Annotated in this window: 38 protein-coding genes and 3 pseudogenes (1 of these 41 only partly in view); 25 read left to right on the forward strand and 16 right to left on the reverse strand. The window is 65.3% G+C overall.

The features are described from left to right. Nucleotides 1–628: the 3' portion of an alpha/beta hydrolase gene (locus JO236_RS03975; RefSeq protein WP_293325038.1), read on the forward strand. The gene continues 353 nt to the left of window position 1, outside the view; 628 of the gene's 981 nt are visible here — the last part of the coding sequence; the start codon falls outside the window, past its left edge; it ends in the stop codon at nt 626–628. A gap of 23 nt (nt 629–651) precedes the next feature. Beyond that, nucleotides 652–1,563: an SDR family NAD(P)-dependent oxidoreductase gene (locus JO236_RS03980; protein ID WP_293325041.1), complete on the forward strand. Its 912-nt coding sequence runs from the start codon at nt 652–654 to the stop codon at nt 1,561–1,563. Here JO236_RS03980 and JO236_RS03985 read toward each other — a convergent pair. Beyond that, nucleotides 1,560–2,486 carry a GGDEF domain-containing protein gene (locus JO236_RS03985; RefSeq protein ID WP_293325044.1) on the reverse strand — a complete coding sequence of 309 codons (927 nt, stop codon included), beginning with the start codon at nt 2,484–2,486 and terminating at the stop codon, nt 1,560–1,562. The genes JO236_RS03980 and JO236_RS03985 overlap by 4 nt on opposite strands. A gap of 535 nt (nt 2,487–3,021) precedes the next feature. On the opposite strand from JO236_RS03985, the gene JO236_RS03990 reads away from it, so the two are divergent. After that, nucleotides 3,022–3,621, forward strand: a complete 600-nt coding sequence (locus JO236_RS03990; RefSeq protein WP_293325046.1) for an HAD family hydrolase — start codon at nt 3,022–3,024, stop codon at nt 3,619–3,621. Nucleotides 3,622–3,668: 47 nt separating this feature from the next. On the opposite strand, the gene JO236_RS03995 is transcribed toward JO236_RS03990, so the two are convergent. Beyond that, nucleotides 3,669–5,252, reverse strand: a complete 1,584-nt coding sequence (locus tag JO236_RS03995) for a GMC oxidoreductase (protein WP_416362147.1) — start codon at nt 5,250–5,252, stop codon at nt 3,669–3,671. A 240-nt stretch (nt 5,253–5,492) separates the two neighbouring features. On the opposite strand from JO236_RS03995, the gene JO236_RS04000 reads away from it, so the two are divergent. After that, nucleotides 5,493–7,100 (forward strand): FAD-dependent oxidoreductase, encoded by a 1,608-nt coding sequence (locus JO236_RS04000; RefSeq protein WP_293325048.1) that lies wholly within the window; start codon nt 5,493–5,495, stop codon nt 7,098–7,100. 23 nt (nt 7,101–7,123) lie between these two features. Here JO236_RS04000 and JO236_RS04005 read toward each other — a convergent pair whose 3' ends face one another. Further along, on the reverse strand, nt 7,124–8,770 hold the full coding sequence (locus tag JO236_RS04005; RefSeq protein ID WP_293325051.1) for an acyl-CoA synthetase: 1,647 nt from the start codon (nt 8,768–8,770) through the stop codon (nt 7,124–7,126). Between the two features lie 94 nt (nt 8,771–8,864). After that, the gene (locus JO236_RS04010) at nt 8,865–10,124 is read right to left on the reverse strand and encodes a cytochrome P450 (RefSeq protein ID WP_293325054.1); all 1,260 of its coding nucleotides are present in this window, start codon (nt 10,122–10,124) and stop codon (nt 8,865–8,867) included. Between the two features lie 134 nt (nt 10,125–10,258). On the opposite strand from JO236_RS04010, the gene JO236_RS04015 reads away from it, so the two are divergent. The 4 genes from JO236_RS04015 to JO236_RS04030 all read left to right on the forward strand — a co-directional run bounded on the left by JO236_RS04015 (nt 10,259) and on the right by JO236_RS04030 (nt 12,429). Then, a complete protein-coding gene (locus JO236_RS04015; RefSeq protein ID WP_293325057.1) occupies nt 10,259–10,876 on the forward strand; it encodes a TetR/AcrR family transcriptional regulator in 618 nt (205 codons plus the stop codon). 105 nt (nt 10,877–10,981) lie between these two features. After that, nucleotides 10,982–11,329 carry a hypothetical protein gene (locus JO236_RS04020; RefSeq protein WP_293325060.1) on the forward strand — a complete coding sequence of 116 codons (348 nt, stop codon included), beginning with the start codon at nt 10,982–10,984 and terminating at the stop codon, nt 11,327–11,329. Next, nucleotides 11,322–11,996, forward strand: coding sequence for a Dabb family protein (locus tag JO236_RS04025; RefSeq protein ID WP_293325062.1), 675 nt, complete (start codon nt 11,322–11,324; stop codon nt 11,994–11,996). The genes JO236_RS04020 and JO236_RS04025 overlap by 8 nt, the downstream gene beginning before the upstream one ends. After that, a complete protein-coding gene (locus JO236_RS04030; protein WP_293325064.1) occupies nt 11,986–12,429 on the forward strand; it encodes a nuclear transport factor 2 family protein in 444 nt (147 codons plus the stop codon). Before JO236_RS04025 ends, JO236_RS04030 begins: the two co-directional genes overlap by 11 nt. A 31-nt stretch (nt 12,430–12,460) precedes the next feature. Here the strand turns inward: JO236_RS04030 and JO236_RS04035 are convergent, their stop codons facing one another. Both JO236_RS04035 and JO236_RS04040 read right to left on the reverse strand, forming a co-directional pair. After that, complete coding sequence (locus tag JO236_RS04035; protein ID WP_293325067.1) at nt 12,461–13,348, reverse strand: SDR family NAD(P)-dependent oxidoreductase; 888 nt, start codon at nt 13,346–13,348, stop codon at nt 12,461–12,463. Continuing rightward, entirely contained in the window at nt 13,345–15,237 is a 1,893-nt protein-coding gene (locus JO236_RS04040; RefSeq protein WP_293325070.1) for a flavin-containing monooxygenase, read from the reverse strand. The genes JO236_RS04035 and JO236_RS04040 overlap by 4 nt, the downstream gene beginning before the upstream one ends. Before the next feature lie 166 nt (nt 15,238–15,403). On the opposite strand from JO236_RS04040, the gene JO236_RS04045 reads away from it, so the two are divergent. From JO236_RS04045 to JO236_RS04080, 8 genes are all read left to right on the forward strand, one after another. Continuing rightward, complete coding sequence (locus tag JO236_RS04045; protein WP_293325073.1) at nt 15,404–16,180, forward strand: crotonase/enoyl-CoA hydratase family protein; 777 nt, start codon at nt 15,404–15,406, stop codon at nt 16,178–16,180. After that, nucleotides 16,165–17,331 (forward strand): acyl-CoA dehydrogenase family protein, encoded by a 1,167-nt coding sequence (locus JO236_RS04050; RefSeq protein ID WP_293325076.1) that lies wholly within the window; start codon nt 16,165–16,167, stop codon nt 17,329–17,331. Before JO236_RS04045 ends, JO236_RS04050 begins: the two co-directional genes overlap by 16 nt. Further along, nucleotides 17,328–18,326 carry an acyl-CoA dehydrogenase family protein gene (locus JO236_RS04055; protein ID WP_293325079.1) on the forward strand — a complete coding sequence of 333 codons (999 nt, stop codon included), beginning with the start codon at nt 17,328–17,330 and terminating at the stop codon, nt 18,324–18,326. The genes JO236_RS04050 and JO236_RS04055 overlap by 4 nt, the downstream gene beginning before the upstream one ends. 64 nt (nt 18,327–18,390) lie before the next feature. Beyond that, the gene (locus JO236_RS04060; RefSeq protein WP_293325082.1) at nt 18,391–18,864 is read left to right on the forward strand and encodes a nuclear transport factor 2 family protein; all 474 of its coding nucleotides are present in this window, start codon (nt 18,391–18,393) and stop codon (nt 18,862–18,864) included. Continuing rightward, complete coding sequence (locus tag JO236_RS04065; protein WP_293325084.1) at nt 18,861–19,685, forward strand: SDR family oxidoreductase; 825 nt, start codon at nt 18,861–18,863, stop codon at nt 19,683–19,685. Before JO236_RS04060 ends, JO236_RS04065 begins: the two co-directional genes overlap by 4 nt. Next, nucleotides 19,682–20,611, forward strand: coding sequence for an alpha/beta hydrolase (locus JO236_RS04070; protein WP_293325087.1), 930 nt, complete (start codon nt 19,682–19,684; stop codon nt 20,609–20,611). Before JO236_RS04065 ends, JO236_RS04070 begins: the two co-directional genes overlap by 4 nt. Beyond that, the gene (locus JO236_RS04075) at nt 20,611–21,687 is read left to right on the forward strand and encodes a hypothetical protein (protein ID WP_293325090.1); all 1,077 of its coding nucleotides are present in this window, start codon (nt 20,611–20,613) and stop codon (nt 21,685–21,687) included. Before JO236_RS04070 ends, JO236_RS04075 begins: the two co-directional genes overlap by 1 nt. Before the next feature lie 17 nt (nt 21,688–21,704). Beyond that, a complete protein-coding gene (locus tag JO236_RS04080; RefSeq protein ID WP_293325093.1) occupies nt 21,705–22,487 on the forward strand; it encodes an SDR family NAD(P)-dependent oxidoreductase in 783 nt (260 codons plus the stop codon). Nucleotides 22,488–22,522: 35 nt separating this feature from the next. On the opposite strand, the pseudogene JO236_RS04085 reads toward JO236_RS04080, so the two are convergent. From JO236_RS04085 to JO236_RS04095, 3 genes and pseudogenes are all read right to left on the reverse strand, one after another. Then, nucleotides 22,523–23,323, reverse strand: a pseudogene (locus JO236_RS04085) (SDR family NAD(P)-dependent oxidoreductase). Continuing rightward, nucleotides 23,320–23,607, reverse strand: coding sequence for a ferredoxin (locus tag JO236_RS04090; protein WP_293325096.1), 288 nt, complete (start codon nt 23,605–23,607; stop codon nt 23,320–23,322). The pseudogene JO236_RS04085 and the gene JO236_RS04090 overlap by 4 nt, the downstream one beginning before the upstream one ends. Next, nucleotides 23,604–24,737 carry a Rieske 2Fe-2S domain-containing protein gene (locus JO236_RS04095; protein WP_293325099.1) on the reverse strand — a complete coding sequence of 378 codons (1,134 nt, stop codon included), beginning with the start codon at nt 24,735–24,737 and terminating at the stop codon, nt 23,604–23,606. The genes JO236_RS04090 and JO236_RS04095 overlap by 4 nt, the downstream gene beginning before the upstream one ends. Before the next feature lie 102 nt (nt 24,738–24,839). Here JO236_RS04095 and JO236_RS04100 point away from each other — a divergent pair, with 102 nt between their 5' ends. Continuing rightward, on the forward strand, nt 24,840–26,561 hold the full coding sequence (locus JO236_RS04100) for a 3-ketosteroid-delta-1-dehydrogenase (protein ID WP_293325101.1): 1,722 nt from the start codon (nt 24,840–24,842) through the stop codon (nt 26,559–26,561). On the opposite strand, the gene JO236_RS04105 is transcribed toward JO236_RS04100, so the two are convergent. After that, entirely contained in the window at nt 26,558–27,235 is a 678-nt protein-coding gene (locus JO236_RS04105; RefSeq protein ID WP_293325104.1) for a PadR family transcriptional regulator, read from the reverse strand. The two genes, JO236_RS04100 and JO236_RS04105, sit on opposite strands and share 4 nt — an antisense overlap. Nucleotides 27,236–27,624: 389 nt before the next feature. Between JO236_RS04105 and JO236_RS04110 the strand changes: the two genes are divergently transcribed. Both JO236_RS04110 and JO236_RS04115 read left to right on the forward strand, forming a co-directional pair. Then, complete coding sequence (locus tag JO236_RS04110) at nt 27,625–29,001, forward strand: glycoside hydrolase family 3 N-terminal domain-containing protein (protein WP_293325106.1); 1,377 nt, start codon at nt 27,625–27,627, stop codon at nt 28,999–29,001. A 142-nt stretch (nt 29,002–29,143) separates the two neighbouring features. Then, on the forward strand, nt 29,144–29,722 hold the full coding sequence (locus JO236_RS04115) for a PaaI family thioesterase (RefSeq protein WP_293325109.1): 579 nt from the start codon (nt 29,144–29,146) through the stop codon (nt 29,720–29,722). A 123-nt stretch (nt 29,723–29,845) separates the two neighbouring features. Here JO236_RS04115 and JO236_RS04120 read toward each other — a convergent pair whose 3' ends face one another. Further along, nucleotides 29,846–30,640: an SDR family oxidoreductase gene (locus JO236_RS04120; protein WP_293325112.1), complete on the reverse strand. Its 795-nt coding sequence runs from the start codon at nt 30,638–30,640 to the stop codon at nt 29,846–29,848. Between the two features lie 370 nt (nt 30,641–31,010). On the opposite strand from JO236_RS04120, the gene JO236_RS04125 reads away from it, so the two are divergent. Continuing rightward, nucleotides 31,011–32,897 carry a serine/threonine-protein kinase gene (locus tag JO236_RS04125; RefSeq protein ID WP_293325115.1) on the forward strand — a complete coding sequence of 629 codons (1,887 nt, stop codon included), beginning with the start codon at nt 31,011–31,013 and terminating at the stop codon, nt 32,895–32,897. 83 nt (nt 32,898–32,980) lie between these two features. Further along, nucleotides 32,981–33,055: pseudogene (locus JO236_RS04130) on the forward strand (hypothetical protein); the annotation flags it as partial. Between the two features lie 9 nt (nt 33,056–33,064). On the opposite strand, the gene JO236_RS04135 reads toward JO236_RS04130, so the two are convergent. The 3 genes from JO236_RS04135 to JO236_RS04145 form a co-directional block, all read right to left on the reverse strand. Continuing rightward, a complete protein-coding gene (locus JO236_RS04135) occupies nt 33,065–35,914 on the reverse strand; it encodes an RND family transporter (protein ID WP_293325118.1) in 2,850 nt (949 codons plus the stop codon). A gap of 165 nt (nt 35,915–36,079) precedes the next feature. Next, the gene (locus tag JO236_RS04140) at nt 36,080–36,295 is read right to left on the reverse strand and encodes a hypothetical protein (RefSeq protein WP_293325121.1); all 216 of its coding nucleotides are present in this window, start codon (nt 36,293–36,295) and stop codon (nt 36,080–36,082) included. A gap of 238 nt (nt 36,296–36,533) precedes the next feature. Next, complete coding sequence (locus JO236_RS04145) at nt 36,534–37,439, reverse strand: hypothetical protein (RefSeq protein ID WP_416362148.1); 906 nt, start codon at nt 37,437–37,439, stop codon at nt 36,534–36,536. A 43-nt stretch (nt 37,440–37,482) separates the two neighbouring features. On the opposite strand from JO236_RS04145, the pseudogene JO236_RS04150 reads away from it, so the two are divergent. Both JO236_RS04150 and JO236_RS04155 read left to right on the forward strand, forming a co-directional pair. After that, a pseudogene (locus JO236_RS04150) lies at nt 37,483–37,566 on the forward strand (type II toxin-antitoxin system PemK/MazF family toxin); the annotation flags it as partial. A gap of 124 nt (nt 37,567–37,690) precedes the next feature. Next, the gene (locus JO236_RS04155) at nt 37,691–38,233 is read left to right on the forward strand and encodes a chitin-binding protein (protein ID WP_293325123.1); all 543 of its coding nucleotides are present in this window, start codon (nt 37,691–37,693) and stop codon (nt 38,231–38,233) included. A 375-nt stretch (nt 38,234–38,608) separates the two neighbouring features. Here JO236_RS04155 and JO236_RS04160 read toward each other — a convergent pair whose 3' ends face one another. Further along, nucleotides 38,609–39,238 carry a class I SAM-dependent methyltransferase gene (locus JO236_RS04160; RefSeq protein WP_293325125.1) on the reverse strand — a complete coding sequence of 210 codons (630 nt, stop codon included), beginning with the start codon at nt 39,236–39,238 and terminating at the stop codon, nt 38,609–38,611. Then, on the reverse strand, nt 39,235–40,167 hold the full coding sequence (locus tag JO236_RS04165; protein WP_293325128.1) for a class I SAM-dependent methyltransferase: 933 nt from the start codon (nt 40,165–40,167) through the stop codon (nt 39,235–39,237). Before JO236_RS04165 ends, JO236_RS04160 begins: the two co-directional genes overlap by 4 nt. Before the next feature lie 163 nt (nt 40,168–40,330). Here JO236_RS04165 and JO236_RS04170 point away from each other — a divergent pair, with 163 nt between their 5' ends. Together JO236_RS04170 and JO236_RS04175 are read left to right on the forward strand one after the other, a co-directional pair. Further along, nucleotides 40,331–41,308: an aldo/keto reductase gene (locus tag JO236_RS04170; RefSeq protein WP_293325131.1), complete on the forward strand. Its 978-nt coding sequence runs from the start codon at nt 40,331–40,333 to the stop codon at nt 41,306–41,308. Between the two features lie 181 nt (nt 41,309–41,489). Then, nucleotides 41,490–41,960, forward strand: a 471-nt coding sequence (locus JO236_RS04175; RefSeq protein ID WP_293325134.1) for a PPE family protein, incomplete at its 3' end; no start/stop codon positions are given.

Genomic DNA, 41,960 nt, shown 5'->3' on the forward strand with positions numbered 1-41,960 from the left:
GGCGATCGCATTCGCCCGCAGCCGCACCGATGTCGACGGTGCACGAATCATATTGTGGGGAACTTCTTTTGGGGGAGGTCACGTCATCATCGCCGCGGCCCGTGAGGCCGGGATCGCTGCGGTCATCTCACAATGCCCGTTCACCGACGGTATCGCGTCGGCGTTGGCGACCGATCCGAAGAACCTGGCGAAGATGACCGTGCGAGCTGTCATCGACGTTCTCGCCGCCCGCTTCGGGAGACCTCCCGTTATGGTGCCTTTGGCGGGCCCACCCAAGTCGACTGCGTTGATGAACGCGGGTGATGCGGTGGCTGGCTATCTAGGGCTAGTTCCCGAAGACGCGCCGCACCGCAACGAGGTCGCAGCCCGTATTGCATTGCGTGTCCCGTTCCATAGTCCGGGGCGCTACGCAAAGCGAGTGTCATGCCCAATTCTGTTCTGCGTCTGCGAGACCGACAGCGTCGCACCGGCCAACGCCACCTTGCGACATGCCCGCACCGCGCCACGCGGCGAGGTGCGGCTCTACCCCGAAGGCCACTTCGACATTTACCTCGGTACACCGTTTCAGCGCGTCGTCGCCGACCAGATCAACTTTTTGCGACACCACGTCCCCATCATCAACCCGTGATCGGCCCAGCGAAGGAAAAAATCATGACCCACTATGACGTCACCGGACGCATCGTCGTCATCACCGGCTCCACCGGCGGGCTCGGATCGGCTCTCGCGCGAGCGCTGCGCGTCCGCGGTGCGAACCTGGCCCTCCTCGACCTCGACCTTACCGGCGCGGAAGCTCAGGCCGCGTCGCTTGGCGGTGACACCGTCGCCAAGGGCTTTCGCGCCGACGTGCGCGACATAGCTAGCCTGGACGCCGCGATGGCGCAGGCAGCGAAGCACTTTGGCCGCGTTGACATTGTCATCGCCAACGCCGGCATCGACACGATGGCCCCGATGGCGACCCTGGACCCTGATGCATTCGAACGGGTCATCGACATCAACCTCACCGGCACCTGGCGCACCTTCCGCGCCGCACTGCCCCATGTGCAACCCCACGCCGGGTATCTGTTAGCGATTTCCTCGATGGCCGCGTTCGTACACTCGCCCCTGCAGGCCTCCTATACCGCGAGCAAGGCCGGAGTTTGGGCGATGTGCGACAGCATCCGCCTCGAGCTGCGCCACCTCGGCGTCGACGTCGGCAGCGCGCATCCCACCTTCTTCCGCACCCCCATGATGGATGACGTCGTTGCCGATCCTGCGGGTCGCGAATTATGGGGCGGCAACAACCAAGGACTATGGAAGATGGTCCCACTCGACGCCGTCGTCACCGGCATCGTTGGCGGCATCGAACGGCGCGCCAAACAGATCATCATCCCCAAGAGCCTGACGCTGACCGCCAAGGCACCCGGGTTGGTCCGCCCTCTCGTCGAACGAATCGGCTTCCGCGGCAAAACTATCCAACGAGCAATCGCATTGGCCTCACCCGCCGGGTGGCACAACAGCGATGCGATCAGCCGGCACCAGCCGACGACGCCTGCCGCCGTCATGGTTCTGGGCTCGCGGGGTTAGAGATGGTATGCCTGGTTACCGCCTCGGCGTTTGGCGACGTACATGGCTGTATCTGCCATGTCGATGAGCTTGTCGATGAATCCGGGGAGGCCGCATGTTCTCGTTGGCCACAGGGCGGCAGTGGCAGTGCCGATGCTTGCCGTGATTCGGTGGGGAAGGGCGGCAATGGCAGAACCCAATCGCGCCGAGATCACCGCTGCGGTCGGCGATGGGCTGACGACGGCGATTAGGAACTCTTCGCCTCCTGCGCGACACAGCACTGCTGTGGGTGCCATGTTCTGTCGCAGCAGATCAGCGACGGCGATCAGCGCGCGGTCGCCCGCGGCGTGACCGAAGGTGTCGTTAACACGTTTGAACGCGTCGAGGTCGACCATGAGCAGGATCAGGTGGGCTTCCTCGACACGCAAATCGGCGAGTCGGCGGGTGAGAGCGGCGATGAACCCACGGCGGTTGAAAAGCCCTGTCAGAGCGTCTTCGTCGGCACGAACAGCATATGTTCCCACGGCCCGCGACATCCCTCGCATGACCAGGGGACACGATAGGTTGAGCATCCAGGTCACCCAGAACGCCACTACCGCCGTGCCGATGCTGGTCTCACGAGCCAGGTGCACCGCGGCCAGGGCAGCGACAGTGAGCGCCACGATGATATTGAAGACCAGTAATTTATTACTGTGGAAAAGGGCGATATAGCCGCCGTTAATAGCCATAGCGCAGCAGCCCAGCGCCGCCAGGGCGCCGACGGACTGGGTCAGGCTCCATCCCCCGATAAATGCCGCAGCGACAACTCCAAAAATCTCGGATTGAACCCTGGTCGGCCACCGCAGCAACCAGAAAACACTCACCCCGACTATGAAAATCGCCGCGGTGACGTTAACCAGTACGACGGCGGCGGTTGCCCGGCGTGTCCCGATCAGCGCGCTCACAGGGACCAGTACCGATGCCGATGTGACGACCGCCAGAATCCACCGCGCCGAGCGAAGTAGCCCTCGATCGCGCAAGATCCCGCTGATCCAGTCGAATTGATCGGGCTGAGTCAGCCACGACTTGAACGAAGACACGCCCCACGCCCTCTGAAGTCCTAGTGCAGAGCTTGCGCGCAGGTTCGATCGTGTGTTGTCCGGCGATCCTTTATGGCCAATCCCATCTGTGCCTTTCGCTCGATACCGTCGCAAAGATAACCGTTAAAGGGGGCTGCGGTCTGCTCCTTGGCCTAAACCGAGCAGGAACGGCACCGCTAGGTGAACGATGAATAGCTACGCGATTGCCAGTCCGGTGTCGTCCGTCCGGTAATTCCCCAGAGGTGTCGTCACGCAATTTCTTAGGTTGTCCATTCAGGCCTGGACCAGTCCCACCGCAGTGGTTTTCGATCAGCAACGGCGGGCCGACCTAAGACCTGCTCAACTGCGGATGTGAAAGCCTTGGTTGGTGAGGCCGCAGTTTATGTCACAGATCCGATGTGTGGTGTTTGACATCGGCGAAACGCTGGTTGATGAAACCGGGGTGTGGACTGCTCTGGCGCAGCGGGCGGGCTCGACGCCGTTTACGGTATGCGGGGTTGTTGGCGCGTTGATCGCCCTGGGCAGGGATCACAACGATGTTTGGGACGTGATCGGTGTGAAGCATCCTGGGTTTGCCGTTGATTCTGGGCGTGATCTGTACCCCGATGCCCTTGATTGCGTCGCGGCCGTGCGTCGTGCTGGGCTTGCGGTCGGGATTGCAGGTAACCAGCCTGCGGGTATCGAGACCCTGTTGCGCGCAACCGGTTTGGAGGCCGACTTCATTGCCTCATCGGCGGCGTGGGGAGTGGCCAAACCGGATCCTCAGTTCTTCCTGCGGCTGGTTGACGAAGCGCGGGTCCCTGCCGAAGACATGCTCTACGTGGGCGATCGGCTCGATAATGATGTGCTGCCTGCCCGTGCAGCCGGGATGCGCACCGTATTTGTTCGGCGCGGTCCATGGGGCTTTGTCCATGCTCTCAAATCTGAAGCGGCACTTGCCGATCTGCGCGTCGACTCGTTACGGGAGCTGGCGGCGTTGTTCACATCCAACGACGGTTGAACGAACGCTGCTCTGTGCGGCCGTAAAACCACAACGGGCAACCGCGGTCAGATTACCGACCCGACGTCGTCGCGCACGATGCGCTCAAGCGCCCGCTCAACGACGGCGGCGATGGTCATCGACGGGTTGCACGCCGCCGTGGTCCCCGGAATCAGCGCGCCGTCGAGCACATAGAGGCCTCGATGCCCCCCGACCCGCCCCTCGAGGTCGCAGACGGTGCCCATCGGGACTCCTCCGAGGGGGTGCCAGGTGCTGTTGTTGATGCGATTGGTGTCGGTGAGCATCCCGGCCCGCCCGACGATCCGTTTGGCCCTTTTGTGAATGTCCGCCCAGATGGCCGCGTCGCCCTTGCGCGGAAACGACAGCTTCACCTCGTCGGCGTCCCCGTCGTAGCTGAACCGGCCCCGCGCGGAACTCGTGCCGTAGCCGACCAACATGGTCGAGCGGATGTCCAAGCCTCCGAAGGGCGGCATGGAAGCTTGGATCAGCGTGTTGGCCCGGTGGGGGTCGTCCCAATCCTTGCTGCAGTACACGACCGGGCCGCCCTGTACCCCTCCGAAGGTGTCGGCAAGGTCAGTCCACACGTAGATCCGGTCCCCGTTGGTGCCCCAGTTCTCACCCACGCCGTCGGGCAAGTCGGGGATGTGCCCCAGCGCTGCCGCCCGCACCAGCAGCCGGCTGGTGTTGACACTGCCAGCGGCTAACACCAACGCGGAGGCGGTCAAGATCTTTGTCTCCCGCCGATGACCCTTCATGTCGAGCCGGTCCACCTCGACGCGCCAGTGGCCATCCGGCTCCAGGGCGATGCCGGTGACCTTGTGCAGCGTGTGCAGAGTGACTCGCGCCGTGGCTCGGGCGGCGGCCAAGTAGGTCTTGTCGACCGAGTGCTTGCCTGCGCTGTTCACACCAAAGACGCAGTCGCCGTTGCTGAGCGACGGCCGCGCCTCACCGCGCAGCTCAGCCAGGACGCAGTCCCAGTCGATGGGCATGGGCACCTTTTCGAGCGAATAACCCGCCCGGCGGACTCGCGCGGCAAAGACGCGACTCACCCGGTAGTTCTGGCTTTCGATCAGCTCGTCAGGCGCCGTAGCCAGCCGCAACATGCTGGCCACCCGCGGATAGTAGATCCGGTCCATCTCGTCGTAGTCGAGGCCCGACGGCAGGTGTGTCTCGAAGAGCTCCCTGGTGGGTTGCAGGCTCATGCCCTGGTATAGCAACGACCCGCCACCGACGCCCACCCCCGCGATCGACGCCACGTTGTCACCGGAGAAGGCACTGAGTACGCCGGGGTACGGCCCGCCGAGTATGGGACGCCCAAACACTTCCGGATTGGAGTCGAACCACAGCATCCTCTTGTCTAAAGGGTTGCTGGCCGGGCGCGGGAACGTGTCGCCATCGTGAGACACCTTCCATTCGACGCCTTGTTCGAGCACGGTGACCGGCACACCGGCCTCGGCCAGACGCAGTGCGGTGATCCCGCCGCCAAAACCCGAGCCGACGACGATCACCCGGTGCGTCTCCCGTGTCACCGGCACCCGGGCTGGCTGCGCACCGGCGTACTCGCGCATTGACGCGACCCAACCTCCCGCGCCGCGCGCCAGCCCGCGCATCCAGCTGCCGAACTCAGTCATGCGCAATCCTCTCGGTCCGCCCGACGACTCCGGGCATCTTTGCACCGCAAAGGCGCCCGTGGCGAGGGCTGACCTGCGATCGGCCCAAGCCAGCCCGTCCCGGCTATTGTTGGACTTCTGTCCAGCTATGACAGCGCGGCGAGCTGAATCAGAGGTCAATCTTATGCATGTGCTGGGATTTTGTCACTGGACAACTGTCCAGCTATGGTAGCAGGGAGGCAATCGGAGAGGGAGCCGCACATGGCCTACGTCATTACGCAGAACTGCTGCAAGGACGCCAGCTGCGTCCCTGTCTGCCCAGTTGACTGCATCCGGCCCGTAAATGAAGCGGGGCAACGCGCCACCGAGATGCTCTACATCGATCCCGAAACCTGCATCGACTGCGGCGCTTGCATGGAGGAGTGCCCCGTCGACGCCATTTTCTACGATGATGACCTGCCCCCCGAGCAGGCCCGATTCCAAGAAATCAACGCCGCATACTTCCAGGCGCATCCGCTTGAACAAGCAGCCGCCCAGGCAGTCAGCCAGCATCCGCCAGTTGCCGCAGGGGCGTTAAGGGTGGCCATTGTGGGCGCCGGTCCGGCTGCGTGTTACACCGCCGCGGACCTGATCGCCGTCGACGGCGTGGAAGTCAACCTCTTTGAGCGCCTGCCCACCCCATTCGGGCTCATTCGGGCCGGCGTGGCCCCGGACCACCAGCACACCAAGGCCATCGTGCGCATTTTCGAACATACTTTGGCCAGCGAGCGGATGCGCTGCTACCTCAACACCGAAATGGGAACGACGATCAGCCACGACGAACTGATGGCCCACCACCACGCCGTGATCTACGCCGTCGGCTCCTCGGTGGGACGCCAACTGGGCATACGCGGTGAACAGCTGCCCGGCGTCCACACCGCCGCCGACGTCGTGGGCTGGTACAACGGCCACCCCGACCACGTCAACCACCGAATCGACATGTCAGGAAAACGCGCAATCATCGTGGGCAACGGCAACGTCGCCCTCGATATCGCGCGCGTGCTCTTGATGGACCACGACCAGCTGGCGACCACCGATATCGCCGATCACGCTTTAGAGGTACTGAACTCAAGCAGCATCGACGAGGTCGTCATCGTGGGTCGCCGCGGCCTGCGCGACGCCGCATTCTCCGTCGGGGAATTCCACGCATTGGGCCACCTGCCCGACGTCGATATCGTCATCGATCCCCCACCCTCGCCCAGCCACGGCGCTGAAGACATCGACACGATCCAAAAGATCGCCCTCGCATGCGAATACGGCAGCCGCCCAACATCATCGGCCCGCAAACGCATCACGTTCGTCTTCAACCGCACACCCGCCGAGGTGATCGGATCCGACCGCGCGACAGGCCTGCGCGTACGCGCCACCGACAGCACCGATACCGGCGAGCCCGAGGAGATCGCGGCGTCACTGATCATCGCCGCCATCGGTTACCAATCGCCGGCACTACCCGGAGTGCCCTATGACGCCCAGCACGGGATCATCCCCAACGACAACGGCCGCGTCGTCGACGGCGGGGCGATAGTGCCGGGGGTATATGTCACAGGATGGATCAAGCGCGGACCGCGAGGAGTCATCGGTTCAAACCGAACCTGCGCAGCCGAGACGGTGGCCCAACTCCTCAGCGACTTCGACGCCGGCACCCTCGACCGGGACAGCCGGACCAACGAGGAGCTCGACCGTGTGCTGCTCGGGCGCCAGGCGGCTCCCCTGTCCTGGGCCCACTGGCGCGCGATTGATGACGCCGAACAACAACGCGGCCGCCAGTCCAGTCGGCCCAGGTTGAAATTTACGAGTCGCGACGACATGCTCGCCGCGGCCAAAAGCTGAGGCAACAGTCCGAGCGTCGATCGTCAAGCCGGTGCCAGCGTCGTCGCAATGTCGTGGGCCCAGCGGTAGTCGGCTTTGCCGGAGGGCGAACGCATGATTTTCGGTGTTCGGATGATGGTTTTGGGAACCTTGTAGCCGGCGATGCGCTGTCGGCAGGTCCGCAGGATCTCTTCGTCGCTGACCGAGGCATCTGCGGCCAGTTGCACGATGGCGGTGACTTCGCTGCCCCACCGCTGCGATGGCCGCCCGACCACGACGACGTCATAGACGGCAGGATGGGCGGCGATCGCGCGCTCGACTTCTTCGACGAAGATCTTTTCACCACCGGAATTGATCGTCAGTGAGTTTCGGCCCAGCAGCCGGATGCGTCCGTCGGGCAGGTATTCGGCTTCGTCGCCGGGCACCGACCAGCGTGCGCCCTCAATGGTGGGGAAAGTGCGGGCCGTCTTGTCTTCATCACCGAGATATCCCAGCGGGATGAATTCGCGGCGGGCCAGCCAGCCCTGACCTTCACCCGGCTGCAAGACGTGGGTGAAATCCGTGGCAACCACGGCGGTGTCGGAGCCTGGTGTGAATACCGCGGGTTCGCAGTCTTTGGTGGCCACGGTGTTCATCTGTATTCCCGACTCCGACGCGCCGACCGCATCGAGGATCATAACGTTGGGCAGCGCGGCTCGAATGCGCTCGCGCACCGTCGGCGAGAGCGGCGCGCCGCCGTTGCTGATGGTCACCAGCCCGGACAAGTCGTATGCCCCGGTTTCGATTTCGTCGAGTAACGGCCGGGCGATCGCGTCACCAACGATTGGAATGCTGAGTACTCTTTCGCGCTCGGCCAGCCGCAGCACTTGGGCTGGCTGCAGCCGCTCGACGTCATCGGGTATCACAAGGCGACCCCCCATCGTTATGACATGAAACGCCGCCCACTGGGCTGCGCCGTGCATCAGTGGGGGAAGCATGAGCACCGACAGCGCGCCGGGTGACTGGCTGGCCTGCGCGGCCAGCTCGGCGTACGAAGCCAGCGCTGTGAGGCTTCCGAACGGCCGTCCTCCCATCGACGACACGAAGATGTCGTGTTGGCGCCACAACACCCCTTTGGGCATGCCGGTGGTACCGCCGGTGTAGAGGATGTAGAGGTCCTCGGGACTAGGGGTGGGCATCCCGGCCGTCGGCGCGACGGTAGTAGTGATCGATTCGTAGTCCACGGCCCCGGGCAACAGCGCGTTGCCGCTGTGGTCAGCGACCTGGACCAGCACCTGTAGCAGTGGCAGCCGCTCCCGGATGGCCTCGACCGTCGGCGCAAACTCCGCAGCGTAGACCAGGGCGTGGGCATCAGCATCGTCCAGCAGGTAGCAGAGTTCGTCCTCGACGTAGCGGTAACTGACGTTAAACGGCGCGACCCGCGCGCGGAATCCGGCGATCATCGCTTCCAGGTACTGGTTACCGTTGCGTAGATAGATACCGACGTGATCTTGGCCGGACTGATGACCCTGCAACTGCGCGCGTTCCGTGTGACACCCCAACCCGCGGGCAGCCAGGTAGCGAGCAACTCCGTGGGCGCGGGCGTCGATTTCGCAATAGCTGTAGGGCCGGTCGCGCCACACCAGCAGCGTCTGATCGGGGATGGCGGCGGCCACCGTGGAAAAGACCGAAGACAGGTCGAATCCAGTCATGTCGCTCCTTCGCGGGTATCCGAACGTGTCCTCGCGCCTCCCTGGCTCGCTGCGGTGTCGGCATGAGCCCTCGAGTGTCGGCAAGCGGCCTGATTCATTGATGGCTGGACAAACTAGGCCGTGCGGCATACCGCACAGGAAGGCGTTTGACGCCGTTGATCCATCCGTGTCGTAGGCGCTGGGGTGGGCCGATTTTCTCGATATCGGGGATGATGTCGGCGATCGCGTTGAACATCAAGTTGATTTCCATCCGCGCCAGGTTGGCGCCGATGCAGTAGTGCGCCCCGTTGCCGCCGAAGCCCAGGTGGGGGTTGGGCTCACGCAGAATGTTGAACGTGAATGGGTCGTCGAACACGTCCTCGTCATAGTTGGCTGAGCTGTAGAACAGTCCCACTCGCTGACCCGCGTTGATCGGCACTCCCCCCACTTGGGTGTCCTGCAGCGCGGTGCGCTGAAAGCAGTGCACGGGGGTGGCCCATCGCACGATCTCATCGGCCGCGGTGGCCGGGCGCTCGCGCTTGAACAGCTCCCACTGGTCTGGGTTATCCAAAAACGCATTCATGCCGTGTGTCATCGCGTTGCGGGTGGTTTCGTTCCCGGCCACGGCCAGCAGGATGACGAAGAACCCGAACTCCGTCTCGTCCAGCGCCTCGCCGTCGATGTCCGCGTGCACCAGCCGAGTCACGATGTCGTCGGCTGGACATTGCCGCCGCTCCTCGGCCATTTTGTAGGCGTAACTCAAGATCTCAGCGTTGGCCGCCGCGGGATCCTCGGGATAATCGGGATCGTCGAGGTTCATGATCGAATTTGTCCAGTGGAAAAGCTGAGTGCGGTCGGCCTCGGGAACACCGATCAAGTCCGCGATCGCCAGCAGGGGAAGGGCCACGGCGACATCCTGGACAAAATCCCCCGTCTCCTTCTCGGCGGCGCCCCGCACGATGCCCCGGGCCGCCTCGTCAAGTTTGGCTTCCATGCCCGCGACCGCACGCGGAGTGAACAACCGCGACACCAGCTTGCGCAAGCGAGTGTGCGCCGGCGGATCGTGGTTGATCAGCAATGCCTTGGTCAGCTCGATCTGCTCGGATGTCATCTCGTCGTGGAAGCGAATGACCACTCCGTTGCGGTTCGCCGACCAGGTGTCGTTATCAAGGGAGATCGCCTTGATGTGTTCATGTTTGCTGATCACCCAAAATCCGCCGTCGCGGAACCCCGCCGTGCCGATCGGCTGTGCGTTCCACCACACCGGCGCCGTCTTGCGCAACTCGGCGAACTCGCGCACCGGCATGCCGTGCTCAAGCAGGTCGGGACTAGTGAAGTCGAAAGCCGGGCCGAACGGACATGCGGCAGTCTCCATCAACGGTCTCCTTTGGCCGGCGCGATTTCAGCTGTCGATCATACACATCCGATCGACTGTATGACGAAACCGCTGCCCGATCGATTACCGTTTGCGGATATGAGCCGGCATCCGCTCACCGCTGAGGACCGTTGATGCGCACCCGAGGCTGGGCGGGCAATGTGCCGGCCAGCGACGAAGAAGCCGTCGCCCGCATCCTCACGGCGACCCGGCGCACCATCGATGAACGTGGCGAACAGACCAGCATTGCCGACGTCGCACGCACCCTGGGCGTCACCCGCCAAACCATTTACCGGTACTTCCCCAGCACCGACGAGCTTCTGGCCGCCACCGCCGCCGACGGGGCCAGCGAATTTCTTGACCAGCTCGCCGAGGCGCTCGCCGACATCACCGATCCCGGAGAAGCCGTGGTCGAAGGCATCGCCACAACGCTCGAGCGGCTGCCTGGCGACCCCTACATAGGTCTGCTGCTGCGCTCACAGCGCGCCAATGCCGCCGTCACCGTCACCAGCGATACCGCCCGTTTCTTCGGGCACTCGATCATTGACCGCCTCGACATCGACTGGACCAACTTCGACGCGCAAGCCATCGAGGACATCATCGAAATGACCCTGCGGACCCTGCAGTCGTTCATCCTGGCGCCCCTACCCGCCCCCGGTGAAGAATTGCGTCGCCTGCTGCGACAGTGGATCGCTCCCGCCATCACCGCGGCCCGGTCCGCCCGAGCCAGCAGTCCCGTTGCCAGCGCATGAAAAGCTGCACCGCATGGCGTCCAACGGCTGCGGCCCTACACTGCTGTCTCCCGATGGTCGGGAGGAGCGCGCGCCGCGAACCACCGCGGGCCATACGGTCGAGGCATGGCTGACGGCGAGGTGTTCGTGATCGACCGCGTGGTAACCCGACCGGGTTGTGCGCGTCGGTTCGTCGACTCCTACCTTGCCGAATACGCTGCGGGCGCCCGCGAACGAGGCATGCGACTGCGCGACATCCTCGTCAGTCCCCCGATCTGGTTTGACGACCAATCCAACACCGTCACCATCACCTGGACCTTGCCCGGTGTACAGGCGTGGTGGGAGATGATATGGAAGGGCCGGCCCGATCCGACTCTGGGCGAATGGTGGTCGCGGATGGGTGAATTGGTGCAGCGGCGGTCTCGTTCGTTCGCCGCGGCCGCCCAGGACGTCGACGGCCTCTGCGATGTATAGCGTCACCCGGTTGCTCGACGTGACCGACGAAGACCCCCACCGGGTGCTGGCGTCGCTTCGTGCCGCGGCCGATATCACGCCGGCATCCCACCGGCTCGTGGAACCGACGCTGGCCGGGTCGCGCAACGGCGGCAACATTCTGGTCCACCTGAGGTTCGACTCGAAGAGTCAATGGCTTTGGGCCGCTGACGATTTCGCTGCCGTTCTGGATGACGCCGCGATCACCCGCGTCAACGGCGTCGCGTATCCGGGCAGCCCGACCCGCAGCGGCGCCGGAACGGTGTACCGCACGCTCTTGTTGCGGGTACAGCCCGATACCGACGCCGAGACGGTGGCATGCTTTGAGGGTGAGCTGGCCTCGATGCCGCGTTACGTATCGAGCATCACGAGCTGGCAGTTGAGCCGCGTCGACGAGGCCATCGGGACATCGCAGTGGACGCACGTGTTCGAGCAGGAGTTCACCGACGTTGCCGGACTAATGGGTCCATACCTCATGCACCCGATCCATTGGGCGGTGGTGGATCGCTGGTTCGATCCGGAATGCCCCGAGGTGATCGTCCGAGATCGGGTGTGCCACAGCTTTTGTCGCTTGAACATGCCGAACAGCGTGGATCACGGCACGACTTGGGATCGGTCACAATACGAAAGGACCGCGCATGACTGCTGATCAACTACAAATTCTGTGTGATGAACGTGCTATTGAACGCGCATTGAACCTGTTCGGCCGTGCGATGGACGACCGCGACTGGCCGTCAATGGCCGACATCCTCGCCGAGGATGCGCAGGGCGACTTCGGAACCGGGCGCCTCCATGGAAGCGCCGCGATCATCGACACGATTCGGGGGTTTCTCGACAGTTGCGGTCCCACCCAACACTTGCTGGGCAATGTCGTCGTCGAGGTCACCGGGGACGCCGCGGTCAGCCGAGCCTACGTACGCGACGTTCATCTCAGCTCCGACGCCGGATCCCCCGCGCGCTTTTACACGCTCGGCGACTACAAGGACACCTGGCGGCGGCGGGCCGACGGAACCTGGTGCCTGACCGAGCGGATCAAGTTCAACCGAGCCTACGTCGGATCCCTGGACGTCTTCAGCAGCTGAACTGCGGGACCCATCTGCAAGGTCTCGTAATCTAAACGCCCGCGGACAGGATGTTGGGGTTGGCGGTCGGGGGCGGCTCTAGTGGCGGTAGTACCGAGAGTCCGTCGAGCGAATGCACGGCCAGGCGCTGCGACCATGGATAGTGCAGGCTGAACGCCACCAGTCCGGTGCGCTCGGCCGCGGGCAGGTGACACATCGCCAGCACCGTCTCGGCCAGATACTCCACCGGCTCGGTCGGGAAGGTGTCCGGAATCAGTTGCGCGGCACCGGGAGTACGCACGGCGGTCGACGGACCGACGCAGTTGACCGCGATGTTGGCTTCGAGCAGTTCGGCGGCCACACCCTGGCTGAAACGGTGCAGGGCGGCCTTGCACGACGCGTAGACGACATCGCCCGAGGTCTTGTTGTACTCGCGGAACGGGCGCACCGGGGCCAGTCCCGTCACCGAGCCGATATTGACGATCCAGCCCGCCCCTTGCTTGCGCATCTGCGGCACAGCCGATTTGGTCAGTGCGAAGGGTACCCGCAGATAGTGCTCCACCGTGCGGTCGAAGGTCTCCACCGACATGTCCTCGACCACCGAATAGTCGGCAAAACCGGCGTTGTTGACCAGGATGTCGACGCGGCCGGTGCGGTCGAGCACCGCGTCGAGCAGGCCGTCGCGCTGCTGAGCGTCTTCGAGGTCCGCGACCACCCCGAACGCCGATCCCCCGGCGTCCTCGATCAGGGCGATGGTCTCGTCGATGGTGCCCGGCAACTCGGCGGCACCTCGGGCCCGCACCGATGCCGACGGTGCCCAGGACCGCGCCGTCACCGCCACGGTAGCGCCCTCCGCGGCCAATCGTTGCGCGATCGCGCGACCGATCCCCCGGCTGCTGCCGGTCACTAAAGCTGTTCTGCCGCAGAGTAATCCGGTCATCGGAGCTCAAAGTGCTCTTCGATGGGTGCCCGGTGCTGACGCCAGAGGTCGACCAGGCGGTACGGCGTGGCCACCACCACCCGGCCCGACCCCGATCGGTAGTACGTGTGCGCGTTGGGTGTGTGGCACCACACGGTGCCGGTCATCGCCTCGTCGATTTCGGCCACGTATTCCTCGTAGGCCGCTCGCGTCACTTCCATGGTGGTCGCGCCTCGCAACGCCATCATTTGAAGGCATTCGAAGATGTAGTGCGCCAGCACTTCCATCGAGAAGTTGGCGCCGGCGCCGTGACCGGGGCTGTAGTTCGGTGCGGAGTTGATGAACAGGTTGGGGAATCCGGGTACGGTGCCGCCGCGGTAGGCGCGCGGGCTGTCACCCCACTCGTCGGCAAGCCTGCATCCGCCACGGCCGCGGATGTCAATGGTGGACAGAAAGTCCAGGTGGTAGCCGGTCGCATAGATGATCACATCGAGGTCCACCTGGCGACCGTCTTGGGTGACAATGCCTTTCGCATTGACCTCGGCCGGCTCACTGGCTTCCACGTCGACATGCTCGCGAGCCAGCGCCGCGTAGTAACCACCCGGGTCACGGATGATTCGCTTGCCGTAGGGCGCGAAGTCCGGGGTGACCTTCTTAGCCAATTCCGTTCCCGCACCAAAGATTCTGTCGATGTAGTCCAGGCACATCTGCAGCAGCACGTCGTTGGCGGGCGAGATCGACAGATGCGTCTTGGCCCATTCCGGGTCCTGCAGGATGATCGGATAGTTGTTGTCCGCAGTACCCCAGTATGACTTGAGCCGGTTCCAGTTCGCGTAGTACGGCAGGTGGCGACCCAGGTAGCGGCGGAATTCGGGGACGTCATCGGTGAGCCGCTTGCGCGGCGCTACCCAGTGCGGCTGCCGCTGGAACACAGTCAGGTGCGCGACGGTGTCGACGCAGGCATCGACGATCTGCACCGCGGTGCAGCCCGCGCCGATGATCGCCACCCGCTTGCCGGCGAGGTCCAGCGATGCGTCCCACAGCGCCGAGTGAATGCTGTTGCCGGCGAACGTTTCCCGGCCCGGTAGCACCGGCCAGCGCGGGCGGTTCAGGTAGCCGGCGGACGTGATCGCCACACGTGCATAGCTGACCTCACGGTTTCCGGCACGGTCAATCGAATGGATCTGCCACTGGTCACGGTCCTCGTCCCACCACAGAGCCTCGACCTCGGTGCGGAATCGGATGTGCTTGCGCAGGCCGTGCTTGTCCGCCAGCGCCACCAGGTAAGCCTGATACTCCGCGCCCTGCGGGTAGTAGCTCGTCCACTCCGGATTGACCTCGCGCGACAACGAGTAGTACGCCGATGGGGTGTCCACGCCGATGCCCGGGTAGGTGGTGGTCAACCAGGTGCCGCCGACCTCGTCGTTGCGTTCGAAGATCCGGTAGCCCACTCCGGCGTCGGCCGCGGCGAGGGCGGCGATGATGCCGGCGATGCCCGCCCCGATGATGGCGACGTTCGTCGACTCGGGGATCGGGACCGTGCGCGGCAGCGTCGGCTGGGACGGCTGAAACCCGCCCTGCTCGAGCAGCAGTGGAACAAACTCGTCGTCGACCTCGCAGCCGAGCGCCAGCGGCAGCAGGCGCCGGAAAAGTTCGGGGTCGTCGGCGGGTAGGTTACTCGCCGGACGGTCCGCGCCCAGCGCCCTCACCACCGCGTCGACCAGCTCTGACGCGGTGTCGGGATCCGTCACGCCGGCCCGCTCGGGCGGATCGGGGACGTGCGAAATCATGGGTCCGTACTTGTCGATCACCGAAGGGTCGCCGGTGAGCTGAGCCAGCACGGCGACCAGAACGCCGGGATCGGCCCGACGCAGGTTCGCCCGCAGTTCGTCGGGGTTCACCGTGGCCATGCACGTCAGTATCGAGGCGGTCGCGCGGTTCGACGCCTCCTCTGTCTACTGAGCGGGACGCGATTCGGCCGCCGGCATGCCGAGGCACTTCCTAAAACCCCAGCGGCAAAGTGCTCAAACGAGACCTGCGGGAACGCTTGGGGACCTAGTCCTTACAGTGACCGTCATGACCGAGCCTCTCAATGTCGTCAGCAACGGACCAACGCAGGTCTGGACGATCAACCTGCCCCAGGTCGGCAACGCGATCACCGGAAAAGGCGTCATCACCGCGTTCGAGGTCGCAGTCGATGCCGCCAACGCCGATACCGCCGTCCGCGCGGTGATTCTCACCGGGGAGGGAAAAATCTTCTCGGCCGGCGGCAATGTCAAAGAGATGGCGGACCGCAGGGGGATGTTCGGCCTGGACCCGATTGACCAGCGACACGCCTACACCGATGGCATCCAGCGGATCCCGCGCGCGCTTTACCGTCTCGAAGTCCCGCTGATCGCCGCGGTCAACGGGCCGGCCATCGGCGCGGGCTGCGACATAGCAATGATGTGTGACATCCGGATCGCCTCCGAGCGCGCGTCGTTTGCGGAGAGCTTCGTCCAACTCGGCCTCATCCCCGGTGATGGTGGCACGTGGTTCCTGCCGCAGACCGTCGGCTACGAACGCGCGGCCGAGATGACGTTCACCGGCGACCGCGTCGACGCCCAGACCGCCTTGGCGTGGGGCATGGTCAGCCGGGTGGTACCGCATGACGAACTGCTCACGGCCGCACAGGATCTCGCCGATCGCATCGTCAAGAACCCCCCGCACGCGCTGCGCATGGCCAAGCGATTGCTCAGGGAATCGCGCACCGGTTCGTTGGAGACGACTCTGGGCATGGCCGCGGCCATGCAGCCGCTTGCGCACCGCGACCGCGAGCATGAAGCGCGCATCGCGAAGTGGAAAACCGAGTGAAGGCCGCACTGCCCCGGTTGGTCCCGCCCGCCGCCACCGACGCGGCGATCACCGACGCGCTGCGAACCGAGGTCCGCGAGTTCCTCGCCGAGCAGCTGGCCGCGGGCACGTTCATCCCCTCGGTTGACGCGTGGCTGACGGGGTGGGACGAAGGGTTCACCGCTGCGCTCGCCGACCGGGGTTGGCTGGGTATGACGGTGCCGGTCGAGTATGGCGGCCGCGGCCGGTCGTTCCTGGAGCGGTTCGTGGTCACGGAGGAATTGCTGGCTGCCGGCGCGCCCGTCGCGGCGCATTGGATCGCCGACCGCCAGATCGTGCCGTCACTGCTGAAGTACGGCACGGAAACGCAGAAGACGCGCTTCCTGCCGTGGATTGCGCGCGGGCAGTGCTTTTTCGCCATCGGCATGAGCGAGCCGGACTCCGGCTCCGACCTGGCCAGCGTGCGGACCCGGGCCGAGCGCGTCGATGGTGGTTGGTCGCTATCCGGCACCAAGGTCTGGACGTCGGGCGCCCACCTCGCGCACGCGTTCATCGTGCTTGCCCGCACCGCCCCGGTGGACGCCGAGCATCGCCATGCCGGGCTCAGCCAGTTCATCGTCGACTTGCGCGAGCCTGGCGTCGACATCCGTCCGATCATCTCGATGAACGGCGCGCACCACTTCAACGAGGTGATCCTCGACGGGGTCGTTGTGCCCGACGACATGGTGTTCGGGGAAATCGGTGAGGGTTGGAAGCAGGTGACGTCCGAGTTGAGCTTCGAGCGCAGCGGACCTGAACGGTTCCTGTCCACCTTTACACTGCTCGCTGCGCTCGCCGAAAGCATGGCCGCGGAACGCATTTCGCGTGATAGTGGCCTGGGCCGTCTGGTGGCGCGCATCGCCGGTCTGCACCAGATGTCAACCGCTGTGGCCGGCGCGTTGGAGCGCAACGACCCCGCCCTGGATGTCGGGGTACCCGCGGCGGTGGTCAAAGTGCTCGGCACCACCACCGAGGGTGACATCGCCGAATTCGCCGACCTGGCGGGCTCGGCGGATCCGGAGCTGACGGGCCTGGCGTCTGCCGCGCTCGACCAGCGCCCGGGATTCACCCTGCGCGGCGGCACCAACGAGGTGCTGCGCGGCGTGATCGCGCGCGGATTGGGGATGCGATGACAGCCTCTCCCACCCACACCGACCCGGCGTTGATCGACATGATGGACGCCGTCTTCGCCGAACATGCGCAAAACCCGGACCTTTGGCAACGCCTCGACGAACTCGGACTGGTCCGGCTGACCGGTGCCGAGGAGCACGGCGGGAGTGGGGCCGGTTGGTTCGAGGCGGCCGAACTGCTCGCCGCCGCCGTCCGGCATGCCGCGCGAATTCCGTTGGCGGAACACGACTTATTGGCCTGCTGGCTGCTGGACGCGAACGGTATGGCCGCCGACCGGGCGGTGCGTACGGTGTGTGTGCTCGACGATCAGGGGACGGCCGTGGCGGTGCCGTGGGCGTCCCGCGCCGACCGGATCGTCGTGGCGTGGCCGTCGGGCGACGCATACCGCGTCGCTGACGTCGATCCCGGCACGCTGCGGATCACCGCCGGCGCCAACATGATCGGCGAACCGCGCGACCAGGTAATCGGCGTGGACCTCCAGGGCGCGCCCATGGCCGCGGCCCTGGTTGCCCAGCTGAGGCTGAAGTCGGCGCTCGTGCGCTCCATCCAGGTGTGTGCCGCGCTGGACCGGATCCTGCAGCTTTGCATCGAGCATGCGACATCACGCATTCAGTTCGGTCGGGCGCTCAACAAGTTTCAGGCCGTGCAGAACCTGATATCCGACGTTGCCGCCGAGGCCGCGCTGGCTCGCGCCGCGACCGAAGCCGCCCTGACCATGGCCGTTACCAGCCAATGGTCGGCGCGCAACCTTGATTTCCTTGTGGCCGTGGCGCGTTCGTGCACCGGCCACGCCGCCTCGATCGTGGTGCGCAACGCGCACCAGGTGCACGGCGCCATCGGCACCACGCGAGAGCATTCGCTCCACGAATTCACCCGGGCCGCGTTTGCCTGGCGTTCGGAGTTTGGCTCGGTCGGATACTGGGATGATCAGGCCACCGGCGCGGCGTTACGAGCGGGCGCCACGGGCCTGTGGGGCCTGATCACCTCCCCCGGATAGCCGGTGTTCCACTGAACGGACATCGGCGGTGTGAGCGGCGCAACACAGGAGTTGACTCGCTGTCATGAACGACGACATCACGCTGTCCGAACTGCAGGAGTTCATCGCCGGCTTCTGGTATCACTACGACGAGGCGCACTACGACGAGCTGTCCGCGCGCTACGCCGAGGACGTGCACTATGTGAGCCGAAGTGACAGTGGCGCAAGCCCATTCGAGGAACTGATGTCACCCGAGCTGCGTGGCCGCCACGCGGTCATCGAGTGGCTTTCGGAGCATCGCAAACAGAGCCCGTACCCGTTGCGTCATCATGCCACCAATGTGCACCGCACAGGCCACGACGGTGGGATCACCCGCGCCCGGTTCTACATCTTCGTCAACCAGGTCGCCAACTTCGTACCCTTCGCGGTTTCCAGCGGCGTGGTCGAGGTCGGCGTGCGCCGCGGCGGTGTCAAAGGATTCGAGCTCACCGAGATGGAGGTCGTTCTCGACACCACCGATTCGGTCTTGCTGTCGGAATTGCAGGCCACCGGTTCGTGAACGCCCGCGAAAGGTTCTCCGGCGGCGTCGCCGTCATCACCGGCGCCGGCGCCGGAATCGGCGCCGGATTGGCACGGCACGCCAGTCTGCTCGGTATGACGGTGGTTCTCGCCGACATCGACGCCGACGCAATCGCGGCGTTGCGCGATGAACTCCCCGCAGCGGTGGACGTGGTGTGCGACGTGCGCGATCCCGACGCCATGGCGCAGCTCGCGGAAAAGACCTACCGCGACGTCGGTTCGGTGCGGCTGCTGGTCAACAACGCCGGAGTAGAGCAATTCGGCTACCTATGGGACACGCCGGTGGCCAACTGGCGCCGAGTCGTCGACATCAACATCAGCGGCGTCTTCCATGGTGTGCGGGCGTTTCTGCCGAAGATGATGTCCACCGATGCGCCCGCGTGGGTGTGGAACCTGTCGTCGGTCGGCGGGGTCGTGGCGATCCCGTTGCAGGCGCCTTACATCATGAGCAAGCACGCCGTGCTCGCCCTGACCGAATGCCTGCGACTGGAAGTCCAATTGGCCGGACACGACCACCACATTCACGTGCAGGCCGTGCTGCCCGGCGCGGTGATATCCAACATCTTCGAATCGGCGGGCGGGGTCGACGCCGGCGCCAGCGATGCCGCCGCCGCCGAGAGCCAACGCAGCGCCATGCTGAACGTGAAAGCATCGGCAATGGATCCATTGGCGGCCGCCGAGACGCTGTTTGAACAGGCCGACGAGGGACGGTTCTACCTACTCACCCAACCGTCGGTCGCTGCGGCTATGACTGAACGGGCCAATGTGCTTGCCGCGCAACGGGCCCCGTCGCTGAAATGACTCTTGACTCCGACGCCGCCGCGCGGATCGCGTCGTTCGGCGACATCCCGCCGATGCGGCAGCGCGGCCTCGCGGCGGTGCGCGCCGCGATCGAGTCCGCTCCCCTACCCGACGACATGCCCGAGATGGTCAGCGTTACCGCCGTGTCCGGGCCGGTGCCGACGCGGATCTACCGTCCGACAAGCGATTCCAATGGGCCCGTGCTGGTTTATTTCCACGGCGGCGGACTCGTCATGGGCTCCAACCACTCGTTCGAACCGCTGGCCCGCGAGCTGGCGTCAGCCTCGGCAGCCACCGTCGTGGCCGTCGACTATCGGTTGGCCCCCGAGGCGGCACCGCCGGCACAGTTCGACGACGCCTACGCCGCGACGGAGTGGGTGTCGACGAATGCGAGCACGCTGGACGTCGACCCCCGCCGACTCGCGGTGGTCGGCGACAGCGCCGGCGGCTCGTTGGCCGCGGCCGTCGCGCTGGCCGCCCGCGACCGCGGCGGCCCATTGTTGTGCGCGCAGGTGCTGCTGTATCCCGGCTTGGATCGCAACATGTCTGCTCCGTCAATCGCTTTGCTGTCCCACGCGCCGTTGCTGACCCGCGACGACATCGACTACCTGCATACGCTGGCCGACGGCGACGCGGGCCCGCCCAGCGACCCGTACCTGGTTCCCGCGTACGCCCCCGAGCTGTCCGGACTTCCGCCGGCGATCGTGGTGACCGCGGGCTGTGACCCGATCCGCGACTGGGGTGAGCGCTACGCCGAGCGGTTGCGCGACGCCGGCGTGCAGACCATCAGCGCCCGCTACCCCGGCATGTACCACGGGTTTCTGATGCGGTCCGACGCGACCGCGCGTGGTCGGCTGGCTATCGCCGAGATCGGGGCATTGTTGCGCGCCAAATTCGCTCACCGAAACACCGCAGGAGACGAATGATGTTCACCGAGGAACGCCGGATGGAGCTTTCCAACGTGTTGCGGCCGGCCGCGCCGCCGCGCGAGATCGACGACGTCTACACCGCCGACCAACGCGAGCGGCTGCTGGACGTGGTGCGCACGCAGGGCCCGTGGAGGCTGATCATCGCCCAACACTTCGCTTCGGCCGACGAGCTGATCGCGACCATGAGTGGTGTGTTCCCCGAGGGTTTTACACCCACGCTGGACCTGTTCCTGACGCCGACTTTTCGGGGCTACCTGGCAAACTACGGCGCGGTGCTGTATCCGCAACTGCACGACTGCTTCTATAACGAGCGGTTCCTGCAGTTGGCCAAGAGTTACTGGAACGCCGAGTACGCCAAACCGGAGCTGATGCTGTTCAACATCAACGGGCCGTGCGCGAATCGCGATCCGGGACACCTGGATTCGCCGAGCTTCCGCGGCGTGCGGCACGAAAACGCGCCGACGTGGCTGACCAGCGTGATGGGAAAATCCGGCCTATTCCAGGACTACCTGATCAAGATGGCCCAGGTGATCACCTGGTTCTCGTTGGACACTGACAGCGGGTTCACCTACTGGCCCGACGGTCCTTTGCGAGCGCCGAAGCGGGTACTGCCGCCGATCAACAACCGCGGCGTTGTGGTGCAGAACGAGATGATGGTGCACCGCGGTGAGGCCAACGGACCACTGGACCAACAGATTCCGGCGGGCTTGGCATTCGACACCGTGTTCACCGGCGATCCCGACGACCGTGACCACTGGCTGCTGAAGAACGGCAACGACGTGATCGGTCGGCACCCCACCGACCAGTTGAGGTTTCTGGTGCACTGGTCGGCGGAGGTCTTCCGCGACTTCGACGAGCTGAAGAAAAACATGGACGGTTCGGACGATCTGACCATCGATCGCGCGATCGACATCATGGTCGACGACGTCAACGCGCGCGGCATCAAGCTCGACATCCCCGGCGAACCGCTGCATGATCCGGCATTTATCGGGGCGCTCAACGCCGCGTACGACATCGGCGGACCCGCCGCCTATCCCGCGGAGGCGCCGATCAGCGCCTTCCAACTCACCTGATCAAAAGGCATTACACAATGGAGCGTTTCACCGATCGGCGGGTCATCGTCACCGGGGCCGGTTCCGGTATCGGACAGGCCACCGCCGCGCGACTGCTCGACGAGGGCGCAGTTGTTGTCGGCTACGACGTGTCCGCTGAGGGGTTGGCACGCACTTCGGCGAACGCCGACGAGGCCGGCACTGGAAAGCGGCTCACCACCGCCGTGCTGGATGTCTCCTCCGAGCATGCCGTCACCGCCGCCGTAGATTCCGCCGTCACCGAACTCGGCGGCCTCGAAGTGCTGGTCAACGCCGCCGCGATCCAGCGCTGCGCCCACACCCACGAGCACTCGCTGGCGGACTGGAACGCCACCCTGGCGGTCAATTTGACGGGCACCTTCCTGATGACCCGCCAGGCCCTGCCCGCGCTGCTGGCGTCCGGTCGGGGTGTCGTCGTCAACTTCACCTCCACCGCAGCATCATTCGCGCATCCCTACATGGCGGCGTATGCGGCCAGCAAGGGCGGGGTGTTGTCGTTCACGCACTCGTTGGCGCTCGAATACGCCAAGCGGGGGTTGCGCGCGGTCAACATTCAACCGGGTGGTGTCGCCACCGCGCTTGCGTTGAGCACCCTGGACGATATGCCCGACGGATACGACCCGGGCCTGTGGGCCAAGCAGACGCCGCTGTTGCACGGTGTGGAAAGCGAGATCCTGGGCGACCCAGCCTCAGTGGCTGCTGTGATCGCCATGGTCGCCTCCGACGACGGCGCATTCCTGACCGGCACCGAGATCCGGATCGACGGTGGCGCGCACGCGTGAGGTTGACGCCCGCGCCGCGTTCGCGTGACGAACCGTTACCTGATCACCACTGTGCTGGGCGGGCGCGGCGAACCCATCACCACCCGGTGCGACGGCGGACGACGGCCCTCCTCGTCGGTGATGCCGTAACGCTCGGCGAGTTCTGCGCCGATCAACGTCTGCCCGCTCAGTACGGCCAAGTTGGGATCGAGCTAAAGAGCGTCGATCAAATGGCCTGTGAATTCCGGGGTTTCGGCATGCTCGGCGGTCTTGGCCAATGCCTCAGGCTGTCCCGCAAACGCGCCGCGCAGCTTTTCGGTCAACAGGATGCCCATCCAGATCGAGACCGTCGCGACGCCGGTGCCGCGAAAGTCCACGGCCATGTCGGCGGCCATCTTGTCGACGCCCGCCTTCTGCGCGCCGTACGCCGGGCCGTGCATGTAGCACACCGATCCCGGGGAGGACGTGAAGGCGATCAGGCCACGCCCGGAGGCCACCAGCAACGGCGCGGCGTACCAGGCCGCGACGTAGGACGACCGCAGCCCCACATCCAGCACGTCGGCCAGCTCAAGCGACTTCTCCCAGAACGGCTTTGGGCCGACAACCTCGTCGGAGATGGCAGCGGCGTTGTTGACCAGCAGATCCAGCCGGCCTTCATCGGACCGCACGCGCTCGAACAGCGCGGCCACGGCGTCGTCCTCACGGTGGTCGACCCGCACGGCGACCCCACCCGGCGGGCCGTCCACCACGGTGCGTCCCGTCGCATACACCCGCCAGCCCCGTGCGCTCAGAGCGGCCGCGATACCACGCCCGGCCCCGCGACTCGCACCGGTCACCACCGCAACGCGCCCGCTCATGATGCGTCGACGATTGTCAGCTCTCCACTCGCAACGGCACTCTCGATCGAATCCCGCAACGCCGAACACACCAAAAACAGCCCGTGGCCCGCAATGCGCTCAGCCTGAAGGCGTTCGGCGCAGCGCGCAGACGCGTCGGCGTTCCACTGCACACTCGTCTGGTCCCAGCTGCTCTTGCGCGCCAACACCTGAGCACCGCAATTGCGGCAGGCGACGGGCACCATCGGCATCTCGTCGAGGCGGTTGTCGGCCCGCACCGGCTCGGCCCGCACCGGCAGCGTCATGACACCGAGCCCGCCTTAGCGGCCATGTTCTGCTCGACCTCTTTCATCCACGCTTCGTAGGGCCGGGTGGTGTCCAACTCAAACTCGAAGCGGTCCACCATGTCTGGCTGCACGTCGACCGCGTCGACGTAGAACTGTTGGTACCAGCGCCGCAGCTGGTAGACCGGACCGTCCTCCTCGACGAGCAACGGATTGTCGATGCGCGCCTTGTGCCGCCAGATCTCCACGTCCTGCTCGAAACCCAGCTTGACATAGTCACCGAGTTTGATCGCGGTTTCCATGGCCTGATCCGCGGGCAGCGAGGCCGACTTCTTGACGATGATGCCGTATTGCAGCACAAAGGAATTCGCGTCGACTGGATAGTGGCAGTTGATGAGAATGGTTTGCTGGTCGCCGCTTTCGTAGTGATAGATCAGGTCGTCAATCATGAAGGACGGCCCGTAATAAGACGCCACCGAGGTGGTGCCGAGCATCTGCGCGCCCTCGCCGCCCATGTCCGGGCGCCCCGAGCCATTCATGTACTGCGTCGCGACATGTCCCTCGAAGATGTTTTTGAAGTAGGTGGGCAACGAGCCGTGGATGTAGAAGAAGTGCGCCATGTCCACGACGTTGTCGATGATTTCGCGGCAGTTGCTTCCCACGACGGTGGTGTACCAGTGCCAGTCGGTCCACTCGTCGCTCGTAGCGCCCTCGATGCGCGGGATCGTGACATCCGCGGGGGGCGGGCCGCCCTCGGGGTCGTTCCAGACGAACAACATGCCGTCCTGTTCCAGCGTGGTCCAGGTCGCCGTGCGGGCCAGCCGCGGCGCGCGCCTGGCGTACGGCACCCGCTTGCACCGCCCGTCGCCGCCCCACCGCCAGTCATGGAACGGGCAGGCGATCTCGTCGCCTTTGACCTCACCCTGCGACAGATCCCCGCCCATGTGGCGGCAGTAGCTGTCGAGCACGTTGATCCTGCCGTCACCGCTGCGGAAGACCACCAGCTTTTGGCCGAAGGCGTTGATCGCGTGCGGCTTGCCGTCACCGAAGTCCCGGACCAGGCCCAGACAGTGCCAGCCACGGGCGAACCGCGTCGGCGCGGCCTGAGCTTCGATGAACCGAATTTCGGCGGCGTCGGATTGCGACTTCATACGGACGATTTAACTCCTGAAGCCCTGCGCGTGGGGGCTCTCTGTTCCACTGATCAGGAGGACTCTTCCTGCGGCAGGGCGCATCGGCCTACCGTTCTGAACGTGACCACGCACAGCTCGACGATTCCCGCCGGGCTTCCCGTGGCCGACACGACCGTCGACCTGCTGGTCGTCGGCTCCGGCACCGGCATGGCCGCCGCGCTGGCCGCCCATGAACTCGGGCTTTCGGTGTTGATCGTGGAGAAGTCGGCGCAGGTGGGCGGCTCGACCGCGCGGTCCGGCGGGGCGCTCTGGCTGCCCGCCAGCCCAGTGCTGGCCAACGCCGGCGCCAACGACACGGCCGTGCGTGCCGCCGCCTACCTGGATTCGGTGGTCGCCGGCACCGCCCCGCCGCAGCGCTCGGCGGGATTCCTGGCGCACCTGCCCGCGACGGTCGAGATGCTGCGCCGCACGACTCCCCTCAAGCTCTTCTGGGCCCGCGACTACTCCGACTACCACCCCGAGGAGCCGGGCGGCAGCGCGGCGGGCCGCACCTGCGAGTGCCACCCGTTCGACACCGCCATGTTGGGCGACTACCGCAACCGGCTAAGGCCGGGCGTCCTGGAGGCCGGCTTCGCGATACCGACCACGGGTGCTGACTACCGGTGGATGAACCTGGTGATCCGGGTGCCGCGCAAGGGAATTCCGGTGTTCGCCAAGCGCATCGCACAGGGCGTCGGCGGCCTGGCTCTTGGCCGGCGCTACGCCGCGGGCGGTCAGGGCCTGATGGCCGGGATGTTCGCGGGCGTGTTGCGCGCCGGCATACCCGTCTGGACGGACGCGACGCTGCTGCGCCTGGACAGCGACGGTGATCGCGTGGGTGGCGCGGTGGTGCAACACGGCGGCCGCGAGGTGACGATCACGGCGCGGCGCGGGGTAGTCCTGGCCACCGGTGGTTTCGACCACAGCATGGACATGCGCTGGAAGTTCCAGTCCGAATCGCTCGGCGCCAACTTCAGCCTGGGTGCCGAGACCAACACCGGCGACGGGATCCGGGTTGCCCAGGAACTGGGCGCCGATATCGATTTGATGGATCAGGCGTGGTGGTTCCCGGCGGTCGCACCGCTGCCCGGCAAGGCACCCGCGGTGATGCTGGCGGAACGGTCGCTGCCCGGCTGCCTGATCGTGAACCAGCACGGTCACCGATTCGCCAACGAGTCGACCGACTACATGTCATTCGGCCAGCGCGTGCTCGATTTGGAGCGCTCGGGCAACCCCGTCGAAACGATGTGGATCGTCTTCGACCAGCACTACCGCAACAGCTATGTCTTTGCCGCCGAACTGTTTCCACGGATGAAGATTCCGCAGGCGTGGTATGACGCCGGCATCGCGGCGCGCGCCGACGATTTCGAGGAGCTGGCGGCAACGATCGGCGTCCCGGTGCCCGAGTTCACCCAGACGTTGACGCGCTTCAACGAAAGCGCTTCGGCTGGACAGGATCCCGACTTCGGGCGGGGTCGCAGCGCGTACGACCGGTACTACGGCGACCCCACGATCACGCCCAACCCCAACCTGCGCCCGTTGGTCAAGAGCCCCTTCTACGCGGTGAAACTGGTGCTGTCGGATCTGGGCACCTGCGGCGGGGTGAAGGCCGACGACCGGGCGCGAGTGCTGCGCGAGGACGGCAGCGCGATCGCCGGGCTGTATGCGATCGGCAATACCGCCGCCAATGCATTCGGCACGACCTACCCGGGCGCGGGAGCGACGATCGCGCAGGGTCTGGTGTACGGCTACATAGCCGCTCGGGAAGCCGCCCGGGAAGCCGCCCGGGACGCGACGGGCTAGTCGGCCGCGCGCTTGGCCTCGACCTGCTTCTCCACCTCACGCCAATAGCCCGGGGTGGGGCGCGGCTTCCCGAAGCCACCCTTGGCGGCGTTCTTCATGATCGCGTCGGCCTCGTCGATGTCCTTCATCAACTCGAGTGCGAACTCACGTTCGGCGGCGTAATACTTTGCGGCCCAGCGCAGCGCGATCACCGAATACGCCCAGGCGGGTTCGACCTCTGCCCCCTCGGCGTCCTCGACCGCCTTACGATGCCGGGCTTCGGCATACGCAACGTGTTCTTGCAGCAGTTCCTTGAGCCGAGCCGGGTTGGTGAGGTGACCGAACGTCACCCGCAGCAGCACGCTGTGTTTGAGCACCGGCGGGTCCACAGGCGCGTTGTTGACCCACTCGATGGCGGCGTTCATCCCGGCCTCGGTGATCTTGTAGAGCCGGCGGCTGCGAGTTCCCTCGTCGCGCTCGACGCGCGACGTCACCAAACCCAGGCCTTCCAACTTCTTGAGTTCGGTGTAGATCTGGCTGTACGACGGACTCCAGTAGTAGAGGTCGACACTCCAGTCGATCCATTTCTTGAGGTCGTAACCGGAGACTTCCTCTTCGTAGGACATCATGCATAGCAGCGCCCGACTGGTGGCGGCAAGCGCTGCGTTCACCGGCTTTTCGCTGGTCCCGTCCATTTCGCCAGACTAGCAACACATGTCATGGCATTGCGCGATAGCGACCGCTGGTTGGGACACCCCGGCCGCGAGGCGACCGGCTGAGTCTGCGGTGACTAATCGCAGCAATCGACCGCAGGCACACACATGCGGCAGTACACTTTGCCCCCAGGCCACTCGGGTTACGTGGTCGATCCAGTGATTCGGGCGAGAGTGGGAGCTTCTTGGGCGGGCGACCGGACCGTATACGACCACAAGACTATTGGGTCACCATCGTGCCGCAAACATTCCCCAGTGTGAGCAGTGTGCTGAGTTGGTGCACCAGCAACGATTTGGACCAGGATCATTGCAGCGCCCAGCAGGTCGGTAAGACGCAGGACCGCAGCGGAACTCACGGATAGAACGCTCGGATGACAAGCAACCAACGCGGCGGGCCGGGTCGCTTGCGGCCCCGTCCCCGATCTGACGAGCGCTCCGATCTCGCCGATCCGGGAGCCGGTGACGCTCCCACGCAACAACGCGAAATCGCGTCACCTGCAACCGGTTACAACGACGAGGCGGCGCGGCGGCGGCACGGGGTTGCGGCCGAGGCCCGGTCGCGCCGATGGCGGGTCGCGATCGTCGCCGTCAGCATTTTCGCGGTTGTCGTGATCGCCGTCGGCGTGATCGTGGGCCTTCGGCTGCGCCACGCCCACCAGTCGGTTTCGCCGCGGACGTCGGCGCCCAGCAGCGCCGCGGCGGTGACGACCTCCGCTGTTCCGCCGGGTTGTGACATCTCGTCGTTGCTGGCGTCGATGTCGCCCCGCGACAAACTCGCGCAACTGTTGATGGTCGGGGTGACCGATGCCGCCGACGCGCGCGCGGTCGTGGCGAACCAAAAGGTCGGGGGCATCTTCATCGCCAGCTGGACCAACCTGACGATGTTGACCGACGGGTCGCTGAAGGAGATCGCCGACTCGGCCGGCCCGCTGCATCTGGCCGTCAGCGTCGACGAGGAGGGCGGCCGGGTCGAGCGGCTGTCGTCGCTGATCGGGAAGGCACCGTCGGCCCGCGTTCTGGCGCAAAACGACACGCCCGACCAGGTGTACCAGCTGGCGCTGGACCGGGGCCGGCAGATGCTCAAGCTCGGTATCACCATCGACTTCGCCCCGGTCGTCGACGTCACCGACGCGGCTGACGACACGGTCATCGGCGACCGGTCGTTCAGCAACGTCGCCGCGACGGTCACGCAGTACGCGGGCGAGTACGCGCGCGGCCTGCGCGACGCCGGGGTGCTGCCGGTGCTCAAACACTTTCCCGGGCACGGCCACGCCTCCGGTGACTCGCACGCCACCGGAGTGACGACGCCCTCGCTGGCCGAAATGCAAGATGTCGATCTCGTGCCCTATCGATCGCTGGTGGCCCAGTTGCCGGTGGGCGTGATGGTCGGCCACATGCAAGTGCCCGGGCTTACCGGTGACGACCAAGCCAGCCTGAGCCCGGCCGCAATCGCCCTGTTACGCGATGGATTCGGTTACGGCGGGCCGGCGTTCGACGGTCCGATTTTCACCGACGATCTGTCGAGCATGAAAGCGATTACCGACCGCTACACGATTTCCGAGGCAGTGCTCAAGGCCCTGCAGGCCGGCAACGACACCGCGCTGTGGGTGAGCACAACCGCGGTTTCGGCGGTGCTCGACCGGTTGGTGCAGGCGGTGAACGCCAAGGAGTTGGACATCACCAAGGTTGAGGCGTCGGTGCGGCGAATGGCGGCTGCCAAGGCCCTCAATTCGCAGTGCGGACATTGATGGCAGATTTTTCCGACTTGGGCCCGTGGTGGTGAGCTTCGCCTTTGGCGCGGATCATGTCGTGCCGATCGGTTGAGCCTGGCTATTCTTCGGCTGTACGACCGACCGCGACCCGCCCCGGCGGGCACCGTATATTGCCACGGTGACCGATTCGTCGTCGATACACGAAACACTGGCGATATCCGTCCGGCGTCTGATCGACGCGACGATCCGCACCGAAGCGAGCCCAGCTGTCATCGCCACTGTGGCAGCCCAAATCGACAGCATTACAAGCCAACTCAGCGCCGAGCTGATGCCGGGCACGTTCGGCGAGCGCACTCTCGACGACGGGCAGCCCGTGACGTCAGGCAATGTGATGATCGGGGTGCGCAACCCGTCGGCTCCCCCGCTGACGCTCCACCACGAAGGCGACGGCTCGGTGTGGACCGAGTTCACCCTTGGCGCCGCCTACGAGGGCCCGCCGGGTCATGTGCACGGAGGGGTCAGCGCGCTGATCCTCGACCACGTGCTCGGGGCCACCGCCCACAAACCTGGGCGGCCTGCCTATACCGGCACTCTGACGCTGCGCTACCATCGGCGCGCGCCGTTGCGTCAACCGCTGCGGGCCGAGGCGTGGGTCGAAAGCACCGAGGGGTTAAAGACTTTCGCGGTCGGGCGGCTGTCCGACGGCGACGGCGTGACGGTGTCAGCCGAGGGCGTTTTTATCCATCCGCGGGGTTAACTCAGGGTCGCGTTGCGGCGTCTTGCGACGTCTTGGCCCCGCCACCGACGCCGACGCCACGCCCAGCCGCACACCCTTCGCCGAGCGTGTTCTGAGGGCGAAAATCGTGCCCGATTTTCGCCCTCACTTCACGCTCGGCGCGCCCACCGCGGCGCGCAAAACCGCGCCGGCATGGGCGGGCGCACCCCTGGCGACCACCACCGGCATCGATGTTGCCCCGTTGGTGCGCAGGATCGTATGCACCACGTCGATGAGGTCTTCGATCGGCATCAGTTGACCCGGCATGCAGCCCCGCGAGATCCACAACGGGTAGGTCTGGGACGCCAGCGCCCTGTCCCAGTCCGTGGACATCCCCGTCTGCCCTTCGCCCTCGCCGCCCATGCACTCGCCGACGATAAGGCTGGTGAAGCCGATGTCGGGGTGTTCGGCCCGCCATGCCTCCACGAGCCTTTCCAGTGCGGCCTTGCTGACGCCGTACGCGCCCAGGCCGGGCCAGGGTGGCCCGAATGTTCCCGAGTCCGAGGACAGGTAGACAACCTTGCCGGCCGAGGCGGTCAGGTGCGGCACCGCGGCTGCCGTCGCCAACGCCGCCCCGATGACATTGGTATCGAGGACGCGGCGCCACAAATCGGCGTCGGTATCGACCAGGCGGGACAGCGGACAAATGGCAGATGCATAGACGAGGTTGTCGATGCCGCCGAGCGCGTCGGCCGCATCGTTGATGGCCGACCGGCATGACGCCTCGTCGGTCACGTCACACTCCACGGCGATCGTGCCCGGTCCCGCGTCCGTTGCAGCAGTTTCAAGACGGTCGCGACGCCGGGCGAGTAGCGCGACCTGGTCGCCGCGCTGGGCAAGGCCGACACCAATGCATCGCCCGAGGCCGCTCGAAGCACCCATGACTACTGTTCTGACCATCTCCACCCTCACCGGTCGGCGTAACGGTTGTGGGCTGAAGTGTAACGCTCGTCAGCTGAGCGCGACGGGCACCCGATGCGGTGGGCAGCCACCGTCGGGACCGACGTAGGCGAAAGCACCCGGGCGCCAACCTCGGCCCGGTCACCGGCGATGCCACCATCTTCTCCTTGGACGAGCACCGGACTGTATCGCATAACTATGTGCCACAACATGTTTCGGTGTCACCCATCGAGCTCGCCGCAATCTTGGCGTGGGTGTCTCGCCCTTGTCATACCCGGTGGCAATGCGCGTCCCGCCGACGATACTGCTCAACTGACTCGGCGGGGAAAAAGCCGGCGTCGCCGCACACCTGACAGATTACGATTTGGCCATGTCGCTTGAGGTTGGCCAGGTGTTCGCGGGATACACCATCCTGCGCGTGCTGGGCGCCGGCGGCATGGGCGCGGTGTACTTGGCGGCGCACCCGCGATTGCCCCGCAAAGAGGCGCTGAAGGTGTTGCCGCCCGCGCTGACCTCCGACCCGGAGTATCGGGCGCGGTTCCTTCGCGAGGCCGACCTGGCGGCGGCCTTGTCGCATCCCCACATCGTGCGGATTTATGACCGCGGCGAGGAAAACGGCCAGTTCTGGCTCTCGATGGACTACGTGGCGGGAACCGACGCGGCGCGGCTGGTGCACGAGCACTACCCGCACGGGATGCGTCCGGACGACGTGGTGCAGATCGTGACCGCGGTCGGCTCCGCACTGGATTACGCCCATCATCGGGGGCTGTTGCACCGTGACGTCAAACCGGCCAATATTTTGCTGCACGAACCTGACGGCCAACCCCGACGGGTATTTCTGGGCGACTTCGGCGTCGCACGGCGCATCGACGACGTGACCGGGTTGACGGCGACCAACGTCACCATGGGCACGGCTACCTACGCCGCACCCGAGCAGTTGAGAGGCGAGCCGCTCGACGGGCGCACGGACCAGTATTCGTTGGCCTGCACGGTATTTCACCTGCTTACCGGCGCACCGCCGTTTGACGATGCCAATCCCGCCATGGTGATCAGCCAGCACGTCACGGCGCCGCCACCCGCAATCGGTGTGCGCCGCCCCGAGCTGGCGGCGTTGGATCAGGTGTTCGCCACCGCGATGGCCAAGAACCCCGCCGATCGGTTTGCCACCTGTCAGGACTTTGCCAACCATCTCAGTCAGCACCTCGCGGTCGCGGCGTACCCGCCGGGCACCCCACCGGTCTTCGGCGTTCCCGTACCGATTCCGCCGGCCGCCAGGCGGCGCCCGCGCGCCCTGCTCGGCGCCCTGGCGGCGGTTCTCATGCTGGTCCTGGCCCTAGGGGTTACCGGCGTCATCAAACTCGCCGGCCACCACAAGGCGACCGCGCACACCGCCGGGACACCCACCGTGGCCTCCAAGCCCACCGGCCCCACCGCCAACCGGGCGGCCAACACGGGCCCCTTTACCGGTGTCTACCGGGCCGAATTCGGCAAAGTAACAGACCTCGACGACATCCAGGCGCCGGGCGCGTCGTCGGCAACGGAGGACACCTACGCCGTTCGCTCGCTGTGCGGGTCCATTGGATGCGTGGCGACCGCGACACACCTCACCGGACCGACGACGTTAGCGCAGACGCTCGTGTTCGACCAGATCGGAGATCGCTGGGTGGCAGTAGCGATCGGCAACGACAAGTGCCAAGGGGCCGACTCCGAATTCTGGGAGTCCTTCACGCTGCAACCAAGCGCCAATGGCACTTTCACCGGCGAGTTCACCAGCACCTCCGCCAACGATTGCGCCGGCAAACACAAAGTGACGTTCACCCGCACCGGGGACGTCGATCTGGACACCCTGCCCGATCCGGCCAACTTGTCGCCGCGAGTGGTGTCTCCCGCCGAAGCCCTGCACGGTCACTATCGTGCAATGCGAACCCTCCGCATCCCCAGCACACCCGAGCAGACGGACTATGCGGTCAGCACCGAATGTCTACGCACGGGCGATCGGTGCATGAGCTTCTTCCATTCATCCTCGGGCGCGCCGGAACCGCTAGTGTTCGACGATGGCAGCTGGGTCTATAACAAGGAGTTCGACGCCCAATGTTTGGGCGCCTCAATGCATGTGTCAGAGACCGGACAGTTTCCGCTGCCGCAGCCGACGCGGGATCCCATCACGCTGCTCACCGGTCACGGTAGTGAAACTCAGACCGGCGCCTGCGCGATTAGTGTGGACTACGACGAAACATTTACCCGGACAATCGATTAACGTGCGCCCAGGCCGTCACCGTCGGCAGCGTTTGGCCACCGCATCCGCGTGGCAATTCATTTTGACGACCTGCAGCGGCGAACGTGGTAACGTCCAGTGCCCAGTCACACGAAAGCGACCTGCAGCGTCGGCTGTGGCAGGTCTCCGCGGAACTCACCCGCTGTGAGCTATCCGGTGTGACCCGGGACTTCCGCGTCGGTGACCAAACGCTGAGGCACCCAACGGATTTCGATGATCGGGCGCGGCCACCAGAACCAGTGGCCAAGGATCACCATCACCGCCGGTAATACGTATCTGCGCACGACGAAGGTGTTCAGCAGAGTGCCAATGCCGACCGTGACGCCAATCTGCGCCACGCTCACCACACTGCTGTAGGCCAGGGCGAACATGCCGGCGCCAAAGACGATTCCGGCGCCTGACAGGACGCCGCCGGTCGCGCTCAGCGCTCGGATCATACCGATGCGTATCCCGTAGGGAATCTCTTCGCGGACGCGCAATGCAAACAACAGGCTGTAGGCCGCGCTCGCGGTCAGCAGCAACACGAACGAGACTGGCAGTACCAACCAGTGCAGTTGATGGCCGAATACGTACTGCCAAATCGCTATGCTGGCACCGAGGGCCGACATGTACGTCAGCACAACGACACCCAGGATGATGAACGCCGCGACGGGACTTCTGAGAATTATTCCGGCGCTTAAGAGAACCAGGAACAGCGTTATCGCGCCCAACAGCAGGACATCTCGGCCCTCCAGGGTCTGCAGGTCCTGGATTGCCGGTCCGACGCCGGTGAAATCGATCGCGGTCGGTTTGACGGCGCCTTCCTTCGTGGCCCCTTTCACGCCGATCGAATATGCGCGCGTGCGTTGGGCGCCTTCACCAGTCCACTCCGGCCCGTCGCCGTAGACGAATAAGCGTGTGGCAAAACCGTTGGGCGACAGGAACTGCGCCAGGACCTGGCTCTGCGCCGGATCGTCCAGCGCCTTCATGGCGGCGTTCAGGCCCCTGCCCGGGGTGCCCCGAAACATCGCGGCGAGATTATGCAGGTAGGCGGGTAAGTCTCGGATCGACGCGCCGTTGTAGTTGATCAATCCCTTCAAATTCAGCGTCGCCGCCCGCGCCTGCTGCACCCCGCCAACGGCTCCGCTGAAGTCGAAGTTGACAGGGGCCGAACCTCCGATCGCCGCCGAGGCGGACGCGATGCCGTCGGCCACCTGGCCGAGGCCCTGGGTCACTTTCAGCGTGGTGTCGATGAGGGTGTCGGCCCACCGCACCACGCTTTTGACGGTGGAACACGCGGGGATTTCGTCGCAGCCCTGTATCTCGTTCACCGCGTCGGGCAACCCGGTGAAGGCCTGGGAGAAGTTGCCCATGGCGTTCCGGAGCTTGGCTACCGCGACCTTAATCCGCCGGGCGCCCGCACTGACCCGGGTAAGCCCCGGAGCTCCCTGCTGCAGGCCGGCCTGGACTTCGTCGAGCGCGCCCAAGATGTCGTCCAGCGAGGTGTCGATGTCGATGAGGGTGTCGGGCTGCGATGTGAGTTGGACGGAGGTTGCCTCCAGGCGGTCGCCAAGATTGCCCGCCGGAATCGTCATGGTGGCTTCTCTGGGCACCTCCGAGTTGAGGCGACTCGCGGACTGCACCTTGGTTACACCGGGAATCGTCATTATCGCGCCGGTGATTTGCTCGACCTCTAGCAGACCGCCGGGGCTGCGCAGGTCTTGGTTGCTTTCGACCGTGATGACGTCGGGCGTCAGATGGTTACGACCGAAATGTTGCTCGGACACCTGGTAGCCGCGGGCAGACTCGGATTTCGTTGGGGCCGCTGCACCTTCGTCCCACTCGAACTGTAATTCGCGCAGCGGTATCGCCAGGACGAACATCAATACTGCGCTGAAAATCAGATACCGCGACGGCCAACGCGCCACGCTGACGGCGACACGCCGCCATCGCCTCGCCATCCACTGTTGTGGCGGCTTCAACAAGTCGGCGCTGTCGGCGAGCGAGATGAGGGCCGGCGTCACGGTCAGCGCGGCCACGGCTGCCACGAGAACGCCGATGCCACAAGCGATTCCGGTGTCGCGGAACAGGCTGATCCGCGAAAAGCTCAAACAGCCCAATACCGCCGTCAACGTCAGCGCCGAGCCCGCCGTCACCGGAGCCGCCGCGCTGTAGACGTCGGTCAGCGCTTCCTCCGGTGCTCTGCCCCGCCTACGGCTTTCGTGGTAGCGCCCGAGGAACACCATCGTGTATCCGGTGCCGGCCCCCAGTACGATCACAGCGCCGAGTAGCACCGCAAGCCGCGAGACCCCGATGACGTGGGTGCTGGCGAGAAGCGCGACGACGGGCCTGGTGGCGGCCAAAGCCAGACCGACCGAAACCAGGGGCACCGCCACCGTGAACAGCGACCGATACACGAGCAGCAACAGGACCAGCGCCACGGCGGCGGCCAGCACGAAGATGGTGACCGTCTGTTTGTCCATGGCCGTGTTCTGGTCGACGAGCGCGGCGCCGGGACCGGTGACATAAATATGCAGGCCGGCCGGTGCCTGTAGTCCTGCCACGACGGCGCGGGTGGCCCTCACCGAGTCATTGCCCGGCAAGGTTCCGAGCGTGCCCGTCAGGCGCACCCGAGCTGTCGCGACGTGCTGGTCGCTGCTGAGGGCGGCGGCCGAGGTCAGCTCGGATCCCCACCAGTCCACCACCTCGAGGACGTGCCGGGTATCGCTGCGCAGCACCGCGATCAGCTGGTCGTAGAAGGCTTTATCGGCGTCGCCGAGGGCTCCGTCGCGTTCCAGGACCAGGTATCCAACGTTGTCGCTGGGCGGTACCGAGAATGCCGCGGCCGACCGTTGTACGGCGATGGAACTGGGTGTGTTGGACGGCAGAAACGGCAGGTTCTGGACCGCGACAACCTGTTCAAGTTGCGGGACAAGGTAATTGGCACCGACGGCAGCGAGAATCCAGACGAGGATGACCCATAGCGCGTAACGCTGGGTAAATCGTGCAAGAGCGGTCACCGCATGAGCCTCAGCGCCGCCGGTCAGGTATCACGCGGCCGCCAGCCGTTCAATTGGTGCATCACCTTCGTCACGCTTGACATCGTCGCACAGCCATCGTCCAGGCTGGCTAATTCAACCACCCAGGTCAGCAGATAGCAGAGTTCGTGGGATGCTTGGCCGGCGTCAGCGTGTCGCGGGACGGCGACTCGTCGGGGCGGTGAAGCCTGCGGTGTCGTCGAAGTATGCCCAGCGCCCATCGTCGTTGACCTCCATACGCCAACCGGGTTCCCCATGGTCCGGGATGGTGCTTAGAAACCAGGCATGAGCAGCCTCCGCGCTGTCGAGATCCCTCGTCGCGACGGTTTTGCCGTCGGGGTTGATCGCCCGAAACTCAGCCATGAAATGTCGTTTATCCCCGTTGGGCAAAGTTCAATCTCGTTCAATAGGTCGGGTGCCTGGGTTGGGCCGCTTGCTCGTGGTCTCATCTGTCACACCAGCCGCGCGTCCCGCAAGCTGGCTCTCTTCTGTCCAGCTACGCGCCATGATCTGCGTGTCGTTCGCTGTCGCTCGTAGGTGGGCAAATTGCATGGTGCTGGCCCGCCCGTGGTCGTTGCGGCGCAAGTCAATTGGTCGCGGATCACCTAAACTGCAAGCCGCGCTTGCGTACCCAGAGGTAGGCCACGAAAGTGCCGATGGCCCAGACTGCTATGGCGATGCCGAGATGCACGAAGCTCTTCGTGTCGCGGCCGAATACCGGCCCGATTGCCGCGGGGACCTTTGTCCAGAGGACTTGGTGCTCGACTCCGCCCATCGGGTCGGCGACGTAGTACAACGCGTAAGGCAGCGTCAGGGCCAGAATCCAGGCGCCGGTGCGGCGCCAGTTGCGACGATCATGCCAGCGTTGCGTCAACGGTTCGGAGCCCACCGGGAGCAGCACCGAGATGACGTTGCCGACTCCGAGCCAGGACACGATCGGGACCGCGACGTTCGGGATTGTGTCCCCCAGTTGCGCCGGCGTTTGCTTCCACAGCGTCAACGCCATCGCCACAAGCAGGGTTGGCACCCCGACGATTGCCAGCAAGGTCAGATTTTTCAGCAACAGCACCCGCCAGAATGGCGTGCCGTCGGACAGCCCCTTCGCTACGCGGTGGTGGTCGGCGCCGAACACGTTAGTGGTGGTGACGTCGGCGAGGACGAACGAAGCGAAGTAGGTGCTGATTAGGATCACCCAGTCGATCTGACGCTGGTGGTAAAAGCCGGCATGGTGGTAGCGATGCGCCATTGGGTGCTGCACGGGGTGGGCGGTCATCCGCTGGAACACCAACCACACCACCGCGAGGACCAGGTTGACCACCACGCCTGAAAGCCAGATGCGCGGCGGGGTGAACGCCCAGCGGATCTCGTCGCGCAATGCCCGCCAGAATCCCTGGTCGAAGTGCTTGGCGGCGTGTTCGGCCGCGGCACGATGTGAAGCCTGTGGGGTCAGCGCGCCCAGCAGCGCGTCACGCATGGGTTGACGCTTGGGCGTATTGAACTGCGACATGGGCTCCCCACCGTTCATCGGATCAGACAGACGATAAGGCCTACCCGCGGTGATTGTCAGCAATGACCGAGCCGTCTCCGCGGCAACGCGTCTGGCTCGCGGCGTCGTAACGATGGGGCCGGTGACGGGCCGAAAAGGTACCCAAAGGTTCTACAGGGCTCGAACTTAACTGACTCATAGATAGCCTATCTAGCCTTTTGATGTTGGGGCGAGGTGCTCGAGATATTCACGAGTAGGCAAGGGGAAACACCATGAAACTTCGGCAACTAGTTGCAGGGACAGCGATCGCTGGCGCCCTGGGCGCCGCCGCGTTGGGTGCGGGTACCGGCACGGCCTTCGCCGCGCCGGGAGCAGCGGGCCCCGGTGGCACCCACGGAGCACCCGGGGGCGGCCAGGGCGGTCAGCCCGGTGGCGGCCCGACCGGGCAGTTCGTAGGCCACGGTGGCGGGCCGGCTCCCACCGACCACGGCGGCGGGCCGGCTCCCACCGACCATGGCGGCGGGCCGGCTCCCACCGACCATGGTGGCGGGCCCGGTGGCGGGCCTGGTGGCGGCGGCGGATGGCATGGAGACCCGCAGCGTGGCTACTTCCACGGGCAGCCGTGGGGCAACGGCGCCGCACCGTGGGGCTGGGGCGCGCCGCCGCGGCCAGCCTGGGGCAGACCGCTCCCTCCGGGGGGCGGCGTGTGGACGGGCGGCCCGATCAACTATTACGGCTATAACGAAACGCCCATCTGGGACCCCGGATTCAACCAATGGGGCTTCTGGCTCTTCGGAGTCTGGATCCCGCTGTAAGGACCCGTTTCAGGCGACGCCCGCTCTTGCCGAATGGCGGAGCGGGCGCCGTGCTTGGCACCGGTGGGAGCGCAGCTGCCCGGCGTTACTGAAACAGCCTGCGACTCAGGATGAGAGTAGCTTTTTGCCCGGCTCTCAGCGACAACTCGTCGATGTCACGCCTGGATACGAAACTTCCGCCGGTGACCATCACCGAAACTGATCGAAGCGCCTGACTCGCAATGCGTTTGCGTCCGCGAAAGAGTACAAAACGACCGACATTGTCGCTGAGAGCCGGGCCAACAGTGAGGTCACCACGGCCGAGCGACCAGCGCGACGGAAGTGACCAAAGGTGAAAACTGTTGCTAGCCAGTCGTTTTAGCGGAAGCCAAGCAGTTAGCTCTTGGTGCCAACGGTAATGAGATCGGAGATGACCTGGGTCCAGATGGGTCGTCGGATGCGGTGCTGGTCGCTGACCACCAAGCCGGCGTCCTCGAAGATGGACCGCATCTCTTTCGGCGACGGATTGTGCTGAGGTTTCCATCTACTGGACACCTGCAACACCGCCTGCCGCGAGCTCAGCGTCGCGACGGCCAACAGGCCGCCCGGTGCCAGCACCCGATGGAACTCCCGTAGTGCTGTGGGCTGATCGAAGAAGTGGAACGCCGACGTTGTCACGACTGCGTCGAGCGACCCGTCGTCGAAAGGCAGCTGCTCGGCCGGACCGCGCAACCATTGCACGCGATCGGATTTGGCGCGAGCCTGGCTGAGCATGCCGTCGGACATGTCGACGCCGTAGATCTCGTCGGGCTCGAGTTCCCGCTGGATCCGGTCACTGAGTATGCCCGTGCCACAGGCTATGTCAGCGATACGTTTGGCACCGTGGGCGCGCAGCTGGGCAATCACCTCGTCATGCGGCGGTCGGTACACCCAGTACTGCAGGAACGGTAGGTCATAGACCGGGGATAGGACGCTCCATAAAGCCGTGACCGCGCCGTTGAGGCCACGACGTTGGGGCGCGGTCACTCGCTCAGGACCGACACGTAGTAGATGGTGTCGGCCATCGACACCGAGTCATGCGTCTGCGGGGCCACCTCAAGGCCGTTCTCGGTCAATAGCTGACTCATCGGGGTTCCGACCGACCGCCATCCCAGGCCTTGCAGATAGTCGGCGACGTCCTTGCGCTCACCCTCGAAACCGAGCTGCTCCCAATCCAACTCGAAACCATGCTCACGCCATTTGGCGGTAGACCGGCGCATCATCTCGCGCGCTTGTTCCTTATCGCGCTCCGGCCGGTCCGGGATCGCTTCGACCCCCAACCGGCTGCCCTCGGCGCTGAGAGCGGTGATGTTGTCCATCAAGCGGTCCTGAGCTTCCGGCGGCAGATAGCCGAGGAGACCCTCGGCAATCCACGCGGTCGGCTGGGTCTTGTCAAAACCCGCGTCGGCCAAGGCTTGTGGCCAGTCCTGCCGTAGATCGATGGCGACCGCGCGCCGTTCGGCCGTCGGCTCGGCGCCCAGGCCCTGCAGGGTGGCGGTCTTGAACGCGATCACCTCGGGCTGGTCGATCTCGTACACCGTCATGTCGGCGGGCCACGCCAAGCGGTAGGCGCGGGCGTCCAGACCGGAGGCCAGGATCACGGCCTGCCGGATTCCGGCCTGCGCCGCATCTTCAAAGAACGAATCAAAAAAGCGGGTTCGGGCGGCCATCGCGTCGGGCATGTGCTCGAGCTTCCAGGTGGACTCGTCGTCGTCGACGTCGGCGGCAACCAGCTCACCATTCACCCAGCGGGTAAAAAAATCTACGCCGACGGCACGAACCAGTGGTTCGGCGAATTGGTCGTTGATCACGGGATTGTCGGCCTTGGTCGCGATAGCGCGGGCGGCGGCAACCATGGTCGCCGTCGCGCCCACGCTGGTTGCCAGGTCCCAAGTGTCGTTGTCTGTGCGTGGCACGGCTGTTCTCCAAAAGGTCGTCAGGGATACTTAGCCAGTTTAACACTTAGCTTTGGTAATAAGTGCCCGGCTGTGAACGGCGTCACACGGGCGGCTGTCCGGTCGATCCTCCCGATGCCGGCGGCCCGTGGGCGTTCTCTCGTCTGGGCTGTAGGTTGGCGGCATGAAGTATCTCGAGGTTGAGGGCGTCGGACGGGTCAGTCGAATCGGTGTGGGCACCTGGCAGTTCGGCTCGCGCGAGTGGGGTTACGGGGACGACTACGCGTCCGGGACCGCGCGGGACATCGTGCAGCGTGCGCTTGCCCTCGGGGTGACGCTGTTCGATACGGCCGAGATCTACGGGTTGGGCAAGAGCGAGCGCATCCTCGGCGAGGCGCTCGGCGACCAGCGCGCCGAGGTCGCGGTGGCCAGCAAGATCATGCCGGTCGCACCGTTCCCGCCGATCATCAAGCAGCGCGAGCGCGCGAGCGCGCGCCGCTTGCAGCTGGACCGCATTCCGCTCTATCAGATCCACCAGCCGAATCCTGTAGTGCCGGATTCGGTGATCATGCCGGGGATGCGCGACCTGCTCGACAGCGGGGCGATTGGTGCCGCCGGCGTCTCGAACTATTCGCTGGAGCGGTGGAAGAAGGCCGATGCCGCCTTGGGCCGGCCGGTCATCAGCAACCAGGTGGACTTCTCGCTGGCCCACCCGCGCGCTTTGAAGGATTTGGTGCCGTTCGCCGAGCGGGAGAACCGGATCGTGATCGCCTACAGTCCGCTGGCGCAGGGACTGTTGGGCGGCAAATACGGTTTGGACAACCGGCCCGGCGGCGTGCGGGCGGTCAACTCTTTGTTTGGCACGGAAAATCTGCGGCGGGCGGAGCCGCTGCTGCAGACGCTGCGGGATGTTGCCACACAGGTCGACGCGAAGCCGGCGCAGGTGGCGTTGGCGTGGCTGATCAGCCTGCCGGGCGTCGTTGCCATTCCGGGGGCGTCGAGTGTGGAGCAGCTGGAATTCAATGTCGCTGCCGCGGACGTGGAGTTGAGTGCGGAATCGCGGGAGGCGTTGACGCGAGCGGCTCTTGCGTTTCGGCCCGTGTCGACGGGGCAGTTCTTGACCGAGTTGGTTCGAGAGAAGCTGCCGTTAGTCGGGCGCTAGCTCGCAGCACCGCGCCGGGCATTCGCTTCGCGTTGCCGTTCCAATCACGCAGGCCGGGCACTGCGGTGAGCAAAGCTGCGGACTTATGGAAAGTTCCCACGGGCCGTCCTAAAGTAAATTCGCCGCACTTGATAAAACACGAATCGTCGGCGGGGATGTGCCAGCTGAAAGGCAGAAGGGGATGAACTTTTCGGTATTGCCACCAGAAATCAATTCGGCGCTGATGTTTTCCGGCGCTGGTTCGGGTCCGATGCTGGCGGCCGCGGCCGCCTGGAATGGTTTGGCCGCCGAGCTGGATTCAGCGGCACAGTCGTTTTCGTCGGTGACGTCAGGCCTGACCGCTGCGGCGTGGCAAGGGCCGGCGTCTCAAGCGATGACGGCGACGGCCGTGCCCTACGCCAGCTGGTTGAGCGCGGCCGCAAGCCGCGCATCGCAGGCCTCGGCACAGGCCGAGGCGGTCGCGGGGGCATTTGAGTCGGCACTTGCGGCCACGGTTCATCCGGGGACGGTAGCCGCGAATCGATCTGACTTGGTATCGCTGGTGGTGTCGAATTTGTTCGGGCAGAATGCTCCCGCGATCGCGGCCACCGAAAGCCAGTACGAGGAGATGTGGGCCCAAGATGTGGCGGCCATGGTGGGATACCACAGCGGA

The sequence above is a fragment of the Mycobacterium sp. genome, from assembly GCF_019247635.1.
GTDB lineage: Bacteria > Actinomycetota > Actinomycetes > Mycobacteriales > Mycobacteriaceae > Mycobacterium.

What these genes read in the sequence shown, in the direction of transcription:
- JO236_RS03980 (WP_293325041.1), top strand. Translation starts at nt 652, where the DNA reads ATGACCCACTATGACGTCACCGGACGCATCGTCGTCATCACCGGCTCC.
- JO236_RS04140 (WP_293325121.1), bottom strand. Translation starts at nt 36,295, where the DNA reads ATGGCTGAGTTTCGGGCGATCAACCCCGACGGCAAAACCGTCGCGACG.
- JO236_RS04045 (WP_293325073.1), top strand. Translation starts at nt 15,404, where the DNA reads ATGACCGAGCCTCTCAATGTCGTCAGCAACGGACCAACGCAGGTCTGG.
- JO236_RS03995 (WP_416362147.1), bottom strand. Translation starts at nt 5,252, where the DNA reads ATGACTGAGTTCGGCAGCTGGATGCGCGGGCTGGCGCGCGGCGCGGGA.
- JO236_RS04010 (WP_293325054.1), bottom strand. Translation starts at nt 10,124, where the DNA reads ATGGAGACTGCCGCATGTCCGTTCGGCCCGGCTTTCGACTTCACTAGT.
- JO236_RS04105 (WP_293325104.1), bottom strand. Translation starts at nt 27,235, where the DNA reads ATGGACGGGACCAGCGAAAAGCCGGTGAACGCAGCGCTTGCCGCCACC.
- JO236_RS04125 (WP_293325115.1), top strand. Translation starts at nt 31,011, where the DNA reads ATGTCGCTTGAGGTTGGCCAGGTGTTCGCGGGATACACCATCCTGCGC.
- JO236_RS04060 (WP_293325082.1), top strand. Translation starts at nt 18,391, where the DNA reads ATGAACGACGACATCACGCTGTCCGAACTGCAGGAGTTCATCGCCGGC.
- JO236_RS04015 (WP_293325057.1), top strand. Translation starts at nt 10,259, where the DNA reads ATGCGCACCCGAGGCTGGGCGGGCAATGTGCCGGCCAGCGACGAAGAA.
- JO236_RS04020 (WP_293325060.1), top strand. Translation starts at nt 10,982, where the DNA reads ATGGCTGACGGCGAGGTGTTCGTGATCGACCGCGTGGTAACCCGACCG.
- JO236_RS04075 (WP_293325090.1), top strand. Translation starts at nt 20,611, where the DNA reads ATGTTCACCGAGGAACGCCGGATGGAGCTTTCCAACGTGTTGCGGCCG.
- JO236_RS04095 (WP_293325099.1), bottom strand. Translation starts at nt 24,737, where the DNA reads ATGAAGTCGCAATCCGACGCCGCCGAAATTCGGTTCATCGAAGCTCAG.
- JO236_RS04030 (WP_293325064.1), top strand. Translation starts at nt 11,986, where the DNA reads ATGACTGCTGATCAACTACAAATTCTGTGTGATGAACGTGCTATTGAA.
- JO236_RS04080 (WP_293325093.1), top strand. Translation starts at nt 21,705, where the DNA reads ATGGAGCGTTTCACCGATCGGCGGGTCATCGTCACCGGGGCCGGTTCC.
- JO236_RS04000 (WP_293325048.1), top strand. Translation starts at nt 5,493, where the DNA reads ATGGCCTACGTCATTACGCAGAACTGCTGCAAGGACGCCAGCTGCGTC.
- JO236_RS04055 (WP_293325079.1), top strand. Translation starts at nt 17,328, where the DNA reads ATGACAGCCTCTCCCACCCACACCGACCCGGCGTTGATCGACATGATG.
- JO236_RS04040 (WP_293325070.1), bottom strand. Translation starts at nt 15,237, where the DNA reads ATGGCCACGGTGAACCCCGACGAACTGCGGGCGAACCTGCGTCGGGCC.
- JO236_RS04110 (WP_293325106.1), top strand. Translation starts at nt 27,625, where the DNA reads ATGACAAGCAACCAACGCGGCGGGCCGGGTCGCTTGCGGCCCCGTCCC.
- JO236_RS04025 (WP_293325062.1), top strand. Translation starts at nt 11,322, where the DNA reads ATGTATAGCGTCACCCGGTTGCTCGACGTGACCGACGAAGACCCCCAC.
- JO236_RS04170 (WP_293325131.1), top strand. Translation starts at nt 40,331, where the DNA reads ATGAAGTATCTCGAGGTTGAGGGCGTCGGACGGGTCAGTCGAATCGGT.
- JO236_RS04035 (WP_293325067.1), bottom strand. Translation starts at nt 13,348, where the DNA reads ATGACCGGATTACTCTGCGGCAGAACAGCTTTAGTGACCGGCAGCAGC.
- JO236_RS04090 (WP_293325096.1), bottom strand. Translation starts at nt 23,607, where the DNA reads ATGACGCTGCCGGTGCGGGCCGAGCCGGTGCGGGCCGACAACCGCCTC.
- JO236_RS04005 (WP_293325051.1), bottom strand. Translation starts at nt 8,770, where the DNA reads ATGACTGGATTCGACCTGTCTTCGGTCTTTTCCACGGTGGCCGCCGCC.
- JO236_RS04155 (WP_293325123.1), top strand. Translation starts at nt 37,691, where the DNA reads ATGAAACTTCGGCAACTAGTTGCAGGGACAGCGATCGCTGGCGCCCTG.
- JO236_RS04070 (WP_293325087.1), top strand. Translation starts at nt 19,682, where the DNA reads ATGACTCTTGACTCCGACGCCGCCGCGCGGATCGCGTCGTTCGGCGAC.
- JO236_RS04120 (WP_293325112.1), bottom strand. Translation starts at nt 30,640, where the DNA reads ATGGTCAGAACAGTAGTCATGGGTGCTTCGAGCGGCCTCGGGCGATGC.
- JO236_RS04145 (WP_416362148.1), bottom strand. Translation starts at nt 37,439, where the DNA reads ATGTCGCAGTTCAATACGCCCAAGCGTCAACCCATGCGTGACGCGCTG.